General features: G+C 53.5%; 42 protein-coding genes. 18 read left to right on the plus strand and 24 right to left on the minus strand.

Annotated elements, in window-relative coordinates; genetic code table 11:
• Both O6944_03245 and O6944_03250 read left to right on the plus strand, forming a co-directional pair.
• Window positions 1-243: asparaginase (locus tag O6944_03245; protein ID MCZ6718155.1), on the plus strand; the 243-nt coding region annotated here is incomplete at its 5' end.
• A 64-nt stretch (window positions 244-307) separates the two neighbouring features.
• Entirely contained in the window at window positions 308-724 is a 417-nt protein-coding gene (locus tag O6944_03250) for a secondary thiamine-phosphate synthase enzyme YjbQ (protein MCZ6718156.1), read from the plus strand.
• Window positions 725-746: 22 nt separating this feature from the next.
• On the opposite strand, the gene hemH is transcribed toward O6944_03250, so the two are convergent.
• Entirely contained in the window at window positions 747-1,856 is a 1,110-nt protein-coding gene (hemH, locus tag O6944_03255; protein ID MCZ6718157.1) for a ferrochelatase, read from the minus strand.
• Between the two features lie 96 nt (window positions 1,857-1,952).
• On the opposite strand from hemH, the gene O6944_03260 reads away from it, so the two are divergent.
• Entirely contained in the window at window positions 1,953-2,312 is a 360-nt protein-coding gene (locus tag O6944_03260; GenBank protein ID MCZ6718158.1) for a cupin domain-containing protein, read from the plus strand.
• A gap of 45 nt (window positions 2,313-2,357) precedes the next feature.
• Here O6944_03260 and O6944_03265 read toward each other — a convergent pair whose 3' ends face one another.
• From O6944_03265 to O6944_03290, 6 genes are all read right to left on the minus strand, one after another.
• Window positions 2,358-5,084 (minus strand): LysM peptidoglycan-binding domain-containing protein, encoded by a 2,727-nt coding sequence (locus O6944_03265; GenBank protein MCZ6718159.1) that lies wholly within the window; start codon window positions 5,082-5,084, stop codon window positions 2,358-2,360.
• A 252-nt stretch (window positions 5,085-5,336) separates the two neighbouring features.
• Window positions 5,337-5,987, minus strand: a complete 651-nt coding sequence (locus O6944_03270) for a VWA domain-containing protein (protein MCZ6718160.1) — start codon at window positions 5,985-5,987, stop codon at window positions 5,337-5,339.
• Window positions 5,987-7,447, minus strand: a complete 1,461-nt coding sequence (locus O6944_03275) for a hypothetical protein (protein ID MCZ6718161.1) — start codon at window positions 7,445-7,447, stop codon at window positions 5,987-5,989. The genes O6944_03270 and O6944_03275 overlap by 1 nt, the downstream gene beginning before the upstream one ends.
• Window positions 7,448-7,497: 50 nt before the next feature.
• Complete coding sequence (locus tag O6944_03280; GenBank protein MCZ6718162.1) at window positions 7,498-7,710, minus strand: hypothetical protein; 213 nt, start codon at window positions 7,708-7,710, stop codon at window positions 7,498-7,500.
• A gap of 432 nt (window positions 7,711-8,142) precedes the next feature.
• Window positions 8,143-10,632 (minus strand): FtsX-like permease family protein, encoded by a 2,490-nt coding sequence (locus tag O6944_03285; GenBank protein ID MCZ6718163.1) that lies wholly within the window; start codon window positions 10,630-10,632, stop codon window positions 8,143-8,145.
• Window positions 10,633-10,653: 21 nt separating this feature from the next.
• Window positions 10,654-11,355 carry an ABC transporter ATP-binding protein gene (locus tag O6944_03290; protein MCZ6718164.1) on the minus strand — a complete coding sequence of 234 codons (702 nt, stop codon included), beginning with the start codon at window positions 11,353-11,355 and terminating at the stop codon, window positions 10,654-10,656.
• Between O6944_03290 and O6944_03295 the strand changes: the two genes are divergently transcribed.
• The 3 genes from O6944_03295 to sfsA all read left to right on the plus strand — a co-directional run bounded on the left by O6944_03295 (window position 11,354) and on the right by sfsA (window position 13,408).
• Window positions 11,354-11,959 carry an arylesterase gene (locus tag O6944_03295; protein ID MCZ6718165.1) on the plus strand — a complete coding sequence of 202 codons (606 nt, stop codon included), beginning with the start codon at window positions 11,354-11,356 and terminating at the stop codon, window positions 11,957-11,959. The two genes, O6944_03290 and O6944_03295, sit on opposite strands and share 2 nt — an antisense overlap.
• Window positions 11,960-12,074: 115 nt before the next feature.
• Window positions 12,075-12,650 (plus strand): NUDIX hydrolase, encoded by a 576-nt coding sequence (locus O6944_03300; protein ID MCZ6718166.1) that lies wholly within the window; start codon window positions 12,075-12,077, stop codon window positions 12,648-12,650.
• Window positions 12,651-12,697: 47 nt separating this feature from the next.
• Complete coding sequence (gene sfsA / locus O6944_03305) at window positions 12,698-13,408, plus strand: DNA/RNA nuclease SfsA (protein ID MCZ6718167.1); 711 nt, start codon at window positions 12,698-12,700, stop codon at window positions 13,406-13,408.
• Between the two features lie 10 nt (window positions 13,409-13,418).
• Here sfsA and O6944_03310 read toward each other — a convergent pair whose 3' ends face one another.
• Window positions 13,419-13,646: a hypothetical protein gene (locus O6944_03310; protein ID MCZ6718168.1), complete on the minus strand. Its 228-nt coding sequence runs from the start codon at window positions 13,644-13,646 to the stop codon at window positions 13,419-13,421.
• Window positions 13,647-13,884: 238 nt separating this feature from the next.
• Between O6944_03310 and sat the strand changes: the two genes are divergently transcribed.
• Window positions 13,885-15,102 carry a sulfate adenylyltransferase gene (gene sat, locus O6944_03315; GenBank protein ID MCZ6718169.1) on the plus strand — a complete coding sequence of 406 codons (1,218 nt, stop codon included), beginning with the start codon at window positions 13,885-13,887 and terminating at the stop codon, window positions 15,100-15,102.
• A gap of 31 nt (window positions 15,103-15,133) precedes the next feature.
• Here the strand turns inward: sat and rho are convergent, their stop codons facing one another.
• Window positions 15,134-16,390: a transcription termination factor Rho gene (gene rho, locus O6944_03320; protein ID MCZ6718170.1), complete on the minus strand. Its 1,257-nt coding sequence runs from the start codon at window positions 16,388-16,390 to the stop codon at window positions 15,134-15,136.
• Window positions 16,391-16,565: 175 nt separating this feature from the next.
• Window positions 16,566-16,892, minus strand: coding sequence for a thioredoxin TrxA (gene trxA / locus O6944_03325; GenBank protein ID MCZ6718171.1), 327 nt, complete (start codon window positions 16,890-16,892; stop codon window positions 16,566-16,568).
• A 99-nt stretch (window positions 16,893-16,991) separates the two neighbouring features.
• Here trxA and rhlB point away from each other — a divergent pair, with 99 nt between their 5' ends.
• The gene (gene rhlB / locus O6944_03330; GenBank protein ID MCZ6718172.1) at window positions 16,992-18,284 is read left to right on the plus strand and encodes an ATP-dependent RNA helicase RhlB; all 1,293 of its coding nucleotides are present in this window, start codon (window positions 16,992-16,994) and stop codon (window positions 18,282-18,284) included.
• 14 nt (window positions 18,285-18,298) lie between these two features.
• On the opposite strand, the gene O6944_03335 is transcribed toward rhlB, so the two are convergent.
• Window positions 18,299-18,970: a dienelactone hydrolase family protein gene (locus O6944_03335; GenBank protein ID MCZ6718173.1), complete on the minus strand. Its 672-nt coding sequence runs from the start codon at window positions 18,968-18,970 to the stop codon at window positions 18,299-18,301.
• Window positions 18,971-19,230: 260 nt separating this feature from the next.
• Here O6944_03335 and O6944_03340 point away from each other — a divergent pair, with 260 nt between their 5' ends.
• From O6944_03340 to ntrC, 8 genes are all read left to right on the plus strand, one after another.
• A complete protein-coding gene (locus O6944_03340; protein ID MCZ6718174.1) occupies window positions 19,231-19,338 on the plus strand; it encodes a lipoprotein in 108 nt (35 codons plus the stop codon).
• 5 nt (window positions 19,339-19,343) lie between these two features.
• Window positions 19,344-20,594: a diaminopimelate decarboxylase gene (gene lysA, locus O6944_03345; protein MCZ6718175.1), complete on the plus strand. Its 1,251-nt coding sequence runs from the start codon at window positions 19,344-19,346 to the stop codon at window positions 20,592-20,594.
• A gap of 5 nt (window positions 20,595-20,599) precedes the next feature.
• Window positions 20,600-21,265 (plus strand): class I SAM-dependent methyltransferase, encoded by a 666-nt coding sequence (locus tag O6944_03350; GenBank protein ID MCZ6718176.1) that lies wholly within the window; start codon window positions 20,600-20,602, stop codon window positions 21,263-21,265.
• Between the two features lie 500 nt (window positions 21,266-21,765).
• Window positions 21,766-23,178, plus strand: coding sequence for a type I glutamate--ammonia ligase (glnA, locus tag O6944_03355; GenBank protein ID MCZ6718177.1), 1,413 nt, complete (start codon window positions 21,766-21,768; stop codon window positions 23,176-23,178).
• A gap of 210 nt (window positions 23,179-23,388) precedes the next feature.
• Window positions 23,389-23,901: a DUF4124 domain-containing protein gene (locus O6944_03360; protein ID MCZ6718178.1), complete on the plus strand. Its 513-nt coding sequence runs from the start codon at window positions 23,389-23,391 to the stop codon at window positions 23,899-23,901.
• Between the two features lie 35 nt (window positions 23,902-23,936).
• Complete coding sequence (locus O6944_03365) at window positions 23,937-24,518, plus strand: DUF4124 domain-containing protein (protein ID MCZ6718179.1); 582 nt, start codon at window positions 23,937-23,939, stop codon at window positions 24,516-24,518.
• A gap of 243 nt (window positions 24,519-24,761) precedes the next feature.
• Window positions 24,762-25,826, plus strand: coding sequence for a nitrogen regulation protein NR(II) (gene glnL / locus O6944_03370; GenBank protein ID MCZ6718180.1), 1,065 nt, complete (start codon window positions 24,762-24,764; stop codon window positions 25,824-25,826).
• On the plus strand, window positions 25,819-27,222 hold the full coding sequence (gene ntrC, locus O6944_03375) for a nitrogen regulation protein NR(I) (protein ID MCZ6718181.1): 1,404 nt from the start codon (window positions 25,819-25,821) through the stop codon (window positions 27,220-27,222). Before glnL ends, ntrC begins: the two co-directional genes overlap by 8 nt.
• 52 nt (window positions 27,223-27,274) lie before the next feature.
• On the opposite strand, the gene O6944_03380 is transcribed toward ntrC, so the two are convergent.
• Complete coding sequence (locus tag O6944_03380; protein ID MCZ6718182.1) at window positions 27,275-27,622, minus strand: hypothetical protein; 348 nt, start codon at window positions 27,620-27,622, stop codon at window positions 27,275-27,277.
• 77 nt (window positions 27,623-27,699) lie between these two features.
• The gene (gene hemB, locus O6944_03385) at window positions 27,700-28,710 is read right to left on the minus strand and encodes a porphobilinogen synthase (protein MCZ6718183.1); all 1,011 of its coding nucleotides are present in this window, start codon (window positions 28,708-28,710) and stop codon (window positions 27,700-27,702) included.
• Between the two features lie 251 nt (window positions 28,711-28,961).
• Here hemB and O6944_03390 point away from each other — a divergent pair, with 251 nt between their 5' ends.
• A complete protein-coding gene (locus O6944_03390; GenBank protein ID MCZ6718184.1) occupies window positions 28,962-30,080 on the plus strand; it encodes a methyltransferase domain-containing protein in 1,119 nt (372 codons plus the stop codon).
• A gap of 27 nt (window positions 30,081-30,107) precedes the next feature.
• On the opposite strand, the gene O6944_03395 is transcribed toward O6944_03390, so the two are convergent.
• The 11 genes from O6944_03395 to O6944_03445 all read right to left on the minus strand — a co-directional run bounded on the left by O6944_03395 (window position 30,108) and on the right by O6944_03445 (window position 44,166).
• Window positions 30,108-30,863 carry a lysophospholipid acyltransferase family protein gene (locus O6944_03395; protein ID MCZ6718185.1) on the minus strand — a complete coding sequence of 252 codons (756 nt, stop codon included), beginning with the start codon at window positions 30,861-30,863 and terminating at the stop codon, window positions 30,108-30,110.
• Window positions 30,841-31,380: a D-glycero-beta-D-manno-heptose 1,7-bisphosphate 7-phosphatase gene (gene gmhB, locus O6944_03400; protein MCZ6718186.1), complete on the minus strand. Its 540-nt coding sequence runs from the start codon at window positions 31,378-31,380 to the stop codon at window positions 30,841-30,843. Before gmhB ends, O6944_03395 begins: the two co-directional genes overlap by 23 nt.
• Window positions 31,381-31,435: 55 nt before the next feature.
• Window positions 31,436-33,556: a glycine--tRNA ligase subunit beta gene (glyS, locus tag O6944_03405; GenBank protein MCZ6718187.1), complete on the minus strand. Its 2,121-nt coding sequence runs from the start codon at window positions 33,554-33,556 to the stop codon at window positions 31,436-31,438.
• A 13-nt stretch (window positions 33,557-33,569) separates the two neighbouring features.
• The gene (gene glyQ / locus O6944_03410; GenBank protein ID MCZ6718188.1) at window positions 33,570-34,520 is read right to left on the minus strand and encodes a glycine--tRNA ligase subunit alpha; all 951 of its coding nucleotides are present in this window, start codon (window positions 34,518-34,520) and stop codon (window positions 33,570-33,572) included.
• Between the two features lie 235 nt (window positions 34,521-34,755).
• Complete coding sequence (locus tag O6944_03415; GenBank protein ID MCZ6718189.1) at window positions 34,756-35,946, minus strand: DUF4340 domain-containing protein; 1,191 nt, start codon at window positions 35,944-35,946, stop codon at window positions 34,756-34,758.
• A gap of 27 nt (window positions 35,947-35,973) precedes the next feature.
• The gene (locus tag O6944_03420) at window positions 35,974-37,860 is read right to left on the minus strand and encodes a Gldg family protein (GenBank protein ID MCZ6718190.1); all 1,887 of its coding nucleotides are present in this window, start codon (window positions 37,858-37,860) and stop codon (window positions 35,974-35,976) included.
• Window positions 37,861-37,877: 17 nt separating this feature from the next.
• On the minus strand, window positions 37,878-38,612 hold the full coding sequence (locus O6944_03425; GenBank protein MCZ6718191.1) for an ABC transporter permease: 735 nt from the start codon (window positions 38,610-38,612) through the stop codon (window positions 37,878-37,880).
• 24 nt (window positions 38,613-38,636) lie between these two features.
• Window positions 38,637-39,581, minus strand: a complete 945-nt coding sequence (locus O6944_03430; protein MCZ6718192.1) for an ABC transporter ATP-binding protein — start codon at window positions 39,579-39,581, stop codon at window positions 38,637-38,639.
• A gap of 327 nt (window positions 39,582-39,908) precedes the next feature.
• Window positions 39,909-40,808, minus strand: a complete 900-nt coding sequence (locus O6944_03435) for an NAD(P)-dependent oxidoreductase (protein MCZ6718193.1) — start codon at window positions 40,806-40,808, stop codon at window positions 39,909-39,911.
• Window positions 40,805-42,745, minus strand: coding sequence for a biosynthetic arginine decarboxylase (speA, locus tag O6944_03440; protein ID MCZ6718194.1), 1,941 nt, complete (start codon window positions 42,743-42,745; stop codon window positions 40,805-40,807). The genes O6944_03435 and speA overlap by 4 nt, the downstream gene beginning before the upstream one ends.
• Window positions 42,746-42,747: 2 nt before the next feature.
• A complete protein-coding gene (locus O6944_03445) occupies window positions 42,748-44,166 on the minus strand; it encodes a M20 family metallopeptidase (GenBank protein MCZ6718195.1) in 1,419 nt (472 codons plus the stop codon).
• 686 nt (window positions 44,167-44,852) lie between these two features.
• On the opposite strand from O6944_03445, the gene O6944_03450 reads away from it, so the two are divergent.
• On the plus strand, window positions 44,853-46,835 hold the full coding sequence (locus O6944_03450; protein MCZ6718196.1) for an SDR family oxidoreductase: 1,983 nt from the start codon (window positions 44,853-44,855) through the stop codon (window positions 46,833-46,835).
• The last annotated feature ends 178 nt before the right edge of the window (window positions 46,836-47,013 follow it).

Raw genomic sequence — 47,013 nt, forward strand, 5'->3', positions numbered from 1 at the left:
TCAAAGGGAGGGGCGGAAGCCGTCCAGTGCATCGGCGTACGCAGCCGAGGCATTGGCGTCGCAATTAAAATCGTCGATGGTGGGCCTCGCGTCCTGGGGACAGTTACCGTGGAGGTCCTAAGACAGTTGCGGCTTTTGAGAGGCCTCAAACATGCGACGCTAGAACGATATGTCCGACCAAAGATTACAAATCATCGAGGGACAGTAACGGGCGAGATAAGGACTGTCTTTGAGTTGCTGTAGGCAACGCCGGATTGCAAACTTCTAAATAGTTCGATGCGATTACATCATTAAGTGGAGATGTCGGGTGGTGGTACAGGAGACATTGACTGTTAGTACCCGTGGTCGGGGTACTTATGACATTTCTGGCGACGTTGCCAGGGTCGTGGGGTCATCCGGTGTGGAGAACGGTTTGTGTCACGTTTTCGTGCAACATACGAGCGCTTCGCTGATGCTGTGTGAGAATGCCGATCCCACCGTTCGAAGTGATCTGGAATCGTTTATGTCACGGATCGTCCCAGACGGCGATCCGCTCTTTCAGCATACGACGGAGGGGCCCGACGATATGCCCGCCCATGTGCGGTCCGTGCTGACCCAATCCGGACTGACCGTTCCGGTCAGCCGCGGGCGTTGTGTGTTGGGTACCTGGCAGGGGATTTACCTCTGGGAACATCGCAAAGCGCCCAACCGCCGGCGTATTACCATTACCGTCTACGGGGAGTGAGCGTGGTCAGCGAGCCCGTTTTCTAGTGCTGTGCCCCCAGTGCTTGCGCCCTTTCTCTACTGGCTTCATTTTGCGTTTTCTTATCCTTTGCGTTCCAGTCAGCCGACGCCTCCGGCCAACCTTGCGTGTGCTTGACAATCAGCTTAGCAAGCGCGCCGATGTGTTCAGGGGTATCGTTCAAGGCCGGAATATAGTTGAATTGCTCGCTCCCGGCTCGCGCGAACAGCGCCCGGGCTGCCATGTCGATTTCCTCCAGGCTCTCAAGACAGTCAGCGGCAAATCCAGGGCAGACGACGTCCACACTTTTAACATTGGCAGCGCCCCACTCCCGCAGTGTCTGATCGGTGTAGGGCTTTAGCCATTCTCTTGGGCCCAAGCGCGACTGGAATGCGACACCCCAGGTGTCATCCGCGAGCTGCAAGCGCTCCGCCACAAGTCGGGCCGTCTTGTGGCACTGGCAGTGGTAGGGATCACCAGCCAAAAAGTAATGCCTCGGGATGCCGTGGAAGGAAAACAACAGTCGTTGCGAACGGTCGTGCAATTCCCAGTAAGTTTCAATCCGCTTTGCCAAGGCGTTGATGTAACCCTCGTCATCGTGGTATTGGGTGATCATGCGTATGTCGGGCAGCCACCGCCAGCCTCTGAGTACGCGGGTAACCGCATCGAACGTGGATGCGGTGGTGGTAGCGGAATATTGTGGGTAAAGCGGAAAAACCAGCAGGCGGCGGGCGTTGGCCTGGCGGAGTTTTTCAAGGGCGCTCTGAATTGATGGATTGCCGTAGCGCATCCCCAGGACAACCTTAAACGGTCCGCCAAATTTCTCCTGTAATGCCTGGCTTAGTGCTTCCGCCTGTCTCTCTGAAATCGTGCGCAGGGGTGATCCGTTGTCTGTCCAGATCTTCCTGTATGCTCCAGCCGAGCGCTTTGGGCGAGTACGAAGGATCACGCCGTGCAGGAGCAGCCACCGTAGTGGCCCCGGAAGTTCTATCACTCGCGGATCGGATAAAAACTCCCTTAGGTAACGCCTTAGCGCCGCTGGTGTCGGCGCATCAGGTGTCCCAAGATTATTCAACAAGATCCCAATACACGCTTGGGTGCCATGGGTAAAATCCGAATCACCGACGTATTGAATCATTCAAAATGTCTTCTTGTGCATAACAAATTTTGGTGGCCAACAGTATAGCGCTTCCTCGCAGAGTGACGCTCGAAACATCATGAGGGCCGTACCATGTTCATTAAACAACTTAATGCCTGCAATGAGATCATCGCCAACGATGGCACTCGAGTATATGAATTGCTTCATCCACGCCAAGATCCGGTGGAGCTCCCGTATTCTCTTGCGTTAGCAATGTTGGATGCTGGACAGCGATCCAAGGTGCATTACCTTCGGCAAACGGAGGTTTACTATATCATTCGCGGACACGGCCGAATGCATGTGGGTGATGTGGATGAACCGGTTTCAGAAGGCGCTGCGGTCGTCATTCCGCCTGAGGCCCCACAATGGATTGAGAATACCGGTGAGACTGAGCTTGTATTCGCGGCAATCGTGAGCCCGCCGTGGCGAGCGGAGGACGATGTAAGAATCTGAAAGAGGTGCGCCAGTGTTACGGGACTGTAATTGGGCGCTCTGTTGCTAACACACCTTACAGTCGGGACTCGGCTGTGGCGTTCCTTCGTGGCGGTGCTCCACGCGCGGGAAGATTACCGAAGTACCGGGGTGCACCGCGTTTAAGTCGAGGTTGGGGTTGTACTGACGGAGCAGCCAGACCGGCACGTCATAGGTGCGCCGCGAGAGCAACCAGAGTGAATCACCCCATTGGACAACGTGCTCGTGTGAGCCCGTGATCTGGAACTGCCCGAAAAACATCTCTTGCAGTTCGGAGTGGTAAGCTAGCCGTTGTTGCTCGAATTCCTCGGGGGTAACTCGGGAGAAATCCAGCTGTACACGTCTGCCGATCATCAGCGCCTGTCCGTACTTCATCTTGTTTATGTACCGCAGTCGGCTCGCGCGCAGTTGAAGCCACTCAGCATAGTGGCCGAGTGTCTCCGCAGACTGCACCTCGATCGTGTGATCACTTGCGACCGAGTAGTCGCTCGGATCCGCAGACAGGGCCGGGTGGACCGCTGTCGGCAACGTCGGCCCTAGTACCGCCGCCTCTTCGGGCGAAGCCGGCTCGGCGGACTCGATGGCCACGATATCTGCCTTGGTCATCTCCAGGGGGGTGGTCTCGGTGGTGGTATCGTCCGCGATGGGGGCCGTGCCAGCGGGGAGCGCCTCTGCAAAGGATTCGGGCCCGTCGATGGAAGAAGACTCGTGGGGAGTCGGTGCGACAGACGCGGTCTCGTAAGACTCACTTCGCATAGCGACGGTTTTATCGGCGAGATCACCCTCCCCCGTGGCCGGCTCATTTTCCTCCGCTGCAAGTGCGGCAGCCTCGAGGGGATCTGGCGAAGCGGGTTCCTCCGGCTGGGTCTCTAAGCCCAACATTGAAGGCTTGAGTTGACTACTTGCGAGCTCATTGCGTGTTTCATCACTTAAGCTTTCAGGCATCTCGGCGGCAGCGGTTTCTGTGCTGCCCTGTTGGGTGTTGGGCTCCGTGGCTAGGGCGACTTGCACCTCTGCTGGCGGCGTTGACGTGGCCGGTGTCACGTCCTCGCCCTCGGCGGTTTCGGTTGCTGCGGATACCCCTATCTCGGGCGCGGCGCTTGCCACAACAGTCTCAGTGCTATCGATTGCGGTTTTTGCCGGCGGCTCCCCAACAGCTGTGCCATCGCTGCCAGTGGAAACGGCAGCGACGCGTATTGTCTGTCCCGGGTGGATAAGATGGCGGTTGGAAAGTTGATTGGCAGCGATAAGCTCTTGTTCGTTTACAGCGAAGCGGCGTGAAATTGAGGACACCGTGTCGCCGCGACGCACGGTGTAGAGTCCGTCAGCTGGTGGCTCAACGCGATCAACTTGCTTGGAACTCGCTGCCGCGACCTTCGTCGGTGCGCCACCTTCCTTGTAGGGCAAGCGTAACGTCTGACCCGCGACAATAAAATGACGGCTACGAAGCCCGTTAAGCTCAGCTAGCTCCCTGGGACTTGACCTGAAGCGTGCGGCAATGAGAGACAGGGTATCGCCACGCTGCACCTTATAGAACTTGTCGGGCGTCTGAGCGCTGAACCGCTCAGACGGCGCAATGCTCGCAAGTACTGTTTCAGCGGACTCAGGCGCCAGATTGCGGGGCACGCGTAGCTTGAATCCGCGTGGCACGAACTTGGTCCCATTCCATACCGGTGATCTGAGCGCAGGATTGTGTTTCTTTAGTATTCGCTGATCCACGCCCAAGGCGCGGTCGATTGTAGCGACCGTCATATAGTCGGGAACCTCCACGGTCACCGTGTCTGGGGGTGTGTCGCGACGGAGCTTGCCGAAGTATTTCTGTGAATTATTAGCGACGTCGAGTGCGGCGAGAAACGCAACGTAAAAATTACGCGATGCGAAGCCGAAGGTGCGGCTCTTATAGTCACGTACGATAATGGCGATGTCATCCGTTCCTAACTTCCGCACGGCTCGCCGCATACCCGCAATGCCGTGATTGTAGGCAGTAATCGCCAGTGGCCAACTGCCGATCACATTGTAATTGTGCTCCAGCAACTGTGCGGCGGCGACAGTTGAGAGGAACGGATCCAAACGCTCGTCGACAACGTGGTCCACCCGCATATATCGGCGCCCCGTGGAGCGCGTGAACTGCCAGAGTCCGGAGGCCCCGACGTGCGATCGGGCCGCGGGATTATAGGAGGACTCCACATGAGGCAGCGCAGCAAGTTCCGTTGGCAGGCCCATCTGCGAGAAGGTCTCTATAATGTACGCGTCCCAGGCGCCGGAGCGAATGCGTCCGGCACGGAACTTGTCTGCCTGGCCCAACTGGAACCGAACCCGATCAGCAGCGGTGCGTAATGTACGGTTACTGACATCCGGGGGCCACTGCGCCAGTACAAGCCGTTCCTCCGCAGTGAGGCCCTGCCGCTTTCCTCCGCCAAGGGTTAGGAGGATTATCCTATATTGCTTCTTTACCTTTTTTACGTGCTTTGCCCGGGTGCGCCGACTCATGTCCGGTGAAAATCGGATGATCTCGTAGACGACATCAAATTCGCGGGCATCATGTACAAGTCCCCCTTGGGTGGGCACCTCCGTATACACGCGTGTCCAAAACTGAACAGCGGGTTCCAATTCTGGCGGTCGCGGCAGGAGAACAGGCTCTTTGGAAAGCGCGCTCGTGGGCAGTATGCTGAGCGCGATCACCATGAGGCAGATCTGCCTCAACGGCGCGCTCTGATTTGTCGCTTTCCGGTCTAATGTGGTCCCTTGAGCCACACTGTCTTCCCCCTACGCAATGTCAACCTGCTCTTGTGATAAATTGGCGTCGCTATGATCTGGTATTTGTATTTGCGCAACAGCCGATTAGGAGCGTTACTTATTGAATACCTAAGCTTACGTATATAGCACAGGAGTTCAAGTAATATTCTTGTATTTATTGATGTTGGAAAGGTTAGTCACACACGTGTGTGACCACAAAAATTTGGGGTAGGGTGATTGGGTGTGCGAAGTATCTTGTCAGGCGCCTTTTCAGCCGTCCAGGATTCGATCTAGGCGATCCATGTCGTTAATTACGCGCCATTTGCCCCCACCTGATTCAACACGCTGTTGCCATGCTTCCAAGCGGTTTAAATACTCACGGGGGTCTACGTTATCACTACGGAGTTTCGTTACGTTCACTGCCACGACATCAAATCCAGTGAGCTGCAGGGGTATGTCACGTACATAACCTTTTCTGAGGTCTTCCTTAAGGTCCGAAAAGATCAGAATGGTTTTTTTGCCGGTGCCTTTTTCATTCAGGTATTCAATAGCTTGCAAGATGCCGCCGGTGATATCTGTATATGCCGCAGGTTTGACTTCCTTGACGAAACTATCAACGCCCTGGCGGAACTTGCGTTTCTGATGATTGGCCATACTTGGCCGGTCGTCGAATGTCACCTTGGCGACGATGTCCTTCTCACTGAAACTGCCCGTATCGATGCGAGCGACCGCGAAAGAGTCTCTTGGTTCCATCGATACTAAGATGACATTAATGACTTTTTGCGCATCCTTGAGTTCGTTTACATAGGTGCCCGAAGTATCCATCAACATGTAGACACCGCGATTTGCCGGAGTGACATCGGAACATCCCGCTAATACGCATATTGCGGCTAGCATGATGAATCCTGTTAACCGTTTCATCAGGATGTCCCTCTAATAGTCATTGTCTCAGTTTTTGGTTCAGTGTCGTCTGACACCGATTTTGGCCCCATGATGCGCTTTCTGATGTGTTTCTCGATCCACAGTGGCCCGAAGATCACGAGATCGTACACGTGTACTAGCCATTTTCCGGAATAACGAAACACGTTTCCGGTCAGGCGTAAGAGAAAGGCCATACCCCGAAGGAGGCCAATCCCAATCATTCCGAGTACGGTTCGAAGCGAATGTACAAATGTTTCCAAAGGTATTGCTACAAACACGAGTGCGAAGGGCAGGATGAATCCCAGCCCCATTTGCGCAGCGGTGGTAATCCAGATAAATTCTGATTGAAACTCTGCGATGTCGTCACCTCGAAGTAAGGCGCTGGTGGCGAGTTCATCCTGCATTAGGGTTTCGCGCAGGAAAGCCAGTCCTGCCTCTACGCTGGCGAGTGCGAACAGAATGGTAAACGTGATCCAAACCATTCGAATGCGCATTCTGTCTTGTAGCGCACCGATCACAGGAAATAGGCGTGTAATCCGCAGGGATTCCATCAGAAATAGCCCCATGGAGATTTCGACTAGGATGATCACCAATGCGGAAATATCCGCGATCTTGAAGTTTCCAATGGTATTATGCCCACCCACCATCTCCGCCATCGGCCGAGCGATCAAGTGAAAGTTAATCATCGCACCACCCATAGCGATGATGAGGACGATAGAAGAGATGAAAAACTGAGTGAGTTCAGATGACGACAACATGCGTACCGCACGGTCGGTTTGCTTCTGAATATTTTCATAATCATCGATGTGCCGATCGATGACTTTAGCGCGTTCCAGCAATCTATTTACATTCTTATCAACAAGCCCAAGTGCCCGTTGTAACCTTCGCCAATGGGGCATCATTTTTGTCAGCAATTTGTGACGAACATGAGTGGCTTTGCGGTATTCCTCCAGGGCTCTATCATGAGCCTTAACCATGGAGCCGTGGATCTCTGCAAGAATGTCGCTAACCATGGGGTCACTCTTTGCAGGTATCTTGGCAATGGCTTCGACTGCTTTAGTCCAGGCTAGTGGTGAGGGTGGTACTTCGGTGCTTTGTTTGTAGTCCTCTTCGATCACAGTGAATTCTTCACTGAGTTTTCTGTGCAGCGTTGGGTATTCGGCCAGGTCGCTGCTAATAGTTGTATAAACCCGCTCGAATTCCCGCTCTATAATGCGTTCCGATGCTTCCCTTCCAGCAGCCAATAAAACTTCTTTATTACGTTGGGATAATTTCTTTTCCGCTCGCATTATGGAGTTAGCGGCTAATCGCATGGCATGATGCAAAACGCGACTAAACGACAGGATGACACGGTGCGCAGGTGCTCTCGCAATATACAAAAGCACGGCCAGGATGATGAGCCAGATTACCCCTGACCATAAGGGATTTGGCACAATCGTATAGATATCCGAAAATGACATAAGGGCCTCCGGGTACTGCTAACTGCTACGTTCGACGAAGAGACACCAAACTATTGACTCTCTTGGTCGATAGTTTTGCGCTGTCTGGCAGCCGCGTCCATCAAGGTCTGTTCCACACCCTTGGCTTTTTCTAAAGCGTGCACTTGAGTCTCCCATACATGATCCTCGGCACTACGCGGTTTGTTGTTATTGTCTGTATCGCTCGAACAGCCCGATAGAAGCGATATCGCAAGACACAGTGGAAAATAAAGTAGGGTTCGCATGGTCTGTCTTCAGGACTTGGAGAAAATTCAGACGTATCGTTCTGTCCACTCCTACTATATAGCACTTTTTTTTTGCGTTGAGCCGCATCAAATCTATTATTGGCCGAACGGTGATTCACCGTGCCTTAGTGCCTAAAGCCACGCGGTTACAGCGATTTCTGGTTAGTATAATCTGAGTAATCTGCCACGGCCCTGGATTCTGCTTGAAATGTGATGTCTTAGGCATTTCCCGCAGCCCCATGGCATCCGACGGCGGGGCGTTGTCAACCGGTCCTGCTTTGTATTGTGTAAAGGATCTGATATCGACTGAGAAGAGAAAGCACATGGAATTCAATATGTTAACAACCAGTTAGTTAGTTAGCTACTGATTCCGGATCCCTTTCACGCAGTGCGACCAACTGATTCGACTGTCAAATAACGCGACAGTTCTGGTTAAATCTGTCGCAGTGTTGCGATCGGTGATTGCTGAAGAGCAGAACGCGTCCCGATAATGCCCGCAACGCCGATTCCGACTGCCCCGATGATAAGTCCTATAGGCAAGAGCCATGGATTAAACTGGTAATCGATATTGAAGACATGCGTGGCCAACACATAGCCGCATATGCTCGCTGCGACAGCCGCCAGCAGCCCTGTGAACAGTCCCAAACAGGTAAATTCGGTGACTAAGCCTTTAACTAACTGCGAGGTGGTTGCGCCAAGCGTCCGGAGCAGTGCGATCTCCCGTATCCGTTCGTCATGGGTCGCCTGGATCCCAGCGAAAAGCACGACGAGTCCCGCCAGCAATGTGAGTACGAAGACGTATTCCACTGCAGTTGCAGCCCGGTTAATGATCTGACGTGCCTGTCCCATGAGGGCATCGACATCGAGAATTGTGATGCTGGGAAAACGTTTGATGAGTTCGTTAAGCATCGGTTTATGCTCGGCTGACAGATGGAAACTCGTGATATAAGTAGCAGGGCTAGCTTCCAGCAATTCCGGGTTTGAAATAACAAAAAAGTTGACATTGAAGGAGTCCCATTCGACAAATCGAATGTTACTGACTGTACCTTTCACTTCTCGGTCAGCAACCCGAAACACCAGACCGTCATTTAGCTTTATTCCAAGCGTATCAGCAATTCCCTGTTCAATTGAGAACAGGCGTTCATCCTGATCGTTGGCTGTCCACCAAACACCTTCAATGATTTGATTGTTCGACTGGAGCAGCTCAGCCCACGACAGGTTGAATTCCCGATCAGTAAGGCGTTGTGCCCGTGGGTCTGAATAATCATCCGGGTCCACGTCATGTTCATTGATGGCAATCAACCTGCCGCGCACCATCGGATACAGCAAGGGTGGCGCATCGCCTTGTTCCCTGAAGAAGCGTTTTATATCTTCCACCTCGTCTGGTTGAATATTGATGATGAACTGGTTCGGTGCATCGGCAGGTAACTTATCCTGCCATTCAGCAATCAGGTCCGTTCGGACGACAGTCAGCAAAAGCATCGCCGTGATTCCGAGACCGAGTGCTACTATTTGGACGATACTGCTCCCAGCGCGTCGGATGATATTCGTTAGGCCGAAACGCCATGCAACTCCGACGCGTGTGCGCAAACCACTTAGCAATTTAATAACTATCCATCCAAGACCTGCGAGCACGACGCTAGTGATGACAAGTCCGCCCAACGTGTAAGCGGTTAATTGAACATAACCCGATTGCCACGGTGCCAGTGCCGCAAGTGCAGCGACCGCGACTATATACACGGTAACGTTTTGCCTCGGCACCGGCCCAAGATCACGCCGCAGAACCCGTGCAGGTGGCACGGACTTCAGGCGCGTGACTTCCGGCAGTCCAAACCCCAATAAGGTGATCAGCCCTACAGCAACACCACTGAGCACCGGAGTCCAGGTCGGTGGGGGGAGCACGGCGGAGGTGAGGTCCGACATCAGCCTGGAGAGGCCAAACTGCACTAGGAAACCCAGGGCACAACCCGCCAAACTGGTTACGAACCCGAGCGTGAGCAGCTGGATCAGATACGTGCGACTGATATATCCCTGGGTTGCTCCAAGACAGCGCATGATGGCGCAGTTGTCGAAGTGCCTGGCCACGTATCTGCGGGTGGCCAAGACGATGGCAAGGCCTGCCAACGCGACGGCAACCAGTGCTGCAAGGCCAAGAAACTGCTCGGCGCGTTCAAGCGCTGCACGAAGTTCAGGCCGGGCTTCCCGCAGACCCCGCATTGCCAGGTTTTCCTCACGTTGGATTCTGGCCCACTGGCGGAATGTGGCGATATCCTCAGGCGCGCCTGCCAGGAGTAGACGGTAGTGTACGCGGCTCGCTGGTTGCACCAATTGCGTTGCGGGGACATCAGCCAAATTGATTAGGATCCGTGGTGCGATGTTGAAGAGTTCCGCACCACGATCCGGTTCATAGGCGAGCACTCTGCTCACGACGAATTGGGATGCACCTAGGCTGATTTGCTCACCAATGGCAAGGTTAAGGAGCTGGATCATGCGGGTATCTAGCCAAGCTGTACCGGGTTCGGGGATCTGCCGGGTTTCAATCGCCGATGCGAAAAGCTCGGGTGCTGTGCGCAGCTCGCCCCGCAAAGGATAGTTGTCGTCGACGGCCTTTACCTCGGCGAGCTGTAACTTTTTGCCGGCTACCGCAACGCTCCGAAAGCTGAGTGACTGGGCTGTGCTTACATTCAGGTCTCGAGCTTGCGCAACAAAAAACGCTGGGATCGGATCGGGTGAAGCAAGAACCAGATCAGCAGCTAAGAGTTCTGCCGCCTGGTATTCAGTTGCGTGGTGGATTCGGCTGGTAAAGAATCCCACAGATGTCACGCTGGCAACCGCGATGATGAGCGCAATGGCGATGAGCTGGAGTTCACCAGATCGCCAGTCACGCTGAAGTGCGGTCAATGCAAATCTGATTATTTTCACGTTTTCTGCAATTGGGTTTGGTTAGGGCGTTCGAGTCGTGTCATGACTCAGTTTGCCGCCGTTTAGCGTAAGACGCGTGTGGCACCGCTTTGCGATGGCGTCGTCATGAGTCACCAGCACGAGGGTGGTTCCGTATTCCTGATTTAGCGAGAAGAGAAGATCAATGATCTGTGCGCCGGTCTTCTGATCCAGGTTGCCCGTTGGTTCGTCAGCGAATAAAATCTTCGGTTGAGGTGCAAATGCTCTGGCAATCGCAACGCGTTGTTGCTCACCACCGGATAACTGACTAGGGTAATGATGCAGTCGTTCGCCTAGCCCAGTGCGTATGAGCACCTCAGTGCCTACCTCCCGTGGATCTTGATAGTTTGCCAATTCCAAAGGCAACATGACATTCTCCAATGCAGTGAGGCCGGGCAGCAACTGAAATGTCTGGAATACAAAGCCGACCCGCTGACTTCGCAACCGGGCACGCCCGTCCTCATCGAGGGTACTGAGATCGACGCTATCCAAAATGACTCGCCCGCTAGTGGGCATGTCCAAGCCTGCGAGTAGTCCGAGTAACGTAGATTTCCCCGACCCGGAAACGCCGAATATCGCCACAGCGTCTCCGTTCGAGATTGACAAATCAACGTTGTTGAGTATTGTCAATTGTCCTGCTGGACCGTTAACGTGTTTGCTGAGTTCTTCAGCCCGGACAATTGGTAGGGTGCGATCTTTCCTCATGTTTGTACGTGCCTTCTTCATCGCATTGATATTTGTTGCGGCTGCTTTCGCAGCAACGGATCCCGTGATTCTGGTTCTAGGCGACAGTCTGAGTGCCGGTTATGGGATTGATACGAAACGGAGTTGGGTAGCTCTGCTGCAACAGCGTCTCGCCCAACAAGGCTACAGTTACAGGGTGGTCAACGCCAGTATCAGCGGTGATACCCTACGCGGCGCTCGCACTCGGCTCGGGGAACTTCTAAACAACCACGGTCCGATCATCGTTGTAGTTGAATTGGGAGGCAACGACGGCTTGCGCGGCCTGCCAATATCAGAGTTGCGAGATAACCTGTCCAAGATACTTGAGGCATGTCGTGCCAGGGCCGCCGAGGTGGTGCTTGTGGCGATGCAGTTGCCTCCGAATTACGGCGGGCATTATACAGAACGGTTTGAAGCCGTCTATCGTGAGCTTGCTAAGGAGCACGATGTCATCCTTGCACCATTTATTCTTGATGGGATTGCTGATCATCCGGAACTCATGCAGGATGATGGCGTCCATCCCCGTACGGCTGCCCAGGAACGAATGCTGAATAACCTGTGGCCTTCAATAATGCCGCTGTTGTGAAACTCCCGTGTATCGCCCGTTACCAGCCATAGAAACTGCTTGCGGATTGGTCTTGGAGTATGGCCGGCTCAGGGTTATCAAATTTGATTAAAGGGTTTAGGAAAGGGATCAGATTGTGAAGTTCTGCAGTAATTGCGGCGCCGCAGTTCAGCAAAAGATCCCTCCAGGGGACGATCGACCCCGCTACGTCTGCGAAGCGTGTTCTGCGATTCATTACCAGAATCCGAGAGTGGTGGCTGGCTGTATTCCCGAGTGGCAGGACCGTATTCTCCTTTGCCGGCGTTCAATTTCTCCACGTTATGGTTTATGGACCTTACCGGCCGGGTTCATGGAGATAGGCGAAACGTCCCTTGAAGCGGCGATACGTGAAACCACTGAGGAGGCGAATGCCAAGGTGGACGTCATCGGCCTGTATGTGCTCCTGAATTTACCCCATGTCGATCAGGTATACATGATTTTTCGCGCGCGGCTGCTTGATTTAGATTTCTTGCCGGGAGACGAAAGTTTGGAAGTGCAATTATTTAAAGAAGAGCAGATCCCTTGGAATGATCTCGCCTTTTCCGCCATACGTCATACGCTGAGGCTCTATTTTGATGATCGGCGCCGAGGTCAGTTCCGCTTTCACATGGGAGACATCGTTCAGGTTGATGGCAGATACACTGGGTTTGAAGAACATCCTTCAGGAACCTGATCTGATCGGTCTATTCGACTGAGTAATTAACAAGCGTACGGCTGGCTATGCAATTTTCAAAGCCATTGATCCAGGGGACTTTGTTGCGCCGGTATAAACGGTTCCTGGCGGATGTTGAGCTGGCGGGCGGAGAACGCGTTACTGTGCATTGCCCAAACACGGGTTCCATGATGGGTTGTGCCGAGCCGGGATATCGGGTTTGGATGAGTGTCTCAGACAACCCCAAGAGGAAGTACAGGATGACTTGGGAAATCGTAGAGGACCAAGGGGGAACCTTGGTCGGCATCAATACGGTTCAATCGAACGGGTTAGTATGTGAAGCCATTAGTAACGGACTGATCGGTGAGTTGCAGGGCTATAAGGAATTGCGTTCTGAGGTGCGGATCAACAATGCCATGACCCGCATAGATTTGGTCCTCGATGGGAATACTAAAAAACCTCCTTGCTATGTAGAGGTCAAAAACGTAACGGCTGTGCATGATGAGGGTATTGCGTTGTTTCCTGACGCAGTGACGTTACGCGGAACCAAGCACGTCAACGAATTAATAGCGCTTTCAACGGCTGGAAATCGTGCAGTGATGTGTTTTTGCGTCCAGCGTGATGATGTTAGTTTAATGCGTCCTGCTGACGAGATCGATCCGACCTATGGGCGGATCCTTAGGCAGGCAATTGACTTAGGTGTAGAAGCAATTGCCTACCGTGCCAATGTGACGCTCACGGGCATTGAGCTGCGCGACAGGATCCCAGTTGAGACCTAGGCTGTTTTGTTTAACAGGGTTCGTCGAGCTTAACCCAGTAGCCGAAGGCGCATTCATAACACACGCCGTTGTCGCAAACGCAATCGTCCTGTTCATATTCCGTGTCATTCCAATAGCATCGTTTGGCGGCTCCTGACATTGAGACGGTGTCTGCTTCGGTTATGGAGCGGGCGATTTTGGAGTTTTTGCGGGCTGAATCCATGGGCTCAACCTGTACAGGGTCATCAGCTGCGGACATTGGCTCCCCTCGGGTTATGCTGTGAGTTCTGTAAGCTTAGCTTGAGCGCTTGTGGTGTGCCAGGAAAGACGGATGTCTGTGCAGGAAGTTTCTTGTGTGATTGCTGCGGCAGTAGAGGCTCGCACTGCATTTTTAGCAAAGACCGGTTGGAATTTGCCGCAGAGATCGCTATCGTTACGTGTTCTGTTTTTTTGTTTCATGGATTGGGATACACCGGTCTTCAACCAAGAATAAGGCGATGTCTGAGCTCGTAAGGTCCCATGGGGGCGGTGATCTAAAACCTCTGCTTCTTGAAGGTGACGCACTGGCTGCGGAGAAGGCCCGTGCGGAAAGTCTCAAACGGCTTGCTATCACATCCCGAGAGGTGGGTGATTTGATCATGATGGGAATCGGCGGATTTACCCCGCTGGAGGGGTTCATGGGTCACCATGACTGGCGCAGTGTTTGTGACGAGATGGTCATGGCGAACGGTCTCTTCTGGCCAATTCCCATTACCGTATCCACCGATAAGGCGACTGCGGACGGTATCAAGGAGGGCACCGACATCGCACTGGTGGATGGGGAGACCGGCGAGATCATGGCCACCATGGAGGTGACCGAAAAGTACGAGATCAATAACAGCTACGAGAGCAAGACGGTCTACAAGACAACCGATACCGAGCATCCCGGTGTCAAGATGGTCATGGAGCAAGCCGAAGTAAACCTCGCAGGTCCGCTAAAGGTGTTATCCCAGGGCGGTTTCCCGGAGAAATATCCTGATACCTTTAAAACGCCCAAGGAAACGCGGGATATCTTCGAGTCCGAGGGCTGGAGTACGGTGGCCGCTTTTCAGACGCGAAATCCCATGCATCGGTCCCACGAGTATCTGGTCAAGGTCGCCGTGGAAATTTGCGACGGGATACTGGTGCACTCGCTCCTAGGCAAGGTAAAACCCGGCGATATTCCTGCTGAAGTCCGTATCCGGGCCATCCGTGTGTTGATAGAAAACTATTTTGTAGAGGACACTGTGGTACAAGCCGGGTATCCGCTTGACATGCGCTATGCAGGTCCCCGGGAAGCCCTGTTGCATGCCTTGTTCCGGCAAAACTACGGCTGTTCCCATCTTATTATCGGGCGTGATCATGCGGGAGTCGGGAGTTATTACGGCCCCTTCGACGCTCAGCACATATTTGACGAAATTCCAAGCGATGCGCTTGCGATCCAACCTTTGAAGATCGATTGGACGTTCTGGTGCAACAAGTGTGAGGGCATGGCATCTATGAAGACCTGCCGCCACGATGCCGCGGACCGTCTTTTACTGTCTGGAAGCAAATTGCGCAACATGCTTTCCACTGGTGCTGATGTACCAGAGCACTTCAGTCGCCCCGAGGTTTTGGAGATCTTGCGGGAGTACTATGCTGGCCTTGCAGACGATGAAAGGGTAGTGGTGAATGTAACCGGACACTCGGCCCGCTAGCTATCGCTTTATTCGTGAGGTGGCGCCTGCCTTAGCGTTTCATCGATTCGAAGAATTCAGCGTTGGTCTTTGTTGCCTTGAGTCGTTCAAGTAGAAACTCCATGGCGGCTATTTCATCCATTGGGTGGAGGAGCTTCCTTAGGATCCACATTTTTTGTAGTTCGTCCGGGTTGGTGAGAAGCTCTTCCCTGCGCGTGCCGGAGCGATTGACGTTAATGGCAGGGTAAACACGTTTTTCATGCATTTTTCTGTCTAGATGGATTTCATTGTTGCCCGTGCCCTTGAATTCTTCGTAGATGACATCGTCCATCCGTGATCCGGTGTCAACGAGGGCAGTTGCGATGATCGTCAAGCTTCCGCCTTCCTCGATGTTGCGTGCTGCGCCAAAAAAGCGTTTCGGGCGTTGTAGGGCGTTGGCGTCAACACCGCCAGTTAGCACTTTACCGGAAGCGGGAACGACCGTATTGTAAGCTCGCGCAAGTCTGGTGATGGAATCTAGCAGAATGACGGCGTCGAGTTTATGCTCCACCAGGCGCTTGGCTTTTTCGATCACCATTTCAGCCACTTGAACGTGGCGGCCGGCAGGCTCGTCGAATGTGCTTGAGACAACCTCGCCGCGCACGGACCGCACCATTTCCGTGACCTCCTCTGGACGCTCATCAATGAGCAGAACGATTAGATAACATTCTGGATGATTGTGGGTGATTGACTGCGCGACACTCTGGAGCATCATGGTTTTTCCAGCCTTCGGCGGGGAGACGATCAGGCCACGCTGTCCCTTGCCGATGGGCGCCACGAGGTCGATGATGCGGGGAGTGAGATCTTCTGTAGTGCCGTTGCCGATCTCAAGAGTCAGACGGCTATCGGCGAACAGGGCGGTGAGATTCTCAAAGAGTATCTTGTTCTTGGCGTTCTCAGGCGGCTCGAAGTTGATTTCGTTGACCTTGAGCAGGGCGAAATAGCGCTCGCCGTCCTTGGGTGGGCGGATCTTACCGGAGATGCTATCGCCTGTACGCAGGTTGAAACGCCGGATCTGGCTGGGTGACACATAGATATCATCGGGGCCTGCGAGATAGGAGCTATCTGCTGAACGCAAGAACCCAAACCCATCCTGGAGAATTTCCAAGACCCCATCACCGTAGATGTCTTCACCCTTTTTTGCGTGGGCTTTGAGTATCTCGAAGATGACGTCTTGCTTGCGTGAGCGGGCTAAACCCTCGAGACCGAGGGTTTCTGAGATATCAACCAGCGCGGAAGGAGGTTTCTGTTTCAGTTCGGTGAGATTCATAGCCGCCCGACCGTTATGGCCGATGAACAACTAAGGACGTCATAAACGCCCACATAAATGGATTCGGGTAAAAGTCGATTTTGAGGGAATTACCGGGACAGCTAGTGCCGCCTTCAGTATTAAAGTAGCATGTCAAAAGGGTCGCGTCCAGCCCGAATAGCATAGCCGCGACTATTTATATGGTACTGTCAACAAACGCCATCAGTTGCGATTTGGACAAGGCCCCAACTTTGGTTCCAGCAAGATTGCCTTCCTTGAAGATCATCAACGTGGGAATCCCGCGAATGCCATATTTGGGTGGCGTTTTCGGGTTTTCATCGATGTTCATCTTGGCTACGGTGAGTTTGCCCGCGTACTGTTCCGAAATCTCTTCGAGAATCGGGGTAATCATTTTACATGGGGCGCACCATTCCGCCCAGTAATCCACTATGACAGGAGTTTCGGACTTAAGTACTTCATCTTCGAAGGTTGAGTCGGTAACATGAACGATGCGTTCGCCCATCCGGTTAGGTCCTCTTTTGTTGCCTGACGATCATTTCAGCGAAATTGCCCGCCGATTGCAAGTCCAACATAAAGCTGGATCACGCTATCTTGTAATCTGATGACAGTTCAGCATTTGACCGACGTACGATTTGCTGAATTTGATTTACATCAGCAGCTTATAGATGGCCTGGACGCAATTGGCTTTTCCCGTTGCACGCCGATTCAGGCTGAGTCGCTTCCTCTCATGCTATCGGGGAAAGATATGGCCGGTCAGGCCCAGACCGGCACAGGCAAGACCGCAGCCTTTTTATTGGCGACCATGGACCGGTTGCTGCGCAATCCAGCCCCACGTGCTCGGAAGCAAAATCAACCGCGTGCTCTGATCGTGTCACCTACAAGGGAGTTGGCTATCCAGATCCACAAAGACGCCAAAGAACTTGGGCAGTATACACCACTGTCCCTAGGGCTGGTGTACGGGGGCATCGACTATGAACGCCAGCGAGAGATGCTGGAGAACGGGGTCGACATTTTGATCGGTACGCCTGGACGCTTGATAGATTATTACAAACAGGGTGTCTTCAATCTTAAGGCCATTGAAGCGGCGGTTTTGGATGAGGCAGACCGCATGTTTGATCTGGGCTTTATCCGTGACATTCGCTACCTATTGCGACGCATGCCGAAACCGGAACGGCGTTTGAACATGTTGTTCTCTGCCACCTTATCTCTGCGCGTGTTGGAATTGGCGTATGAACATATGAATAATCCGGAGATGGTGAAGATCAATCCGGAGCAGGTCGCAGCCGATAATGTTTCCCATATCCTTTATCATCCCGCAACTAAGGAAAAAATCCCTCTGCTAATCGGATTGCTTAAGCAAATAGATCCGACAAGGACCATTGTCTTTGTTAACACGAAGCGGTGCGCTGAGACGGTTTGGGCCTATCTGGAGGGCAATGGGTTTCACGCCGCTATGCTCTCGGGTGATGTCCCCCAGGCAAAGCGGCAGCAGCTCATCGCAAAATTTGCGCGGGGAGAAATTCCGATCCTGGTTGCAACGGATTTGGCGGCACGTGGGCTGCACATCACCGATGTCAGCCATATTTTTAACTTTGATCTTCCACAGAATGGCGAAGACTATGTACATCGGATCGGGCGCACCGCGCGCGCGGGGGCCAGTGGTGATGCTGTGAGCTTGGCCTGCGAGGAATATGTTTATTCCTTGATGGATATCGAAGAATACATCGGTCACAAAATACCCGTAGCATCAATTACGGACGACCTACTTGTCTCTCCGCTACCGCCAGCTAGGCGAAAACGGCATCAAGCTGGGGGCCACAAGCAACGACCTCCGACGAGTCAGCGCAAAAAAACAGGAATGCAGAGGACCAGAAAACGGGGCCACGCACGCTGACAGTGAATAACGCTTTATTTTGCAAATCGATGCTGTAACCAATTGCTTATCTCAGCGATTTCCGGCGGGCACACGGCATGCTGCATTGGGAAAGTGCGCCACTCGATGTCGTAATTCATGTTTTTCAGCTGATCGAAAGATCTCTGGGCCTGGACTAGTGGTATCACCGGATCTTCCGTCCCGTGGACCATCAATATTGGGATGTTAGTGTTTGCTTGGTGTGCTTCCTTAGACAGGCGGCTCGGCAAGGGCAGATAGGTAGATAGCGCCAGCACGCCCGCTAGCCGATGCGGGTGCCTTAATGCGGTATGTAAGGCGACAGCGCCACCTTGTGAGAAGCCTGCGAGCAGAATTTTATCGGTCGTGATTCCGACGTCGCGTTCTGCATCAATCAATCCCGTCAATATCCGAGATGAATCCGCTATGCCATCAGTGTCTTCGTACTTCGTAAGATCGGCATCTTTAACATTGTACCAAGCCCGCATGGTAAGGCCGCCGTTAATCGTGATCGGCCGGTATGGCGCGTGTGGAAAGACAAACTGGATACCGTGATCATGCGGCAGCTTAAGCTCAGGCACGACCGGCTCGAAGTCGTGCCCATCGGCACCTAATCCGTGCAGCCAAATAACGGTAGCCGTATGTGTGCCCGCGGACGGGATCACAACGGCATCGAGTGGTCTGTCCATTGTGGAGTGGCCAGTCGCTCGCTAATGCTTGATGGGAGGTATCCTCGCAATTTGATCCCATTGCTTGCAAGTAGCCTAAAACCGGGCAGAAACACGATTGGGCTCTGTTCGTGATTTTGCTTGGGCGAGCATCTGAATCGTCATTGTAATGGCGCGCACGGGAGAGGAATTTTTGTTATTCTCGGGCAACAGCGGAGATGGAGGTAGCAGGAGACACGTTCATGAATACGCAGCTTTCCCAAATTGCAGGGTGGCTCGCTATGGTCGCATTGGCCATAGGAATCCTGATTGCAGGCTGCGGTCAAAAAGGGGATCTCTACCTTCCTGAAGATGAGCAAACGGCCCTAATCGATCCCCCCATTCGTTAGCTAACATGGACCCTTTCCACACCCGGGACGGCCAGCTCTACGCCGAGGGGGTCGCGCTGACCGACATTGCTAGGCAATTTGGCACGCCCTGTTACGTCTACTCGAGGGCTGCCATAGAAGGTCAGTGGCACGCCTTCGATCAAGCTTTTGCGGAGGTTCCTCACCTCATTTGTTATGCGGTAAAGGCCAACTCTTCCCTTGCCGTGTTGAATATTCTGTCGCGCTTGGGATCGGGCTTTGACATTGTCTCTGTCGGTGAACTTGAGCGCGTCATCAGGGCCGGTGGCGATCCGGGGAAGGTGATTTTTTCCGGCGTCGGCAAGCGGGCAGATGAAATGCAGAGTGCTTTGGAGACCGGCATCCGCTGCTTCAATGTTGAGTCGGTGGAGGAACTTGAACGACTCAACGATGTCGCTGGTGAGGTGGGTATGCGTGCTCCAGTGTCACTACGCGTGAACCCGGATGTAGATGCCAACACGCATCCATACATCGCCACTGGGCTGAACGAAAACAAATTCGGGATCGCCCCTGACAGTGCTCGGAATCTCTTTCGTCAGGCGGTTACGATGCCCAACATTGACATCGTTGGCGCTGGCTTTCATATCGGCTCGCAAGTTACGGAAATGGGACCGTTCCTGGACGCATTTCGGCGTCTTCTTATGCTTGTAGGCGAATTAGAATCTGACGGCATTAAGATAAAGCAGCTCGATATCGGTGGTGGTCTTGGTATCCGCTATCGGGATGAGCATGCACCGACACCCGCTGACTACGGTGCATCATTTCTCACAGCGCTTGAGCACCGGCCTTATGAAATCCTGGTTGAACCGGGCCGTGCCATCGTCGGCAACGCCGGCGTGTTGCTAACTAGAATTGAGTACCTAAAACACACGGAGCACAAAAACTTCGTCATTGTTGATGCAGCCATGAATGACCTGGTGCGTCCCGCCCTTTACGATGCTTGGCATGACATCGTCCCGGTCGTGACCGATAAGACAAGCCCGGCTCGGCGTTATGATATTGTCGGACCGGTTTGTGAGAGCGCTGATTACTTGGGTAAGGCGCGGGAGCTTAGTGTCCAGTCCGGGGATCTGCTCGCTGTACGATCGGCTGGCGCCTATGGATTCTGCATGAGCTCGACCTATAACTCTCGGCCACGCGCAGCCGAAATCATCGTTGATGGGGAGGAAGCGCATCTCGGACGCGCTCGACAAACGCTGGAGGATTTGATGGCTGGGGAATTTCAGCTGCCGGAATAGCTGATATGGAGCGTGTCCCTGAGCCTGAACTGATGAATAACCCAGCGCAGGCACGAGCTTACGCACAGGCGGATTTCTCTGCGCCGCATTCGATGTTTATCGACAAGTTCAAGACTGTGTTCCCCGTCGGGGTGATCGATGGCTATGTGCTTGATCTGGGCTGCGGGACGGCGGACATTACGGTTCGATTCGCCGAGGCCTATCCCAACTGCCGGCTCGACGGCGTGGATGGTGCCGAGCCGATGCTCCGATTCGGCCAAGTGGTCGTTGTTTCACACGGGCTTTCAGATCGCATCCGGTTGATACATGGGCACCTGCCGGGGGCGAAGCTGCCACGGAGACACTATGACGTGCTCATCTGTAACAGCCTGTTACATCATTTGAATGAGGGAAGAGTGCTTTGGGAAGCCGTCCGAATGTACACGCGCCAGGGTGGCGCAGTGTTTGTGATGGATCTTCTGCGCCCGGAAACTTCGGAAGCAGCCACTCGGCTCGTTGCCGAGTACGCAGGGGGCGAGCCGGACATCCTGAGGCGTGATTTCTACAATTCCCTCTGCGCCGCCTATCGCCCGGATGAGGTCCGAGAACAACTCACCGCTGCGAGCCTGTCGCATTTAACAGTGGAGATAATCTCGGACCGGCACTTGATTGCCTATGGGCATCGATACTAATAACAGGCCATTGATCTCTGTTGCACACTCCGATTCCAACTTAACCCGCCAAGTGGATTGCGTATCGAAGCGGGCGCTGCTCCGGATTTTAAGGGGGAGGCTCACTTGGATGCCGTGACCCACGTGTCCGCGGGTCCTGAACATGTTTTTTAAGGCCGCGGTCGATTATAATGGCGCGCACAATAATAGTGCGAAGAGCAGAAGGCTCGCCCCGTCTTAGTGCACTTGGCCTCGCATCGGTCGTACTAATTTGTTGTCTTTTAACGGGTTACGGCGGCCCGGGTATGGCATGTATTATGCCATTCATGCCTGCCAAGGTTGTTTCTGTGGAACCGTATCTAGAGTGAGGAGGGGGATCAATTCGAAGCTGCGTAGTCATCCGTCATAAGTAGACGCCTATGACGAATGAACAGTCATCTATTACATCCCACTCTGCACGATGAACGCCTGGTAGGCATCAGTCGCCTCGTGCGACTCAGAAAAACAGGAGGTATTCCATCATGTCGCTAGCGAAACTTCAGGATCTAATTAAAAAACACGGTATCAAAATCGTGGACTTTCGCTTCATTGATATGCCCGGCTTATGGCAGCACTTTTCGGTGACTACTGATGAGATCAACGAGGGGTTGTTTGCAGATGGGATCGGTTTTGACGGCTCCTCGATCCGTGGTTTCCAGGAGATTCAGGAATCCGATATGGTGCTGCTTCCCGATTCAGATTCATCCTTCGTTGATCCATATTTAGAAATTCCGACGCTTGCGGTGATCTGTGATGTGCTCGAGCCGGGGCTTAAGCCCTATGCGCGAAGCCCGCGGGAGGTGGCGAAAAAGGCGGAGACATATCTCAAGTCGACAGGTATCGCCGATACGGCGTATTTTGGGCCCGAGCCGGAATTTTTTATCTTTGATGATGTTCGGTTCGATCAAAACTCGCAGTGTGGTTACTACTATGTTGATTCTGTCGAGGCGGTGTGGAACTCAGGGCGCGAGGAAAATCCGAATCTCGGTTACAAACCGCGCCACAAGGAAGGATATTTCCCAGTTCCCCCGCATGACACCCTTCAAGATATTCGCTCGGAAATAGTACTCAATCTGGTCGATGCGGGCGTGCCCTGCGAGGTGCACCATCACGAGGTGGCAACGGCTGGACAAAATGAGATCGATATGCGCTTCACCTCGCTTGTGAGGATGGCGGACAATCTCATGAAGTTTAAATACATGGTAAAGAACACCGCCCGTAAGCATGGCAAGGTTGCTACGTTTATGCCGAAGCCGGTCTATTTTGACAATGGAAGCGGTATGCATGTCCACCAGAGTCTAGCCAAGGGCGGGACGAATCTCTTCTACGATAAGTCCGGTTATGCCCTCACGTCGCAACTCTGTATGTTTTACATCGGTGGCTTGCTCAAGCACGCGCCGGCGTTAATGGCTTTCGCCGCCCCGAGCACCAATTCCTACAAAAGGCTGGTGCCGGGATTTGAAGCCCCCGTCAATCTTACTTATTCACAGCGCAATCGCAGCGCAGCGGTACGTATTCCTGTCTACAATGAGAGCCCTGCCGCGAAGCGCATCGAGTTCCGCCCGCCCGATTGCATGGCCAATCCTTACTTGCTGTTTTCAGCACTGCTAATGGCTGGTTTGGACGGGGTTGAGAACCAGCTAGACCCGGGCGATCCCGTTGATCAAAACATGTACGAACTTCCAGACAAGATCCTGCGTAAAATAAAAACGGTGCCGGGTTCGCTCGAGGAATCCTTCATTGCGCTGGAGAAAGATCACGCCTTCTTGCTCAAAGGGGATGTCTTCACGCAGGATCTACTCGACGTTTGGGTTGACTATAAGCGTACCAATGAGATTGATGAGGTAAGTTCGCGCCCGCACCCGTGGGAGTTTTATCTTTACTTCGACCTTTAAGTCCCCTACGCGGCCGGCGGTGCGCCGCCGGCCGTCGTCACTTCAAGTTTTTCTACGATTCCTTTGTTGTCATTATTCAGTTTTCGACGGGTTCGCAAAGAACTGCCGCGAGCGCAGATTTGCTTCAACGGGCAATATTTAGCAGGAACCAATCGGGGCCCTGGTGGGTCTTTACTTGAGGACGGTCAATGCATTGGTTATGCTGAATAGATGCGTATCTTATTCTTGATCCTCGGTTTTATATTGTCGTTCTCGGTATCGGCCGTCGTCTATCGATGGGTCGATGAGAATGGCCATGTCGTCTATTCGGACAGACCGCAACCCGGTGCCCAAGTCCTTGAGGAAAAGGATGTTCAAACTGTTGATGCGCCCCCTGTTGAGCTGATCAGACCTAAATCAGATGCGAAAACATCGGCGAAAAATGGATTTGCAGGCTACAAACGTGTCGCCGTGATGAGTCCACAGAATGACGAACCCGTCAGGGAAAACGCAGGAAATGTGACGGTATCAGTCACGCTCGAGCCTGGGTTGCAAACCAAGCTGGGGCACAAGCTCGCCTTGTTTGTGGATGGCGCACAGATTTCAGAACCGGGTACGGCGACCCAGTTTCAGCTGAACAATATGAACCGCGGTGCACATACCCTTGAAGCCAAGGTGATTGGTGCCGATGGCAGCGTCATCAAGAGTTCCTCTCCGGTCACCTTCCATATGTTGCGTGTTTAGAGGTTTGCCGGCCAAACATTGGCTATCGGAAATCTATGCGTCCCCTCTTGTTGACGTTTGCTCTTGCGGTGTCACTTGCGGTCTCGGCCGTCACGTATCGATGGGTCGATGAGCAGGGCAACGTCGTCTATTCGGACAAGCCGCATCCCGGTGCCGAAGTCATCGAGGAGAAAGAAGTCCAAACGATACATGCGCCGCCTGTGCCACCGATAACACCGCGGGAGTCGACAGCGCCACCAGCAGTTGCCGGCTACGAACGCGTCGCCGTGGTGAGTCCAGAGGATGACACCCAGATCAGAGAAAATGCAGGGAATGTGACGGTGACTATCACCGTCGAGCCGGCGCTGCAGACCAAGCTGGGCCACAAGCTCGCCTTGTTCGTGGACGGCGCACAGTTTTCAGAGCCAAGCACGGCGACCCAGTTTCAGTTGATTAATATGGACCGGGGCACGCATACCCTCGAGGCCAAGATCATTGGTTCGGATGGTGAGGTGATCATAAGCTCCCCACCATCCGAGTTCCATTTATTGCGTCACTCCGTATTGCATCCGACGCCAGACCTGGGTGTTCCCACCCCAATCCCACCCGTTGTCGTTCCCGCTGGCGGCGGGCCGTAGTCTTTAATACACCTCCACACGAGTCCTGCTAAGCCATCGGTAGACCGTTGTTCTGCTCCAACCTGGCCTGAATCTTGCCGCTTATTCATTAACGGGCGGTTCCGCCACATCGCATGCCGGTGCCTTGTGGGCGATAATGTCCTAACGACTTGATTTATAGGATTATTCGATTGCGGGAACGGTTTCGTACGGATGGATAGGGTGTCCTTTGCACCAAGATGGTGCAATAATGCCCCGTTGACTATGATCAAATCGGAACAGGCGCGACGTCTATTCGATCATCTCACCACGGCAGTTTTGATGTTCGATGGGGAGCTCCGGCTCGCGGCCATCAACGCGTCTGGTGAGGACCTGCTGTCCGTCAGCGCTCGCCAAGTGCTGGGCCTGAAGGCGCAAGTGATCTGGCCGGATGCATCCATGTTTACTGGCACGCTGGAACGGTCATCTGTGAGTCAGGAGCCGTTTACGGAACGGGGGGTGGAACTGCATCTTCCGGGTGGTAAGACAATGATGGTGGATTACACGGTGACCCCGATGGAGGAGAGTCAAGACGCCATTGCCCTTTTGGTTGAGCTGACCGACGTGAGTGTGCGCCGTCGGATCGTCCGTGAAGAAGCGCTCGTAACCCAGAGCGAAGTCGCCAGGGCGCTCATCCGCGGCATGGCCCACGAGATCAAAAACCCCCTCGGTGGCCTCCGGGGCGCAGCCCAGTTGCTGGGGCGAGAACTTGAAGATCCAAAATTTGCGGAATACACGCGTATCATCATTGGTGAGGCTGATCGGTTGCAGCAGCTGGTGGACCGCATGCTGGCCCCCAACAGTCTCCCGAAAAAGAGCTTGGTCAACATTCATGAGGTGCTGGAATATTTGTGCAGCCTTGTGGAAGCCGAGACCAGTGCGGGTGTCACCATTGTGCGAGACTACGATCCGAGCCTGCCTGAGTTGAGTGCGGATCGCGAACAGCTGATCCAAGCGCTGTTGAACCTTGTAAGAAACGCTGTGGAGGCGGTGGGTGTATCAGGTGAGATCACGTTACGCACCCGTCCGCAACGTCAAGTCACCATCGGACAGACGCGTTATAAGCTTGTCATCCGCGTCGATGTCATCGACAACGGCCCCGGCGTTCCACCCGAGATCGAACACGGTATTTTCTATCCGATGATCACCGGTCGCAATGACGGTACTGGGCTCGGGCTCCCTATCGCACAAACGTTGATTCAACGGCACGGTGGTTTAATCGAGTTTGACAGCCAGCCCGGAAAAACAGTGTTTACTGTCTGGCTTCCGCTGGAGGGAGAGAATGGATAAAAAACGCGAGGTCTGGATCGTCGATGATGACCGCTCCATCCGCTGGGTGTTGGAAAAGGCGCTTACCCAAGCCGATATGAACGTGACGAGCTTTGACAGGGCCGAGCCCATCATGGTGCGGCTTGGCGAGGAGACGCCTGACGTCATCATTTCTGATATCCGGATGCCCGGGAGTGATGGTCTCACCATGCTCAAGCAGGTAAAGCGGGCGCACCCAGACCTACCGGTCATCATCATGACCGCCTATTCGGATCTTGATAACGCCGTTGCGTCGTTCAAAGGCGGAGCATTCGATTACCTTGCAAAACCATTTGACGTGGATGAGGTCGTGAGCTTGGTTCAGCGGGCCGTAACACAAAACCGTGAGCGTGAAGCCGATCAGTTAGAGGGCGCCGAGGCCCGAGTGCCGGAGATCATCGGTGCAGCGCCTGTCATGCAGGAGGTCTTTCGGGCAATCGGTAGGCTCTCGCGTTCACATGTTACCGTGCTTATTACCGGCGAGTCAGGGACGGGTAAGGAACTTGTTGCGCACGCCTTGCATCGACACAGTCCCCGTGCTGCTGCGCCGTTTATTGCGTTGAATACTTCGGCTATCCCACGTGAATTGCTGGAATCGGAACTCTTCGGCCACGAGCGGGGTGCTTTCACCGGCGCTCAGACTGAGCGAATCGGCCGTTTCGAGCAGGCCAACGGCGGGACCTTGTTCCTGGATGAGATCGGCGACATGTCGAATGAACTTCAGACGCGGCTCTTGCGAGTCCTCGCTAACGGGGATTTCTACCGGGTCGGTGGGCAGGTGCAAATCACAGTGGATGTCCGTGTGATTGCTGCGACCCACCAGGACCTCGACGCCCGGGTAAAGGCCGGCACGTTTCGTGACGATTTATTCCATCGTTTGAATGTCATTCGTGTTCACCTGCCAGCACTACGCGAGCGTAGGGAAGACATCATATTATTGGCGAAACACTTTCTTGCGTTGGCGGCAAGGGAACTGGATGTCCCGCCCAAGACCTTGCTCGGTGAGACCGAAGCGTACCTCACAGGCCTCGATTGGCCGGGGAATGTCAGGCAAATTGAAAATGTCTGCCGCTGGGTGACGGTGATGGCGCCGGCTCAGGAGATTCGTGTGGCGGATCTACCGCCGGAACTAAGCGGATCAACAGCATCTCAGTTCGGTGATTCCGACTGGGAAAGCATGTTGAAATTATGGGCGGAAGGTTGTTTGGCCCGTGGGGAGACGGGAGTCGTCGAGCAAGCTTTGCCCCGGTTTGAGCGGATCCTAATCGAGGCAGCCTTAAAGCAAACGGGTGGTCGCCGGCAGGATGCAGCTAGGTTTCTCGGATGGGGCCGAAATACCCTGACCCGCAAGATTAAGGAACTTGGGATCGAACGATAATTTTAGCCTGTCTCATTTGGCGCTTGTCGTTATCACGGGGGCCATCTTCGCCTCAAGCGAGCAAGCCACCGATGACGGCGCCAAGCCAGAGCATCCCGGTTTGGGAAAGCACCAGAATCAGTCCCCCTGCACCCGCAAGTACACCCAGGGAGGGTAGCCCTGTGAGGGCTGCGGCGAATACGAACAGAGCGAGAGCAAAGAATAAGCAGGGCAACAATGCCGCCATCAGGCCAGCGCCGACACCACCCGCCACCTTGCCGCCCACTACGCCTGCAATCAAGGGCCCAATCACCGGCAACCAAAATAACAACAGGGAAATGAGGGTCATCCAGATCACGCCCATCAAGATACTGCCTTGCTGTGGGGCCTCCAGCGTTTTTGTTGCCTTCTCTTCTGGCATCGTGGGTTCCCCTTTTTATTTTCCTCAGGCGTTAGCGTGACGCTGGGGTCTCTCGTTGTAACGGAAATTGGGCGGGCTCAGGATCCTTTCAGCCACTCGGCCACGCGCTTCGCAAAATAGGTCAGAATGGCATCGGCGCCTGCGCGTTTACAGGCCGTCAGCGATTCCATCACCACCGCACGCTCATCCAGCCAACCGTTCTGCACTGCAGCCATGAGCATCGCATACTCGCCACTGACCTGATAGACAAACGTGGGCATACCGAATTCGGATTTGACCCGTCGCACGATGTCGAGATACGGCATGCCCGGTTTTACCATCACCATGTCCGCCCCTTCAGCAATGTCCAATGCGATCTCCCGCAGGGCTTCATCGGCATTGGCCGGGTCCATCTGATAGCTGTTTTTGTCACCGCCGCCGAGACGGGCCGCCGAACCGACGGCTTCCCGGAACGGCCCGTAGAAGTTGGAAGCATATTTGGCGGAATAGGCGAGGATCAGGGTATTGACATAGCCCGCAGCTTCGAGGGCATCGCGTATAGCTTTGACGCGCCCGTCCATCATGTCTGAAGGCGCAACCACATCTGCGCCGGCTTCGGCATGGGAGAGGGCTTGTTTCACCAGCACGTCCACGGTTGCATCATTGACCACGTAGTTGTTCTCATCGATAAGCCCATCTTGCCCGTGGGTGGTAAACGGGTCGAGTGCCACATCCGTGATAAGCCCAAGCCCTGGGTGCTCGCCTTTGAGCGCCCGCACGGCGCGCTGAATGAGTCCTTCAGGGTTATAGGCCTCGCGGGCGTCTTCAGTTTTTACCTGCGCCGGTGTTACCGGAAATAAGATGACGGCGGGGATCCCGAGTGACACGAGCTCGGCCGCCTCTTTTTGCAGTTCATCGATGGAAAGCCTGTCGATGCCCGGCATCGAGTTAACCGGATCCCTGCGCCCTTGCCCTTCGGTGACAAACAGGGGGTAAATGAGATCATCCACTTGCAAAGAGGTTTCACGCATCAGGCAGCGTGAGAATGGACTACGGCGCATGCGCCGCATTCGCGTGCGTGGGAAGCTGCCTCTGTGCTGTTCTACCAAGATGGTGTACCTTAACGATTCTTTTTATACCGTACTGGCCGGATAAGCACCGGCATGTGAATTCATTATATCCTGCTTGCCGCTTATAGCGCTCAAATTCCCCGTTTGGTGGGACGTGGACTCTGCAGGGATGTCTCGGTCCACAATGCATTAGTGTATCCCACGTTTTTGTATGACGGTTGAACAGAGCACTGGTAAAATCTAAAAACGCGGGTCCAGTCTATAGTCTTTAAGGTTATGAGGAGCACACGATGAACGTTCAATCGGCAGTATCTGAACGCTATTCCAAGGGCGCAAAGGAAAAACAGGGGGCTCTATGCTGCGCAGTCGATTACGATTCAGCGCTTTTGCGCTTGTTGCCCCGGGAGATCGTTGATAAGGATTACGGTTGTGGTGATCCAACCCGTTACGTTCGTCAAGGTGATGTCGTGCTCGATCTCGGCAGCGGCAGCGGCAAGGTGTGTTACATTGCGGCGCAGTTAGTCGGTGAGAAGGGCCGGGTGATCGGTATCGATATGAATAATGACATGCTCGCGCTGGCAAGGAAGTATCAATCCGAGATGGCAGATAAACTCGGAGGCGACAGAGTTAAATTTCTAAAGGGCCATATTCAGGATCTTGCGCTGGATGTGGAAAAGCTCGACCGGTATCTTGCCAAGCATCCTGTTGTCACTGCCTCGGATTATGCTCGAGCGCAAGAGTGGCAAGCTGAACAACGCACCAATGCCCCGCTCATTGCTAATGAGTCTGTGGATGTGATCATCTCCAATTGTGTGCTTAATCTGGTGGAGGACAGTGCGAAGCGGGAACTGGTGAGTGAAATCAGCAGGGTCCTAAAGCCCGGCGGTCGCGTCGCAATCTCCGACATTATCAGTGATGAGCCTATTCCCAATCACCTCAAGGCCGACGCGGAACTCTGGAGCGGGTGCATCTCAGGTGCCTTTCAGGAGCAAGAGATGATCGAGGCATTTCAGGAGGCTGGTTTTCTGGCCGTGCGCTACGACAGGTGGGCCACGGAGCCCTGGCGGGTGGTGGAAGGCATCCAGTTTCGTTCAATCATATTGACTGCGGTTAAATCTTTGGGGACAGAGTGTCTGGATCGGGGCCATGCGGTGATCTATAGGGGCCCATTCCGGGAGGTGACGGATGACGAGGGGCATGTGTTCCCACGTGGTGAGCGCATGGCAGTCTGTGAGCGAACGTATCGTTTCTTGATGGAGGGAGCCTACCGGGACGATTTTATCGGGATCACACCTGACACGCCTCGTGAGCCTGTTCCCTGGTGTGCGCCTGTCGGCACGCGGCGGCCGGCGTCTGAGACAAAGGGCGGACAGCATACAGGGGATCGCGCCTCATCCGCCTGTTGTTAATCAATTAAGGGGGCGTTCGCGGTAGCGCTACGCGTTCGTCACAGTCTCACTGGATAAGCGCTGCATCGTGCGTTCGATCCAGTCCTCGGCTTGTCCTTTAATATCTGCTGCCGTCTTTCCTTTCGGCTCGATCACGGGTCCGACGACTAGGCGAATAGTGCCTGGGCGTTTAATAAAGGTGTTCCGTGGCCAGAACAGGCCAGCGTTATGAGCCACCGGGACGACCGGATATCCGGTTTTTTCCGCAAGCAGGCCACCAGCCGGCAGGTAAGGTCCGCGCTCACCCGGTGCGATCCGTGTGCCCTCGGGAAAGATGATCACCCATCGGCCTGCACGGAGCCGTTGGGTCCCTTGCTCGATGATCTGGCCAAGAGCTCTCCGAGTCGAAGTCCTATCGATAGCAATGGGCTCAAGTGTTGCTAGGGACCACCCAAAAAATGGAATCCACAACAATTCCCGTTTTATCACATAGACTTGGGGAGGAAATATCTGCTGGAGAGACAGAGTCTCCCAGGCAGATTGATGTTTGCACAAAACAATGGCCGTCTCCTTCGGAGGGTCATCGACATACTCAACCTGATACCGAAGCCTACAAGTGATCTCTAGCCACCATAAGTTGAAATAAATCCAGCCTGAGATAAAGCGGTAGCGCCAGAGAAACGGGAGGGGAAGAATAAGAATGCTTACTGGAGCAAAGATCAGAGTAGATGCAGCAAGACCCGCATAGAACAGGCACGAGCGAAGCAAGAGCATCTGACGATCAACCTTTTCCCAGAACCTCATCGACAAAGGTGGCTAAATCATCATGTATGGACACGCCTTTCATGTCGTCGCCTTTATCCAATACATCTCGACCCTTGCCGCTTAGCACTAGTACCGGTCTCGCGCCCGCATTCCGCGCGGCCTCGATATCGCTGAGGCGATCACCAACTGCTGAAACGTCTTTCATTGAAATGTGCAGCCGAGATGCGATTTCTTTGAAAAGGCCTGTGCGCGGCTTACGACACTCGCAGCCTTCCTTTGGCCCATGGGGGCAAAAAAATATCGCCTCAATTGCACCACCGACTTCGGCAAGTTGTTTATGCATCTTCTTATGGATCTGATTCAAGGTTTCTATGTCGAACAAGCGACGCGCAAGGCCAGACTGGTTGCTAGCTACTACCACCCGATATCCGTCACGCGATAGACGTGCGATAGCTTCCAGACTGCCGGGAATTGGTTTCCATTCATCAGGCGATTTAATAAAGTTATCTGCATCGTAGTTGATGACACCATCACGGTCGAGAATGATCAACGCCATAATATCGCGAGCTTCAAAAAATATAAGTTGGCAAAAATGTTTTAGAACTCATGCGCTACCCTTGCAATCGCGATATATCAGCGGCTTCAAGGAACAAAGTGCTTAGCTTTTTCAGAAGCGCCAAGCGATTATTTTTCAAAGCTTCGTCCTCGCACATTACCAGTACATCATCAAAGAACGCGTCCACACTGTCCCGTAGACCAGCAAGCTGTGTCAAGGCGCCGGTGTAGTCACTCTTTTCCAACAAGGGTCTGACTTTAGCATCAATTTCTGCGAGTCGCGTCGCGAGGTGCCGCTCAGCTGGTTCATCAAGCAGTGTCTCTTCGACTTTGTCTTTAGTGACTCCCCCAGCCTGTTTTAAGATGTTCCGGATGCGCTTGTTAGCTGCCGCCAGACTTTTGGCCTCCGGTAACCCGCGAAAATCAGCCACCGCACGGATACGTCGGTGAAAATCGTAGGGCCGCGTAGGCCGGCGTGCGAGTACCGCCTCAAAAACGTCCGTTCCAATTCCGTCCTCAAGATAGTAGCTGCGCAGGCGTTCCATCATGAAGTTGTAAACTTCACTACTCACTTTAGAGGTCTTAAACTCGGGGGAGTAATTCTTTGCTGCTGCCACAAGAAGCTGTTCCAGGTCCAGATCTAATTCACCTTCGATTAGGATACGTAAACATCCGAGCGCCGCACGACGCAGCCCAAACGGATCTTTGTCCCCCGACGGGGCATTGCCAATGCCAAAGATCCCGACCAGGGTATCCAGTTTATCCGCTAGGGCCAGCCCCTGCCCGGTTGACGTCCGGGGGAGTTCGTCACCTGCGAACCTGGGCATGTATTGTTCGTCTAGAGCTTGTGCAACCTCTTCCGGCTCACCGTCGTTGATGGCGTAGTAGCGCCCCATAATGCCCTGAAGTTCAGGGAATTCGCCAACCATCTGTGTGAAGAGGTCATTCTTAGAAAGCTCGCCGGCGCGCCGCGCCCACGAGCGATTGGCGCCGAGTGCTGACGCGATTTTATCGGCGAGTTTTATAACGCGATCAGATTTCTCATAGAGCGTTCCCAGCTTGCTTTGAAAGATGACGCCTTTGAGATCGCTTCTACGCTTGGCTAAGGGCGTTGAACGGTCCTGTTCCCAGAAAAAAGCAGCATCGCTGAGTCTTGGGCGAATAACCCGCTCATTACCCGCCCGAACCACATCAGGATCTCGACTTTCGATGTTGTAGACGGCTATGAAATGAGGCATCAGCCGGGACTGGCTATCCACCACGTGGAAATATTTCAGTTTGTCTGCCATGGTGGCGATGAGTATCTCAGCAGGAAGTGCCAGAAATGCCTTATCAAAAGAACCTGCGAGCGTGTTTGGCCATTCCACCAGGGCCGCGACTTCGTCCAACAGGGCATTGTCAATCACGGCCACACCATGGATGGTTTTCGCTGTGTCCTGAACCTGTTTTTGGATCCGCTCACGCCGCTCATCAAATGCAGGTATGACGTAGCCTTGTTTCTCAAGGACAGATGCATATTCGCTCGCGTTGGTGAGTTCTATAGGCGCAGGGTGATGAAAGCGGTGTCCACGGGTCGCATGGCCAGCCAATACACCTAATATCTCTGCAGGGATCGTGGCATCGCCATACAACAACACTACCCAGTGCACGGGCCGTATAAATTCTTCCTCGCCGGCGCCCCAGCGCATACGCTTGGGAATAGGGAGTTTTGCCAGCGCCCCGCGGACGATCTCGGGTAAGAGTTCCGCAGTCGCCTGTCCTTTCTCCCGGCTGCGGTAGATCAGCCAGCGACCTTTTGGAGTCTCGAGACGTTCCAAGGCATCAATCGTTACCCCGCATGAACGTGCAAAACCTTCTGCAGCGGGTGTCACATTCCCCTCGGCGTCAAACGCGGCCGAGAGCGCTGGGCCGCGTCGCTCGATTTCTTTGTCAGGTTGTTTACTAATTAAGTTGTTTAACATAAGCCCAAGTCGACGGGGTGTGGCATAGGGCAAGGCCTCGTCATATGTGAGCCCCGATTTTTCAACTGCGAGGGTGATGCTCTGGGCAAAGACCGTGGATAGGGATTTTAGGGCCTTTGGCGGTAACTCTTCCGTGCCAATCTCGACAAGCAGATCGTGTGCAAGCATTGCCTCTTTACGGGCAGGGGTATTGGTGGCTCGAGCGGATTTTGGCATGGCATTTCCGGCGTTACGTTTGGACCTTGGATGCCTTTCCTTTTACCGACTGCAGCAGAGGAAAACCCAGCTCCTCTCGCCGTTTAAGATATGCTTCGGCAACCGCTCGTGCCATGCTCCTTACACGCAGAATAAAACGCTGGCGCTCGGTGACGGATATCGCGTGGCGTGCATCTAGGAGATTAAAAAGGTGTGAGGCCTTGAGCACCAATTCATACGCAGCCAGCGGTAAGTCTGCCTTGATAAGTTTCTTGCTTTCTTTCTCGCAAGCGTCAAACCAGCCAAATAGTGACGGAGTATCTGTGCCCTCAAAATTATAAGTCGACATCTCTAACTCGTATCGTTGATAGTTATCCCCATAGGTAATGGCCCCAAGATCGGTGCGGGCCCATACGAGGTCAAAAACACTCCCCACGTCTTGCAGGTACATGGCAATGCGTTCGAGACCGTAGGTAATCTCTCCTGACACCGGACGGCAGTCTATCCCGCCGACTTGCTGAAAATAGGTGAACTGGCTGATTTCCATGCTATTGAGCCATACCTCCCAGCCCAAGCCCCATGCCCCCAAGGTCGGCGATTCCCAGTCGTCTTCAACAAAACGGATGTCGTGGACCAAGGGGTCGATACCGAGGTGTTGGAGGGAGCCCAGGTAGCGGTCCTGGATATCCAGGGGCGACGGCTTCAGGAGTACCTGAAATTGAAAGTACCGCTGCAGGCGGTTGGGATTCTCACCATAGCGCCCGTCGGTCGGCCGTCTGGCCGGCTGGACAAAGGCCGTCTTCCACGGTTCGGGTCCAATTGCACGCAGAAAGGTCGTTGGATGAAAGGTGCCCGCGCCCACTTCCATGTCATAGGGTTGCTCGATGATACACCCCTCGGCGGCCCAATATTCCTGCAGCGCCAAGATCAATCCTTGAAAGGTAGTGATATCACGCTCGTTTGTTAAAGTTGCATTGCTGTGCAAGAAGAATCCCCTGCAAGAGACACGTGGCCGGGAAGTATAGCCCGTGAATGCCCGTCTGTGCACGCAAGCGCCGCTGATCCATCGCTTGTTTGAAACCCCGGGCTCCGCTCAGTCATGCAGCGTTGCACATACCGACAAATCGCGATTGGGCGTCATGTGGCGCACAACGGTACGCTCAGCAGTGAATACCTGGATCTCCTGCATTACGGAGGTGGGTTGTGGCGTCTCTTAAACGTTATTGTTGGGGCAGGACCAAGGATTCGGATTTTGCTTCTGACTCCAGAGGCTTGATGAGGTCATCCAAATGCTTGGTAAGTATGGCGATCTTGAACTCGGGGATGACAAAGGCCCAATCAGATAGCACTTCGTTTAGCGTCGCGACTTCTTGTTCCACTTCTTCCTTGCTCTTAAGTCTATGTCGTGTTTCCTCTTCATTGGGCACTTCAGTGTTCTTGCCGGGCCCCTTGGGCGCGGCGCTTATGTCGCCTTCGCTAGCGGGCACATCATCGGCTTCGATCGCCGGCACAGCAGACTCGTCGAAAGCAAACTCAAACGTTGAATAACTCTTAGTGTCTACGTCACGTGTGGTGATTGTCGCAATGAGGCCGTCGAACGTCGTTACCGTCGTAACGACACTCTCGCTCGCCGGTGGGAGGTTACTTCTTGCGTCGACATCATCCAGGCGAAACTCTTCCAATGCAGTAGCCAGGCTGTTGAGCGCAACCTGGGACTTTAATTTCATGCCGTCCGGGATGTCGGTGAGCGTATAGTCTTTCTCATCCGTGCTCGCTCGGCTGATCGTCACCTGATTCCCGTCTGGATGTTTAGCAGTCACTTCCCGGACTCGACCTGAAGCAATATCGACAATGTCCGGGTTCAGCCAGCTTGTCACCGTCGCATCAATATCTAGATCACCTTCAACCAGTAGGGCCTGGGGTGTATCCGCCTTGCGCACGTAGAGCGCGGGTGGGCCAGTTCCTGTTCTGGTCAATCGATCTTTCCCTACGATGATCGAACCCATGATCTTTCCTTCCCGGTCTTTGAGTGTGATAAGGATCGACTTGGAATCTTCATCATCCACATCCTTCACACCGAGCCGCGAATAAAGGCTGGGGTTCCTCGTTTTTCCTTCCAGCACACGAAGTTGTGCCATGCCCACAATGCTGGCTTTTACCTTCTCGAATAGCGCGGGATAGCCACCCGAACTCTCGATCACCCATCCATCACCCTGTTGTGTGAGCGTGACACCAGCGTTTCTTGTGCGGACTTCGACACGGGCGACATCATTGATGTTGGGCATTAATTCCGGGAAGAGGATTGCTTTATCCAGTTCGGTTTGCGGTGCGCGCTGATAGACGATGATCGCAGCGGCAATAATCACTACTACTGTAACAACCGTGAGAGTGAGAAAGGTGCTTTTCTTCATAGCGATATCCCTAATCGGCGCGATACGCTATGCGCGGCGATGTGTCCGATAGAGCCATACACCGATGGCAATGAGTCCAATGAGCAACGGAATGAGACCAATATTGATAAAGCGTAGCTGAGCGCCTAATCTTTCGATGTTTTTTTGCAGGTCATGCTGCACGGCGCGCAGATCCTTGCGGACTGTTAGTTGCTCCTGACGAAATTTTTCAAGTTCCTGAGCCTGTGCGGGGCTGAGAATAAGCGAGCTGTCTGTCCCTTGTTTTTGCTGTAGTTCCGTGATCTTTCGTTCTGTTTCCTCAAGCTTGGTCTGGAGAGCGTGTTCCTGGTCACGGAAACGCGTTTCTGCTTCGCGTCTGATGTCCTCCACCCGTTCGAAAGGTCTGGCGTGTTTGCCGCGGCTACGCAGGCTGATAAGGTCATCGCTTCCCCCGAGATTTTCCAGGGCGTTGATCACAAAATCTCCATTGTTTGCTATCGGTTGGGGAACGCGCATCCCGTAGAAATTTTGGATCTGTACCCAGAATTGGTCGCTTAGCATGTCAGTGTCAGCGACAACGATGAGATTAACTGGTTCTGCAGACTCGCTGATAAAGTTTGGGTCTTCGGTTGCTTCATCCTCGTCGTCTTCCTTTGGTTTTCCATCTGGGAATGCGGTTTTGACCGTGCCACTGATCCTTCCTGCGAGCGTAAGCTTTTTGCCTTCCGGCTTGTAGGACTTGAGGAGCACGGTGGGATCACGTTGGAAGATAACGCCGTCCCGTTCCATCTTCATAGATCGTTCTCCCGTCTCAATGAGTGGGATAAACTCAATTTCCGCGTCCTCCTTTTTCTGAAGGATTCCTGTGCTCCCAACATTCATAACGGTCAGCTCGCTTGTCACGAAGTCATCCGAGTTGAAGTTGTCGGAGGTCAGCCGGAGCCATGGGAGGTACTCTATTTCCTGTGGCCCGCGGGGGCCGATGTGTTGCACTCGAATTGCTGCGTCCAGATCTCCTGCAATCTTGCCGTCGACAAGTTCCAGGCCCCATGCATCAAACAAGGTCTGGAGGTCTGAGCTGCGTTCGGGTAGCGCCATCGGATTACGAGGATCGGGCCGTGCATCGTCGGCCTCTGAGAGGGGGTCAACGAAGATGATCGCCTTACCACCCTTCAGTACGAATTGCTCGATGGCATATAGTGTCTGGTCATTAACATTCTTGGGGTGGACAACCATCAGCACGTCTACGTCATCATCGATCTCTCGAGTTTGCGAGCCAAGATTGCGCACGTTGAAGAATTCCATCATTGCTGACGTAATCGCCCAAGGTGGGGCTGGTCGTGGCGGGGGACTTATCTGATCCCGACTCGCGCCAAATAGAGGTAGAGGACTTAATATGGCCACGACCCGCTTTTTTGGGTTGGCAAGGTCATAGATTAATCGGGTTAGGTCGTATTCCAGCGATGCTTCTTTGTTTGGCCGGAAGAACGGAACAATGGCCTCATCATCGGTGGAGTTGGTTCCCACTAAGCCAAAGTATGCAAGGTCACCGGCTGAGTTGACTGGCACGGTTTGCAGTCCATAGGCTACTGCTTGATCTTCCTCTTCAGAGAAAGGCTCAACGTCAAAAATCGTGAGCTTCAATTTACCATTGGCGTGTGCAACGTACTCTCCAAGCAAGTCTCGAACGCGAATTCCATAGTTCAGCAGAAGCGGAAATCCGCTAAATTGTCTTTCCGAGAAGTAGAATCTGAGGTTGATCGGCTCATCCAGGCTGTTAAGGATGTTTATCGTTCCTTCGGATAGGGTAAATAGCTTGTTATTGGTTAGGTCGAGCCGCTGAGTGGTGAATGTTGCGTTTGACAGTATGTTTATGGCTATGAAGAGCCCTGCCGCAAGTACTAGACTTGTCGCAGTCAATAATTTTCTGTTCATCTCGTTCTGATTTTTCCTTATGCTGCTTTTTTTATCTCAATTGCAACGATGTTGGCGTACAACCAAAAGCAGATCAGCGTTGCGAAGTAAATGACATCACGAATGTCAATCACGCCTTTTTTAATGGATTCGAAATGAGTAAAAAAGCTGAATGAACTGATGACATTTACAATGGCCTGTGGTGCCCAGCCCCGAAAAAAGTCGACCACAAGGGGGAAACCGCTCATGATGAAACAAAAAGAGATTACGACGCTCACCACAAACGCAATAACCTGGCTTTTTGTGAGAGCTGAAATACACGAGCCTATTGCCAGAAAACTGCCTGCCATCAAGAGGCTACCGAAGTAGCCTGCAAGGATGACTGTATTATCTGGATTGCCCAGGTAGTTCACCGTCATCCACATTGGAAAGGTCAAAGCCAATGCGACCGCCGTGAATGCCCAAGCTGCGAGAAATTTGCCAATCACCGCTTGCGGTAACGTAATGGGCAGTGTTATCAATAATTCAATCGTGCCGGTTTTTAGTTCTTCTGACCAAAGTCGCATTGCAATTGCTGGCATCAAAAAAAGATAGAGCCAGAGATGGAAGCGGAAGAATGGTTCAAGATCGGCTTGGTTACGTTCATAAAAGGCACCAAGATAGAACGTAAAAATGCCGGTTAGAAAAAGAAAGATCACGATAAAGACATAGGCTACAGGTGTAGCGAAATATCCGGTGAGTTCACGCTTGAAAATGGCAATAATGCTTCTCATGATACTTGTGCCTTGCCTTCTTTGTTAAGACTCGGTGGTAATAATGCGGAACACCTCGTCCAGTCGTCCAGCCTCGACGCGCATTTCGGTAATGACCCATCCATTCGAGTGCACACAGTCACTCACGACCGAAACAATTGATTGCCCATTCTCGGGGACAACCACCAGATGAGTTGTACCATCGATGCGTGCAAGTTCCTCCAGTGATGCAACATTTTTAAGACCCGCAAGCTTTGCCTTGTCCTCTTCCGTGAGCTCTGACTTTATTGTTAATGAGACAGCGTTATGGAAACGGGACTTCGCTGCAAGTTCTTCGGGGCTGCCATCAAAAAGAAGATTCCCATTGGAAATGATGATGGCTCGCGTGCAAACAGAATCTACTTCCTCAAGGATGTGAGTAGAGATAACGATGGCTTTATCTTTCGCCATCTCAGTAATCAAGGTCCTCACCTCATATTTCTGATTAGGGTCCAATCCGTCAGTTGGTTCGTCCAGGACAAGGACCTCCGGGTCATGCAACAAAGCCTGTGCAAGCCCGACACGACGTTTGTAACCCTTGGACAGCGTCTCGATGCGCTGATCCATCACCGACTCTAGTCGGATTTTTCTTACCACATCGTTTATACGGCTTTCCTTATATTGGCCGTTCAGACCACGAATCGCGGCGATAAAGTTGAGAAACGAAGTCGGTGTCATCTCCCCGTACAGGGGTGCTCCCTCCGGGAGATAGCCAATTCGTTCCTTTACTTGGATGGGTTCATCGATGACGTCGTGGCCACAGACGGTAACCGTACCGCTGGTGGGTTCTAGAAACCCCGTTATCATCTTCATGGTGGTGGACTTCCCTGCGCCGTTCGGGCCCAGGAAGCCAAGTACCTCGCCGTAGGCCACCCTGAACGACATATCACGAACGGCGTGCAAAGGGCCGAATCGTTTATTCAGCTTGTTGGTTTCAATCGCAATTTTCATAAAGGTGTCGAGCTAGTGTTTGTCCAAATTTTCCGTTTGCGCAACAGGCATCGGGAAGGGCGACCTGAAGATTGAGTATTGTGACGGTGGCCCCGCCAGAGTGCTAGCTTTCATGGATTCCTGCCATAAGGGCAAACTACAGGTTGGACGGAAACCAATCTAATGAAAGTGGGGGTTTCGGCGCGATCATTCTCCACAGAATTCTTTGCCAGTCAATCTGCCACAAACAGGGGGTGTTGCACAAAAGGACCTTTCCACCCTGGTGATCCCTGACGGCTCCTTTGTTTCTGGAAGAGGGAATTCAAAGTGCTTGGATGTTGGGATCAATCACAAAGGGCGCTCTTTCTTTGGCCCGGATGCGTCGCTCTGCTGCTTTGCCTTCAATCGGAAAAGGGCTGAGATGTCCTCATCTCTGTGATCGGATTCCATTAACTGCTGGTAGTGATGTAGGGTCATTTCGACGATGGCCAAGGGGGCGCCGCCCACGTTTTTAGCCATGTCACGGCAGATTTCAAGATCTTTGTGGTGCAGGCTTACCTTGAATCCGGGCTGAAACTCACCTGCCAGCATGCTCTTACCCCGATGGCTCAAAAACCAATTACCGGCCGCACCGCTCGCCACAACGTCGATGACTCTATCCATGCTGAGCCCCATGGCTTGACCAAAGGCCAGGGCTTCGGTGACCGCTTGGTTGATTCCAGCTGCCATGATCTGATTGACGGCTTTAGCGGCCTGGCCAGAACCTTGCGGGCCCATGTGGATAATTGTGGTTGCAACGGCCGCAAGGGTCTCTCGAATGCGATCGAGCGCATTCGCATCCCCGCCAATCATCATCGCGAGGGTTCCCTTCTTTGCTCCTTCGACGCCGCCAGAGACAGGGCAGTCAAGGAAAGCAGCGCCGCGTTCGCGAAGCCTTTTAGCCACCTCCTTTGCCGTCTCTGCGCTGACCGTGGAGGTGTCAGCCACGACGGTACCGGTGCGTGTTGTTGGGAGCAGCGCCTCGATTACGCTTTTGACGTCCGCATCGCGCGATACCGATGTGATAATGAGCTCGCAACGCTCGGCAAGCTCGGCGGGCGTTTCGCAAAGCAGTACGCCGGTGTCCATTGCCACCCGCTCAGCCTTCTCCCGAGTCCGGTTCCACACCGCAACTAGATGACCTGCTTTATGCAGGTTGAATGCCATGGGCGCCCCCATGGCGCCAAGACCAATAACACCCGTTTTCATTGCGTTGTGCCCTCAACCCGGTGTTCCAGATAGGTATAGCCGCCGAGGCCCTCGTTCAATGCCGCAAGGTATCGATCGCGCTCCTCGGGAGACAGCTCTGCCGCAGCGACTCGTTCGCGATAGGTACGTTTGAGGTCCGCGGCGTTGATATGCACCGAGCTCAGCACCTCGGCAACCGTGTCGCCACGTTGCGGGTCAGTGAAGCGGTACCTACCATTAGACGCCACTTCCACGTTGACCGAATGGGTGTCACCAAAAAGGTTGTGCATGTCCCCCAGAATTTCTTGGTACGCCCCGAGAAGAAAGATACCCAGCAGATACGGTTCGTCCTTTTGCAATGCATGGATCGGCAAGCTGGTCTCCAAGCCTTCGCTGTCCACGTAAAAGTCGATGCGGCCATCCGAATCACAGGTAAGATCCTGAATCCTGGCCCGCTCTGTTGGCTGCTCATTGAGGCGTTGCAGGGGCACGATTGGGAACACCTGTTGAATTGCCCAGGTGTCGGGCATGGACTGGAACAATGAAAAATTGCAGAAGTACTTGTTAGCCAGTTTCTCGTCCAGTTCTTTGAGTGCTTCTCGATGTTTCGGCAAAGTATTGTCAAGCGCGTCGCGAACCGCCCGGCAAATTACGTTGTAAAGGTGCTCAACGCGGGCACGCTGAGCCAGATTCAGGATCCCATGGTTAAACATCTCCCTCGCCTCAACGAGCCAATTGTCTGCTTCATGGTAGACCTCCAAGGCACGCCCCGGCTTCAATGACTGCAATGCCTGCCAAAGGTCCTTGACGATCTGAGGTTCGTCAGGCTTAGGCGGATCAGTGATTGATATGCTGGAAGTGTTTTCAATATCGATCACGTTTGTAATAAGCATCGCATGATGGGCCGTCATGGCACGGCCTGACTCGGTGACGATATGAGGATGGGGCAGATCCTCCTTCTTGCAGATCTCAGCTAGCGCGTGAACCACGTTGTTAGCATACTCCTGAATGCTATAGTCCATGGAACAGAAGTTTTGTGACTGGGTACCGTCATAGTCCACGCCCAATCCACCACCGACATCTACGCTGACTACGTTGACACCCAGCCTGCGAAGTTCTGCATAGTACCGGGCGCCCTCGCGCAAGGCGCGCTGAATATCGCGAATACTGGGGACCTGCGACCCGATGTGAAAGTGCATCATCTGCAAGGTGTGTAACAGACCTGCAGCGTTAAGACGTTTGATAACCTGACAAACTTGGTCGGCAAGGAGTCCAAACTTTGACTTTTCGCCGCCTGTATTCTGCCAGTTGCCAGTACCAATGGATGATAGACGCAGACGTACACCGAGCAGGGGATCTATCCCGGCCTGCGATGCTTCGTTAATGATGAGCTCAAGTTCTGAAAGCTTTTCTACAACAATGTAGATTCGAAGCCCCAAGCGCATTCCAATCAGAGCGAGCTGGATATAGCTTTGATCTTTGTAGCCATTGCAGATGATCGTCCCGCTGCTTGGTGCCAGCGCGAGTGCCGCCATCAGTTCGGGCTTGCTTCCCACTTCGAGGGAAACGCGATCGGCGCCGCATTTGAGGATCTGATCGATGATATGACGCTGCTGATTAACTTTTATGGGATAAGCGGCTGTGTAAGAAGCCTCGTAACCCGATTTCCTCATCGCTTCGGCAAAGGCATCACATAATATGTGGACTCGATGGTGAAGAATGTCGGTAAAGCGTACGAGCACTGGATAAGATTGCCCGGATCTATTGAGCTCATCTGCAATCTCAAAGAGGTCGATCTCGGGTCCTTTCTGCCGCCCCTTTGGTCGGACGATCAAATGCCCGTCTTTGCTAATGTCGAAATAACCGTCACCCCACTGCGCAATGTTGTAGAGTTCGCGCGAGCGCCCTGCGTCCCAGTTTTGGGTTACCCCGCCGCCTTTCGATTGGATCTGATGCACCTTCAATGGGTTTGTCCTTTCATGTAGTGATCGGCAAGCACGTTGGCCACGCAGCAGGTCAGCCTTTTCGCCGTTGGTATATGCAGGAACTCGTTGGGGCCGTGTGCATTTGATTGGGGTCCCAACACGCCGGTTACAAGAAACTGTGCCTCTGGAAATCGCTCGCCCAACATTCCCATAAAAGGAATTGAGCTGCCTTCTCCCATGTAGATGGCCGGTTTGCCAAAGTAGGTACGGGAGGCTCGATCGAGCGACTCCTCCAGCCATGGAGCGAGCTGTGGGGCATGCCAGCCCGAGGCGCTCCAATCCGGCTCAAACGTGACATTGGCACCATGGGGTGGATCTTTTTCCAGGATTTCCGTCAGCGCTTGGGCAGCCATCTTGGCGTCGCAAGTCGGTGGCAGGCGCAAGGAGAGTTTCACGGCAGTCAACGGACGCAACACGTTGCCGGCATTTTTAAGTGACGGCAGTCCGTCTGCACCGATGATGGAAAGTACAGGACGCCACGTTCGATTCAAAATAAGCTCCCTCGCGTCGTCCGAGGCGGGTTTAGCGCCATTCTGGAATGGGAACTTGTGGTACGCTGCCTTTCCTAAAACTTCCGCTGCAAAGGTAGCCTGCTCTACGCGCTTTTTGGGAATTTCCACGTAGAACGCATCGGGCAGTATTCTGCCTGTCTTATCATCTTCCAGACGACTGAGCAGGTTTCTAACGATTCGAAAGCTTGACGGTACGATACCGCTTGCATCGCCTGAGTGCACGCCTTCGGTGAGGATCTGCACGGTAAGGTTGCCGCCGACAAGTCCTCTAAGTGAGGTGGTACACCACAATTGCTCGTAGTTTCCGCAGCCCGAATCCAAGCAGATCACGAGGCTCGGCCTTCCAATGCGATCGGAAAGCAGATCGATATAGTGTGGCAAGTCATAACTGCCACTCTCCTCGCATGCCTCAATAATGACGATGCATCGCGCGTGGGGGATCTGGTGTTTCTTTAGTGCCTGAATTGCTATGAGACTCGCGAACATTGCGTAGCCATCGTCCGCTCCACCCCGGCCGTATAGTCTTTCCCCATCAAGCACCGGTTCCCATGGCCCCAAACCTTCTCGCCATCCAGTCATTTCCGGTTGTTTGTCTAGATGGCCGTAAAGTAACACGCAGTCATCGGAGTCGCTTGCGATGTCCATAAACATTAGCGGCGTCCGACCAGGCAAGCGGATCACCTCAAGGTCCATATCATCCATACCCCGCTGGTTGCACCAAGCTTCAAACTGCGCGACGGCTTTGTCTATATAGCCATGCGCCTGCCATTCGGGATCGAAAAGTGGGGATTTATTGGGGATGCGGATGTAATCGATGAGTTCCGGGACAGCAGAGGTATCCCAGCTCGGCTCGACGAACTCCTGGATCTTGGTGCTTACCACGGGCAAAGTCTACCTGTCAGAATATCGGACATCAAAATGCTCAGAGGGTTGTAATCTCCGAATTTATTGCTTATACGCAGTCGGGATACGGTTGCGCCATCGGGTTAATAACGCGGCTTTTCGATGGCGCTGTGCAAGACCTTTCTTCTGTTAAATTGCTCTTGTTTCTATTAGTCCTGTTTTTAGTCCCAAGCGTTCTTTAAGGTTTGAACTTGCGGTATCTTATACTGAATTTGAAAGTACATAATTTGTTCCTGACATTACATTTTTCCTTCAGGGGTTGGCGGCCCAAGCCATTTGAGTCGCGCTTCTAGCGACGACCGCCCAAAAGTTTTATGTAGCGTGGGAAGTGCCCGTGCTATGCACCATCGCCGAGCATGGCTTCGTATCATTGGTAATTAAAGCGTACAAAATCTCATCGTGCGGGCGCCTCAGTCATAACTGGAAGCCAATCTAGTGTACTTGAGTAACGCTGGAAACGCGGGAGGAACGGAGGGTATGTGATGTGGAGAAGTCGCTAAGGGGAAGAGCTCACGCGAGAGGGCCGTATCAACCACATATTGGCGTCGTCGCTGGCGGTACTGTACAGCTTCGAGGCGACAGGCAGCTATACGTTAGCTGTGTACGAAAGTTAGAGAAATACAAGCCAATTTTTTCCAGAAATGTTCACTTACGGAGATTTTGCCATGAACTACTTCGTCACCGGGGCTTCAGGTTTTATCGGGCGTCGATTGGTTGCCCGGCTGCTGCAACGTGGTGGAACCGTATACGTACTCATGCGAGCACGGTCACTGGATAAATTAGAGCAGGTGCGCGATATCTGGGGCGCACAGTCTGATCCCGTTGTGCCCATAGTCGGCGATCTGACGGAAGCCAGTCTCGGAGTCTCGGGAAAGGATCTCAGGAGGCTGAAAGGGAAAATCGATCATTTCTTCCACCTGGCCGGCGGATACGACCTGAACGCAGATGGGGAAAGCCAGTACATCGCGAATGTGGAAGGCACGCGCCATACACTGGAGTTTGCCGAGGCGGTGGAGGCTGGCTGTTTCCATCACATGAGTTCCATCGCCGCTGCCGGAACTTACGACGGCGTCTTTCGGGAGGACATGTTCGATGAGGCCAGCGGTCTCAACCATCCTTACTTCCGCACTAAGCATGATTCTGAGGCGCTGGTACGCCAACAGTACAATCGGCCGTGGCGTGTCTACCGGCCAGGGGTTGTCGTTGGCGATTCGCAGAGCGGTGAGGTGGACAAAATTGATGGCCCCTACTTCCTCTTTAAGCTGATCCAGAAGATACGTAAAGCTCTGCCTCCCTGGATGCCCACTATCGGTCTCGAAGGTGGGCACTGGAACCTGGTACCGGTGGACTTCGTAGTAAACGCCATGGATCATATCGCCCATCTTGATGGCCAGGATGGCCAGTGCTTTCATCTCGTTGATCCCGAACCTCACTACCTGGGTGAGGTCCTCAATATCTTCGCCCGGGCGGGTCACGCGCCGACCATGACCATTCGTCTGAATGCACGCATGTTCGGTTTTATCCCTTCTTATGTCATAGAGGGCCTGGCCAAAGTCACGCCGGTGCGTCATATCACCAAACAGATACTCCAGGACCTCGGTATTCCCAAAGAATTATTTCAGTTTATTAACAAACCGACCCGCTTTGATTGCCGGGAGACGACAAAGGCATTGCAGGGCACTGACATCAAGGTGCCGCCCTTGGAGGACTATGCCTGGAAGTTGTGGGACTACTGGGAACGCCACATGGATCCCGACCTGTTTGTCGACCGAAGTCTGAGTGGCAAGGTCGGTGGCCGCATTGTCATGGTAACTGGTAGTTCGTCGGGTATCGGCAAGGCCACGGCGCTGAAACTGGCAAGTGTCGGCGCAACCGTTCTGCTGGTGGCCCGCGGCGAGGACAAATTGCGTGAGACACTAGAGGAGATCCAGTCTGCCGGCGGCTGCGCTTACAGCTACAGTTGCGACCTGTCGGACATGGCTGCCTGCGACAAGCTGATTAAACAGGCGTTGGAAGAACACGGAGGTGTCGATTTCCTTGTGAACAATGCCGGCCGCTCAATCCGGCGTTCCATTGCCCTTTCATTTCGCCGATTCCACGATTTCGAACGCACCATGCAGCTGAACTACTTTGGTTGCCTGCGCATGACCTTGGGCTTTCTGCCCTGCATGCTGAAACAGCGGCGTGGGCATATCATTAATATCTCCTCCATTGGCGTGTTGACCAATTCACCACGATTTTCCGCTTACGTTGCCTCCAAGGCGGCACTGGACGCTTTCTCACGCTGCGCAGGTGCAGAGTTCGCCGGTGAGGGGATCTATTTCACCACCATCAACATGCCATTAGTGCGCACCCCGATGATCGCAGCTACCAAGTTGTACCAGCACGTGCCTACGATCAGTCCTGAAGAAGCGGCTGACATGGTGGTCGAAGCCATCATCTACCAGCCAAAACGAATCGTCTCACGCCTGGGGAAAGCCATGTGGGTCGCCTACGCTATTGCGCCCAAATTGCTTGAAATCGTTATGAACACTGCCTTTCGGCTGTTCCCTGATTCCGCTGCCGCTATGGGGAAGCGGGAGGAAGAGGTGGAACCGACACCGGAACAGGTGGCATTTGCTCAACTGACCCGGGGTATTCATTGGTAAGCTTTAAGCATAGACAGAATTGCGCAGTATGATAAGGAGAAAGTGGCGAGGGGTATGAAATAGCCTTCGCCAGCGGCGGGAATCGGCGCGATTTTGCACCCCGTGGATGCTAGTATCACCATTCCGCGTAGCCACGATCTTCAAACTCGATAAACGGGGGGATCACATGTATTCAGTA

It is taken from the genome of Gammaproteobacteria bacterium (assembly GCA_027296625.1).
Lineage (GTDB): Bacteria > Pseudomonadota > Gammaproteobacteria > JAKEHO01 > JAKEHO01 > JAKEHO01.

Bases quoted from the DNA above. Each gene is read 5' to 3' on its own strand.
- O6944_03260 (MCZ6718158.1), top strand. From the start codon at position 1,953: ATGTTCATTAAACAACTTAATGCCTGCAATGAGATCATCGCCAACGAT.
- O6944_03270 (MCZ6718160.1), bottom strand. From the start codon at position 5,987: ATGAAACGGTTAACAGGATTCATCATGCTAGCCGCAATATGCGTATTA.
- O6944_03275 (MCZ6718161.1), bottom strand. From the start codon at position 7,447: ATGTCATTTTCGGATATCTATACGATTGTGCCAAATCCCTTATGGTCA.
- O6944_03280 (MCZ6718162.1), bottom strand. From the start codon at position 7,710: ATGCGAACCCTACTTTATTTTCCACTGTGTCTTGCGATATCGCTTCTA.
- O6944_03295 (MCZ6718165.1), top strand. From the start codon at position 11,354: ATGTTTGTACGTGCCTTCTTCATCGCATTGATATTTGTTGCGGCTGCT.
- O6944_03290 (MCZ6718164.1), bottom strand. From the start codon at position 11,355: ATGAGGAAAGATCGCACCCTACCAATTGTCCGGGCTGAAGAACTCAGC.
- sfsA (MCZ6718167.1), top strand. From the start codon at position 12,698: ATGCAATTTTCAAAGCCATTGATCCAGGGGACTTTGTTGCGCCGGTAT.
- O6944_03310 (MCZ6718168.1), bottom strand. From the start codon at position 13,646: ATGTCCGCAGCTGATGACCCTGTACAGGTTGAGCCCATGGATTCAGCC.
- sat (MCZ6718169.1), top strand. From the start codon at position 13,885: ATGTCTGAGCTCGTAAGGTCCCATGGGGGCGGTGATCTAAAACCTCTG.
- rho (MCZ6718170.1), bottom strand. From the start codon at position 16,390: ATGAATCTCACCGAACTGAAACAGAAACCTCCTTCCGCGCTGGTTGAT.
- trxA (MCZ6718171.1), bottom strand. From the start codon at position 16,892: ATGGGCGAACGCATCGTTCATGTTACCGACTCAACCTTCGAAGATGAA.
- rhlB (MCZ6718172.1), top strand. From the start codon at position 16,992: ATGACAGTTCAGCATTTGACCGACGTACGATTTGCTGAATTTGATTTA.
- O6944_03335 (MCZ6718173.1), bottom strand. From the start codon at position 18,970: ATGGACAGACCACTCGATGCCGTTGTGATCCCGTCCGCGGGCACACAT.
- O6944_03340 (MCZ6718174.1), top strand. From the start codon at position 19,231: ATGGTCGCATTGGCCATAGGAATCCTGATTGCAGGCTGCGGTCAAAAA.
- lysA (MCZ6718175.1), top strand. From the start codon at position 19,344: ATGGACCCTTTCCACACCCGGGACGGCCAGCTCTACGCCGAGGGGGTC.
- O6944_03350 (MCZ6718176.1), top strand. From the start codon at position 20,600: ATGGAGCGTGTCCCTGAGCCTGAACTGATGAATAACCCAGCGCAGGCA.
- glnA (MCZ6718177.1), top strand. From the start codon at position 21,766: ATGTCGCTAGCGAAACTTCAGGATCTAATTAAAAAACACGGTATCAAA.
- O6944_03360 (MCZ6718178.1), top strand. From the start codon at position 23,389: ATGCGTATCTTATTCTTGATCCTCGGTTTTATATTGTCGTTCTCGGTA.
- O6944_03365 (MCZ6718179.1), top strand. From the start codon at position 23,937: ATGCGTCCCCTCTTGTTGACGTTTGCTCTTGCGGTGTCACTTGCGGTC.
- glnL (MCZ6718180.1), top strand. From the start codon at position 24,762: ATGATCAAATCGGAACAGGCGCGACGTCTATTCGATCATCTCACCACG.
- ntrC (MCZ6718181.1), top strand. From the start codon at position 25,819: ATGGATAAAAAACGCGAGGTCTGGATCGTCGATGATGACCGCTCCATC.
- O6944_03380 (MCZ6718182.1), bottom strand. From the start codon at position 27,622: ATGCCAGAAGAGAAGGCAACAAAAACGCTGGAGGCCCCACAGCAAGGC.
- O6944_03390 (MCZ6718184.1), top strand. From the start codon at position 28,962: ATGAACGTTCAATCGGCAGTATCTGAACGCTATTCCAAGGGCGCAAAG.
- O6944_03395 (MCZ6718185.1), bottom strand. From the start codon at position 30,863: ATGAGGTTCTGGGAAAAGGTTGATCGTCAGATGCTCTTGCTTCGCTCG.
- gmhB (MCZ6718186.1), bottom strand. From the start codon at position 31,380: ATGGCGTTGATCATTCTCGACCGTGATGGTGTCATCAACTACGATGCA.
- glyS (MCZ6718187.1), bottom strand. From the start codon at position 33,556: ATGCCAAAATCCGCTCGAGCCACCAATACCCCTGCCCGTAAAGAGGCA.
- O6944_03415 (MCZ6718189.1), bottom strand. From the start codon at position 35,946: ATGAAGAAAAGCACCTTTCTCACTCTCACGGTTGTTACAGTAGTAGTG.
- O6944_03420 (MCZ6718190.1), bottom strand. From the start codon at position 37,860: ATGAACAGAAAATTATTGACTGCGACAAGTCTAGTACTTGCGGCAGGG.
- O6944_03425 (MCZ6718191.1), bottom strand. From the start codon at position 38,612: ATGAGAAGCATTATTGCCATTTTCAAGCGTGAACTCACCGGATATTTC.
- O6944_03430 (MCZ6718192.1), bottom strand. From the start codon at position 39,581: ATGAAAATTGCGATTGAAACCAACAAGCTGAATAAACGATTCGGCCCT.
- O6944_03435 (MCZ6718193.1), bottom strand. From the start codon at position 40,808: ATGAAAACGGGTGTTATTGGTCTTGGCGCCATGGGGGCGCCCATGGCA.
- O6944_03450 (MCZ6718196.1), top strand. From the start codon at position 44,853: ATGAACTACTTCGTCACCGGGGCTTCAGGTTTTATCGGGCGTCGATTG.